Genomic DNA, 57671 nt, shown 5'->3' on the forward strand with positions numbered 1-57671 from the left:
ACGGATCGCATTTGTGTTGTCGGGGATATAATCGAGGAACGATTTAATGGGTTGTAGTGTTGAAATGGAAAACAGCAAGTACAAGCTATTGGGGTTTGAAAATGGAAAAAGCCTGGCCGTCATCATGGTCATCGCGACCGGCAAGATTATTAAAATAAAACTGAGTGAAGTGTTGAATAGTGAGATTATGGACAATCTGAACAAGATAGAAGTCAAAAACCTGTACAAGAAGTTTTATTCCCAGGGAGAGACGCTCACCGCCTATGATCTGAATGATCGTCATGAGAGTTCCTGGATGATCTATATCATTCTGAACCTCATGTTGTTTACGCTGTATATCTTTACCAGTATCGCCGCGACCAAACCGATCTATCTGGAATACTTTGATATTATCGTAACGCCGGGTACCTTTCTTTATCCGTTGACCTTTCTGATCGTCGATTTGTTGAATGAGACGTTCGGTCTCAGGCTTGCGCGAAAAGCGATACTTTTTGCTTTTATCAGCAACGCGGCCATCATCATTTTGCTGGCCATCACGACACATCTCCCCGGGCTGCCGGGCTGGAAGCTCGATGGGCCTTACAATGACGTTATCAGTCAGTTGTCTTCTGTCCTGGTAGCCTCTTCTGTTTCATTCCTGGTTTCCGAGAATATCAACTCGTATCTGTTGTGCAAAATCAAGGAACTCACGAACTCCAGATTCCTGTTTTTGCGCGTGTTTTTAAGTACGTTGTTTGCGGTGATCATCGACAGCTTTCTTTTCTGCTTCATCGCATTTTATGGCGCGATGGAAACCAGCGCGATACTGAACATGATCTACGTCCAGATTGCGATAAAGGTAGGCTTCGCTTTCTTTAATGTCTTGCCTGCCTACGGGGCAAGGGCATTGTTCAAGAAGTACCTGACTGGCGGTCAGACGCAATAATGCAGGATGGCGCTCACCGGGTGTGTTGTTGCTGTCATGCCGGGTGAGCGCTTGATGTGTCGTTATATACTCAGTTCAGATTCAGTTTTGCTTTCAGGCTGTGCGCAACCTGTTCTTTGTTGTTCAGGAATTCGTTGAGGCCTTTGGCACGAAGATTACAGGCATCGCAATTGGAACAGCCGTTGCCTTTGATGCCGTTGTAGCAGGTCAGTGTCTGGTCGCGAATGAACTCCAGCCGGTTATGGTAATCGGCCAGCGCCCAGGTTTCCGCTTTGTTCAGCCACATCAGCGGAGTGTCCAGGGTCAATTTGTAATCCATACCCAGTTCAAGGGCTTTGTTCAGTGCCTTTACAAAGTCATCTCGGCAATCCGGGTAGCCAGAGAAGTCTGTTTCACAAACACCGGTAATGACGGTCTTGGCCTGAACCTGGTACGCATATATGGAAGCCAGGGTCAAAAACAGGATGTTCCGGCCCGGCACAAATGTACTCGGCAGGCTTTCTCCTGAACTATTGATGGTCGGGACTGGAATGTTGTCGCGCGTCAGGCTACTGATGGCCAGTTCATTCAGCAGTGACACGTCCATGGTCTTGTGTACGGTCACACCAAGTTCTTTTGCCAGTTGCTGTGCAACTTCAATTTCTGCGCGATGGCGCTGGCCATAGTCAAACGTGATGCAGTGGATTTCATCGTAGTGGGTCAAGGCATGGATCAAACAGGTTGTTGAATCCTGCCCGCCGCTAAAAACGATAACTGCTTTATTGCTCATGGTTATGCTTCCTGCATTGATCGAGTAAGTGCAATGTTTGAACAATAATCGAGGAGGTTCTTGTCTCGGTTGCTCATTGCCGTGGCGATATTCTACGGAGTACGGCGCTCGTTGGCACTGATTAATGCCCCCATGTTGGCGTGACATTTCTCCCGGGTGTTTTCCCGTTTCGCCTGCCCGTGTCGCCTGATAGTCGCCGTGTATAGTGAAAGGGCGCGACACTGAAAGCACACCAAGGTCATGCTGACCGTACCCGCTACAGGTACGGCGAAACAGGCTCTACGATGAGAATGCAATGCTGAAGATTTCCAATAACGTGCATCTGCCGGATGCCGAGATCGAACTGACTGCCATCCGCGCCCAAGGGGCCGGCGGGCAGAACGTCAACAAGGTCTCCAGCGCCGTGCACCTGCGCTTTGATATTCCCGCCTCGTCCTTGCCCGAGTTCTACAAGGAGCGGCTGCTGGCGCTTCGCGACACTCGCATCACCAGCGACGGCGTGTTGATCATCAAGGCTCAGCAATACCGCACGCAGGAACAGAATCGCGCCGATGCACTGGAGCGTCTGACCGAGCTGATCCTCAGCGCCACCAAGATCGAGAAGAAGCGCCGTCCAACCAAGCCGACGCTGGGTTCGAAGAAGCGTCGGCTGGAGTCGAAGACCAAGCGCGGCAGCATCAAGGCCGGGCGCGGCAAGGTGGATTTCTAGTCTTCGCGGTACTTCGACGTGTGGCGGTACAGATAGACGCTCAACGCCAGGCCGCTCAGCGCGGCGATCGCGGCAAACAGGAAGATCGAGGCAAAACCGAAGCCCGCCGCAATCGCCCCGGCCAGCGGCCCGGTGATCCCCAACGACAAGTCGATGAACAATGAATAGGCGCCAACCGCCGCGCCACGGCTGGAAGCCGGCACCAGGTTCACCGCTTCCACGCCCAGCGCCGGGAACACCAGCGAGAAGCCGAAACCGCTCAGCGCCGCACCCGCCAATGCCCAGTGCGCATCCGGCGCCAGCCATAGCAATAGCAGGCCCAGTGTTTCCACCGAGAGGCAGGCAATTGCCACGCGAAAGCCGCCGAGACGGTTGATCAGGTTGCCGAACAGTAGTCGCGCGCCAATGAAGCTGGCACCGAACAGACTCAGGCACAGCACCGCGTTATCCCAATGCTGGGTGGCGTAATACAACGTGATGAAGGTAGCGATGGTGCCGAAACCGATCGAGCCCAGCGCCAGTCCGCAGCCGTGGGGAAAGACGCGACCCAGCACGTGCATGAACGGCAAGCGCTCGCCAGCGACAATCGGCGCGGCGGTTTTCGGCCAGGCCAGCAGCAGGCCCAGCGCTGCAAGCAACAGAATGCTCACGCCCATGCTCCAGAGGCCGAAACGGCTGACCAGCCACACGCCCAGCGGCGCACCGATCGCCAGCGCGCCGTAACTGGCGATGCCGTTCCACGAGATGACTTTGGCGGTGTTGGCCGCCCCGACGCGGCCGATGCCCCAGCCGATGGATCCGGAGCCGACAAGACTTTCCGCGCTGCCGAGCACCAGACGGCCGATGAACAGGCTGATCAGGCTGAGCATCGGCAGGTTCGGGGTCCAGGCCGAAATCAGCATGAACACACCGCTCAAGCCACAACCGGCCAGACCAATCATCACCGCGCGTTTGCTGCCCTTGTTGTCGATGATCTTGCCGGCATATGGGCGGCTGAGCAGGGTGGCGAGGTATTGCACGCTGATCACCAGACCGGCGATGACCGCCCCGAAGCCCAGGTCGCTGTGCACGTAGCCGGGCAGCACGGCCAGCGGGATGCCGATATTCAGGTAGCCGATGAAGGTGAACAGGACGATGGAAACGACTTGCAGCGTGACCGCCAGGGGGCGCTGGGGTTCTGGCATAGAGGACGACATGGGTAACGATCCACGGGGAGAGCAGAATAGATAGGCTGCTCATGATACCGGCGTGGACGATGCTGCGGCCGGGAAAAGTAAAACTATTTGGCCGGGGCGACCAGTTGCGTGGTGACCAGTGCGGCGAGGGCATTTTCTTCGCTGCCGAAACGGGCGAGCAGGGCGGCTTGCTTCTCGGGCGAGAGGCGGCTCCAGATCTCGATCATCTTCTCGGTGGCGCCGATGAGGATTTCAGCCTGTTGTTCGTTAAAGGATTCGTCGGTCATGGCAGGCTCGGGCTTCAGGCAGTGTGGAAAGCGCATGTTAGCGCTTTCCACACGGTCTGTACGGTGGGTGTTACTTACTCTTTGCTGTCGGCCGGACGGCTTTCGGCGGCTTCTTTCGGCTCGGGCTGTTGGGCACCGGCTTGTTGCGTGGTCGTCTGCTCAGGTACGTGCAGGCTTGGGAAGGGGAGATTGGGAATCTCGTGCATGGTTGCGCTCCTCGCTAAGTCTGTTGATAGATCTGGTAGATCCGCGCTTTCAGAAAGCCTGCGAAGGATACAGCAGTAAAAATGACAAACAGATTTTTAATTCCGCTTGTTGCGACGGGCGGGATTGTCTAGACAAGTGCGACAGGGTGACGCAGGGCAAATGCGGGAGCGGCGGTGTGCCCGCCGCCCCTGACATTCGTTTATTTGCAGACGCTAGCGATCGCTTCGGCCAGCAGATCCAGGCGTGTCGCATCAATCCCGGCGACGTTGGCGCGGCCCGAGCTGACCATGTACACGCTGTGATGCTCGCGCAGGTTTTTCACTTGTTCCGGCGACAGGCCGGTGTAGGAAAACATCCCGCGTTGCACGCCAATGTGCGCAAAGCGCTCGCGCAGACCGTGCGGTTCCAGCGCTTCCACCAGACCGCTGCGCAACTGGGCGATGCGCAGACGCATGGCTTCCACTTCGTCGGCCCAGCGGCGTTTCAGCTCCGGGTCGGCGAGGATCGTGGCGACCACAGCCGCGCCGTGATCCGGCGGCGTCGACCACAGGTTGCGGGCGATGTGCGCCAGCTGGCTGCGGATGTCGATGAGCTTGTCAGCGGTTTTCGCGCAGACGATCAGCGCACCGGTACGGTCGCGGTACAGGCCGAAGTTCTTCGAGCAGGAACTGGTGATCAGCAGCTCAGGCAACTCGGCGGCGAACAACCGGGTTGACCATGCATCCTGCTCCAGACCGTCGCCAAAGCCCTGGTAGGCGAAGTCGATCAGCGGCAGCAGATTGCGGCTGCGCACCACGTCCAGCACCCGGTGCCAGTCGTCGTGACTCAGGTCGAAACCGGTCGGGTTGTGGCAGCACGCGTGCAGCAGCACCACATCGCCTTTCGGCACTTCGTTGAGCACGGCGAGCATCGCATCGACGTCGAGGCGGTTGTCGCTGCCGACGTACGGGTAATGACTGATCTTGACCCCGGCCGCCGCGAAAATCGTTTCGTGGATTGGCCAGGTCGGGTTGCTCAGCCATACGCCTTTGCCCGGCAGGCATTGCGCGATGAAATCCGCTGCCAGACGCAGGGCACCGGTGCCGCCCGGGGTCTGGGTAGCTCCGGCGCGTTGCTGGGTGATCAGTGCCGAATCGGCACCCAGCACCAGCTCATTGATGACCTTGCCGAACAGCGGATTGCCGTGACCACTGATGTAGGTCTTGGTGTCCTGGCTTTCGACCAGACGCGCCTCGGCGATTTTCACCGCTTCGGGAATCGGCGTCAGGCCCTGGGCGTCCTTGTAGACGCCCACGCCGAGGTCGAACTTGCGCGGGTTGGAATCCTGCGCGTAGGCCTCCATCAGGCCGAGGATCGGGTCGCCGGGCACCCGGCCGATGGCGTCGAAGTGCATTACTTGCGTCCTTCTGCGGTCTTGGCCACTTCGTCAGTGCGCGCGGCCATGATGAAGTCGTTGCGGTGCAGGCCTTTGATCGAGTGGCTCCACCAGGTCACGGTGACTTTGCCCCACTCGGTCAGCAGGCCCGGGTGATGACCTTCGGCCTCGGAGATCTCGCCGACGGCGTTGGTGAAAGCCAGTGCGTGTTTGAAGTTCTTGAACAGAAAGACTTTTTCCAGCTGCATGATGCTGTCACGCACTTCGATGTTCCAGTCAGGGATCTGCTTGATCAGGATCGGCAGTTCTTCATCGCTGACTTGTGGGGCATCGGCACGGCACGCTTCGCAATGGGCTTGGTTCAAAGTGGACATGGTTTGATTCCTGAGATCGGATGTCTTTTTTATAAGAGCTGTTACGGTCGTCAATGTCGTCACGCTAAACCAAAGCCGCGACGACTGACAGACTCACTTGTAAGTAAAAGCCACGGTTCACGCAGCTTTTGGTTTCGGCGGAAATTTTGGCGCGTGCAGACCCAGCTGCATGCCTTGCTTGACCATGCCCATGATGTCTTCGTGGGCGAGGTCGAACAGGCGCTTGAGGTTCGGCAGGACAAAGTACAGCGGTTGCAGGATGTCGATGCGATACGGCGTGCGCATGGCTTCCAGCGGATCGAAGGCCTGATGTTCAGGTTCGTCCGACAGCGAGTAAACAGTTTCCTTCGGCGAGGACAGGATGCCGCCGCCGTAGATGCGTTTACCTTGCGGGGTGTCGACCAGGCCGAACTCGATGGTCATCCAGTACAGGCGCGCCAGATAAACGCGCTCTTCCTTGGTCGCTTGCAGGCCGAGCTTGCCGTAGGTGTGGGTGAATTCGGCGAACCACGGGTTGGTCAGCAGCGGGCAGTGACCAAAGATCTCGTGGAAAATGTCCGGTTCTTGCAGGTAGTCCAGTTCTTCGCGAGTGCGAATGAACGTGGCCACCGGGAACTGCTTGCTGGCGAGCAATTCGAAAAAGGTCTGGAACGGAATCAGCGCCGGGACGCGGGCGACCTGCCAACCGGTGGTCTCGCCGAGCACCTTGTTGATCTCGCCCAGTTGCGGAATGCGGTCGTGGGGCAGACCGAGTTTTTCGATACCGTCCAGGTATTCCTGGCACGCCCGACCCTCGATCACTTTCAACTGGCGGGTGATCAGCGTGTTCCACACCGCGTGTTCTTCGGCGGGGTAGTCGATAAAACCTTGCGCATCGGGCTCGCGGGCCACGTATTGCGTCTGCTTCATACTGCTCTCCTGCGAGGGGAATTCGTTCTTGTTATGTCCTGCTATGGACTGAGAAATACCCCAGAGCGTGCCGTGTTGCAGCAGGTTGATGACCGGCCGAGTAGGAAAAGTCTCTTTAAATCGTAAAATTATCGTTACGCTTTGTGCGATAAGTCGTGATTACGGTGATTGGCGGGTTTGAAATGGCCGGTGTCTGTCACATAATCTTGACGACTATCTTGCGGGCGGCAGAGAAAAATCCGCCCCTCTACCTGTTTCGGGCCTTTATATGCGTATCAAAGTCCACTGCCAGAACCGCATCGGCATCCTGCGCGACATCCTCAATCTGCTGGTGGAGTACGGGATCAACGTTGCCCGCGGCGAGGTCGGTGGTGAGCATGGCAATGCGATCTATCTGCATTGCCCGAACCTGATCAACCTGCAGTTCCAGGCGTTGCGGCCCAAATTCGAAGCCATCGCCGGGGTGTTCGGCGTCAAGCGGGTAGGGCTGATGCCCAGCGAACGCCGGCACATGGAACTGAATGCGTTGCTCGGTGCGTTGGAGTTTCCGGTGCTGTCGATCGACATGGGCGGCTCGATCGTTGCCGCCAACCGTGCGGCGGCGCAGTTGCTCGGCGTGCGGGTCGACGAAGTGCCGGGGATTCCACTGTCGCGTTACGCCGAGGATTTCGACTTGCCCGAACTGGTGCGCGCCAACAAATCGCGAATCAACGGCATGCGGGTCAAGGTCAAGGGCGATATCTTTCTGGCCGACATCGCTCCCCTGCAATCGGAGCACGACGACAGCGAGGCCATGGCCGGTGCGGTACTGACGCTGCATCGGGCGGATCGGGTCGGCGAGCGCATCTACAACGTGCGCAAGCAGGAGTTGCGTGGTTTCGACAGTATCTTTCAAAGCTCGAAAGTGATGGCGGCGGTGGTGCGTGAAGCCCGGCGCATGGCGCCGCTCGATGCGCCTCTTCTAATTGAAGGCGAAACCGGCACCGGTAAAGAGTTGCTGGCTCGGGCTTGTCACCTGGCGAGTCCGCGCGGCCAGTCGCCATTGATGGCGCTCAACTGCGCGGGGCTGCCGGAGTCGATGGCCGAGACCGAGTTGTTCGGCTACGGCCCCGGTGCCTTCGAAGGGGCGCGGGCTGAAGGCAAGCTCGGGCTGCTGGAGCTGACGGCGGGCGGCACGTTGTTCCTCGATGGTGTCGGTGAAATGAGCCCGCGCTTGCAGGTGAAATTGCTGCGCTTCCTGCAGGACGGTTGCTTCCGTCGTGTGGGCAGTGATGAAGAGGTTTACCTGGATGTGCGCGTGATCTGCGCCACCCAGGTCGACCTGTCCGAGTTGTGCGCCCGTGGCGAGTTTCGCCAGGATTTGTACCATCGCTTAAACGTGCTTTCGTTGCACATCCCGCCACTGCGCGAATGCCTCGACGGTTTGACGCCGCTGGTGGAGCACTTCCTCGATCAGGCCAGTCGGCAGATCGGTTGCCCGTTGCCGAAGCTGGCGCCGGCGGCGATGGATCGGCTCAGTCACTACCACTGGCCGGGCAACGTGCGACAACTGGAGAACGTGCTGTTCCAGGCGGTTTCGCTGTGTGATGGCGGGACGGTCAAGGCTGAGCATATTCGTCTGCCGGACTATGGCGTGCGTCAGCCGCTTGGCGATTTCTCGCTGGAGGGCGGGCTCGACGAGATTGTCGGGCGCTTCGAGAAAGCAGTGCTTGAGCGACTGTATTCCGAACATCCGAGCAGTCGGCAGCTGGGCAAGCGGCTGGGCGTCTCGCACACCACGATTGCCAACAAGCTGCGTGAGTATGAGGTGGGCAAGACCGAGTCTTGATCCCTGCGCGATCACTCCTGCGCAAGGCATGGGGTGATCGCGCCTCACCATTGCCGCCAAGCGGCATGACACCGCCGGTTTTTCGACTTCGATACATTTCCCCAAACCCTGCTGACTCCCTCAAGTCCTTTGTTTATCGGGTCCTCGACCGCCAGAAAAAAGTTGGTCTGCAAATTGCTTGTGGCTCAGCAGTACAGCGGTGGGCGGCAAACGTCCGGCATGCAGAGGAAAGAGTGTGGACAAGTACCTTTATGTGGCAATGACCGGCGCCAGCCAGAACGCACTGGCGCAAAAGGCTCATGCCAACAACCTGGCGAACATCTCCACCAATGGTTTTCAGCGCGACCTGGAGCAGGCGCGTTCGATGCCGGTGTTCGGTGACAGCTTTCCGGCGCGTGCGTTTGCCATGAGCGAACGGCCCGCCACCGACTTCACCGCAGGCTCCCTGGTGGAGACCGGTCGCGACCTCGACGTCGCCGTGACCGGCAACGGTTTCATTGCCGTGCAGAACCCCAACGGCGGCGAAAGCTACGTGCGCACCGGCAGCCTCAATATCGACGCCCTGGGCGTGCTGCGTGCCGGCAACGGCATGCCGGTCATGGGCAATGGCGGGCCGATTGCCGTGCCGCCGCAGCAGCAGGTGGAAGTCGGTGAAGACGGCACCATCAGTATTCGTGCGATGGGCGAAGGCCCGCGCGTTATGGCCGAAGTCGACCGGATCAAACTGGTCAATCCGGACATCAAGAACATGAACAAGGGCCTGGACGGTTCGATCTACACCAAGGACGGCCAGCCTGCGCCGGCCGATGCCAACGTCAAACTGGTGTCGGGTTTCCTGGAGTCGAGCAACGTCAATGCCGTGGAAGAAATGACGTCGGTGCTGGCCCTGGCCAAGCAGTTCGAGTTGCACGTCAAGATGATGAACACCGCCAAAGACGACGACCAGGCCATGGCTCGGGTCTTGCAGATCAGCTAATTATCAGAACGTCGCGCCGTAAAACAGGCGCACGAGGAGAATCGAATGCTTCCGGCTCTATGGGTTGCCAAAACCGGTCTGTCCGCCCAGGACACCAACCTGACCACCATTTCCAACAACCTGGCGAACGTGTCGACCACGGGTTTCAAACGTGACCGCGCCGAGTTCCAGGACCTGCTGTATCAGATCAAGCGTCAGCCAGGCGCCCAGTCGACCCAGGACAGCGAACTGCCGTCGGGTCTGCAAGTGGGTACCGGTGTGCGCATCGTCGGCACCCAGAAGAACTTCACCGCCGGTAGCCTGCAAACCACCGAGCAGCCGCTGGACATGGCCCTCGACGGCCGTGGTTTCTTCCAGATCCTGCAACCGGACGGCACTACGTCCTACACCCGTGACGGTACTTTCCACCTCGATTCCAATGGCCAGATCGTCAACGCCAGCGGCTTCGCACTGGAACCGGCCATTGTCATTCCGAACAATGCCCAGACCTTCACCGTCGGCCGTGACGGCACCGTGTCGATCACCGTTGCCGGCAACGCCGCCTCGCAAGTGATCGGCAACCTGCAAACCGCCGACTTCATCAACCCGGCCGGTCTGCAAGCCGTGGGCAACAACCTGTTCCTGGAAACCGCCGCTTCCGGCGCGCCGCAAATCGGCACTCCGGGCCTGAACGGTTTCGGCACCACCCTGCAGAACACTCTGGAAACCTCCAACGTCAGCACCGTGGAAGAGATGGTCAACATGATCACCACTCAGCGCGCTTACGAGATGAACTCCAAGGTGATCTCCACCGCCGACCAGATGCTCTCGTTCGTAACGCAGAATCTGTAATCAAGTCTATGAGGCGGCCATGAGGCCGCCTGCAACACCGTGAGGTAAGGGTCATGAAACGCTTCGTATCTGTTCTGGCATTGGGTGGGGTGGTCTCGCTCGCGGGCTGCGTCGCTCCGACGCCCAAGCCCAATGACCCTTACTACGCCCCGGTGTTGCCGCGGACGCCGTTGCCGGCGGCCGCCAACAACGGCTCGATCTATCAGGCCGGTTTCGAACAGAACCTGTACAGCGACCGCAAGGCGTTCCGGGTCGGTGACATCATCACCATCACCTTGAACGAGAAGACTCAGGCCAGCAAGAACGCCAACTCGCAAGTGGCCAAGAACAGCAAGACCGGCATCGGCCTGACTTCGTTGTTCGGCGGCAGCGGCACCACCAACAACCCGTTGGGCGGTAACGACCTGAGCCTGGACGTCGGCTACAGCGGCGACCGTGCGACCAAGGGCGACAGCAAGGCGGCCCAGGGCAACACCCTGACCGGTTCGATCACCGTGACCGTCGCCGACGTGCTGCCCAACGGCATCATCGCTGTGCGCGGCGAGAAGTGGATGACCCTCAACACCGGTGATGAGCTGGTGCGGATCGCCGGTCTTGTTCGTGCCGATGACATCGCCACCGACAACACCGTGTCGTCGACCCGGGTCGCCGATGCGCGCATCACCTACTCGGGCACCGGTTCGTTCGCCGATGCGAGTCAGCCAGGCTGGTTCGACCGTTTCTTCCTCAGCCCGCTGTTCCCTTTCTAGGTGGCTACGTTGAATTTCAAGAGCCTCATGCTCGCTGCGGCGTTGATGTCCGCAGCCTTTGGTGCCCACGCCGAGCGGCTGAAAGATATCGCCAGCATCTCTGGCGTGCGTTCCAACCAGTTGATCGGCTACGGCCTGGTGGTCGGGCTTAACGGCACCGGCGACCAGACGACGCAAACCCCGTTCACCCTGCAGACCTTCAACAACATGCTCTCGCAGTTCGGCATCAAGGTGCCGCCGGGATCGGGCAACGTGCAGTTGAAAAACGTCGCGGCGGTATCGGTGAGTGCCGATCTGCCGGCGTTCGCCAAACCGGGTCAGCAGGTCGACATTACCGTTTCTTCCATCGGTAACTCCAAGAGCCTGCGCGGCGGCACCCTGTTGCTGACCCCGCTCAAGGGTATCGACGGCAACGTCTACGCCATCGCTCAGGGCAACCTGGTGGTCGGCGGTTTCGATGCTGAAGGTCGTGACGGTTCGAAGATCACCGTCAACGTTCCGTCGGCCGGTCGCATCCCGGGCGGCGCATCGGTCGAACGTTCGGTGCCGAGCGGTTTCAACCAGGGCAACAGCCTGACGCTGAACCTCAACCGTTCCGACTTCACCACCGCCAAGCGCATCGTCGACAAGATCAACGACATGCTCGGCCCTGGCGTTGCCCAGGCCATCGACGGTGGTTCGATCCGCGTCACTGCGCCGCTCGATCCGAGCCAGCGTGTCGACTATCTGTCGATCCTGGAAAACCTCGAAGTCGACCCGGGCCAGGCCGTGGCGAAAGTCATCATCAACTCGCGTACCGGCACCATCGTCATCGGCCAGAACGTGAAAGTTTCGCCGGCCGCCGTGACCCACGGCAGCTTGACCGTGACCATCACCGAAGACCCGATCGTCAGCCAGCCGGGCCCGCTGTCCAATGGTCAGACGGCCGTGGTGCCGCGCTCGCGGGTGAATGCTCAGCAGGAAGCCAAGCCGATGTTCAAGTTCGGCCCGGGCACCACCCTCGACGAAATCGTGCGTGCGGTGAACCAGGTCGGCGCGGCGCCGGGTGACCTGATGGCCATTCTCGAAGCACTGAAGCAGGCCGGCGCGTTGCAAGCCGACCTGATCGTGATCTGAGGACGGCACTCATGGATATGCGCAAAAGCGGTCTGGTCAGTAGCAGCGATTCGGGTTCGTACTCCGACCTCAATCGTCTGAACCAGCTCAAGGTCGGCGACAAGAACAGCGACGGGAACATGCGCAAGGTGGCGCAGGAATTCGAATCGCTGTTCCTCGGTGAAATGCTCAAGTCGATGCGCTCGGCCACTGAGGCATTGGGCCAGGACAACCCGCTCAACACCCCGGCAGCCAAGCAGTATCAGGAAATGTACGACCAGCAACTGGCGGTTTCCCTGTCCCGCGAGGGCGGTGGTATCGGTCTGGCCGACGTGCTGATGAAGCAGATGTCGAAGAACAAACCGATGGCGCCGGGCGAGGCCGCCGCCGCGTCGGCTGCCAAGCAGCAGGAAGCCCTGGCCAAGGCCGCTGCGGTGGAAACGCCGATTGCCGCCGGCACCGTGGCTACCAACGGTCCGCTGTCGCGCCTCAATGGCGAACGTCCGTTGTGGGCTTCGCGTTCGGTGCATGCGCCGAACACTCAGCTGACCCATCGCAACGACATGGAAATGATCAACCAGCGTCGCCTGGCGCTGCCGCCGAAACTGGCTGATCGCTTGCTCGCCGGTCTGGTGCCTTCGGCCACGCCGACGGCGGCCACTCAATTGCCGCAACGCGCCACGACGGCCGCTGCCATCGGTTCCGGTCCGCTGTACAACGGCGACTGGCTGGCCCGCGCCGAGGCGGACAAGGCCTCTGGCGGGCAGATGCAGATTTACGGTCGCGCCATGGCACAGATTCCGCTGGCGCCGGCGAAGAAAGCGTTCAGCAACGCCGACGAATTCGTCAACACCATGCTGCCGATGGCCAAGGAAGCGGCCGCGCGCATCGGTGTCGATCCGCGTTACCTGGTGGCTCAGGCCGCACTCGAAACCGGCTATGGCAAGTCGGTCATGCGCGCCCAGGACGGCACCAGCAGTCACAACCTGTTCGGCATCAAGGCCAGCAGCAACTGGCAGGGCGATTCGGCCCGTGCGATCACCAGCGAGTTCCGCAACGGGCAGATGGTCAAGGAGACGGCGGAGTTCCGTTCCTACGCCTCGTACAAGGACAGCTTCCACGATCTGGTGACTTTGCTGCAGAGCAATAATCGCTATCAAGATGTGCTGAAGTCGGCCGATAACCCAGAACAGTTTGTACGCGAGTTGCAAAAGGCCGGTTACGCAACCGACCCGAACTACGCAAGCAAGATTTCGCAGATTGCCAGGCAGATGACGGTAAATCAGAACTACGCTGCGGCCGGCGTTTCAACAACGCCTTTATAAACACAAGGTAAGGTTTGAATCATGAGTTTGCTCAATATCGGGATGTCGGGGTTGGCCGCGAGTTCGTCCTCTCTGGCTGTGACAGGTAACAACATTGCCAACGTCGACACCGCCGGTTATTCACGCCAGCAAACCGTGCAGGGCACCAAGTCCTCGCAGCAGTTCGGCAACGTCTTCATCGGCACGGGCACGACCCTGGCCGACGTGCGCCGGGTGTACAACTCTTACCTCGAAACACAACTGCACACCGCCACCTCGCTCAACAGCGAAGCGGCCGCGTACGGTGCCCAGGCGACCGCGCTGGACGCCTCGCTGTCCGACACCAACACGGGTCTGACCGGTGTGCTGCAGAAATTCTTCACCTCGATGCAGGGTGTAGCGACCTCGGCGACCGACGACACTTCCCGTCAGTCGGTACTGACCGGTGCGCAGGCCCTGACCAGCCGCTTCAACGCGCTGGCCAAACAGCTGAACGATCAGAACACCACGATCAACGGCAACCTGTCGGACATGACGTCCCAGGTGAACAAGCTGGCCACCGCGATTGCCAACCTGAACCAGAAGATCGGTGAGGTTTCCACCAGCGGCGGCCAGCCGAACGATCTGCTCGACAGCCGTAACGAAGCCGTGCGTCAGCTCTCCGAGTTGACCGGTGCGCAAGTCGTCGAGCGCGGCAGCAGTTTCGACGTCTACGTCGGCAGCGGTCAGCCACTGGTCATCGGCAACACCACCAACACCCTGAGCACCGTGCCGAGCAAGGACGACCCGTCGCGCATGGGCATCCAGATGGATCGCGGCTCAAGCACCCTCGACATCACCTCGGTGATGAGCGGCGGTGAAATCGGTGGTCTGCTGACCTATCGCAATGAAGTGCTCAATCCTTCGCTCAACGAGCTGGGCCGTGTAGCACTGGTCATTGCCGACCAGATGAATCGCCAGCAAGCCCAGGGCATCGACAAGAACGGTGACTTCGGCGCGGCCATTTTCAACGACATCAACAGTGCCGCACTGATCAGCCAGCGCAGCATTGCCCAGTCGACCAACAGTGCAGGTTCCGGCAACCTTGATGTCACCATCAAGGACACCGGCAAGCTGACCACCAGCGACTACCAGGTCACCTTCACCAGCGCGACCAACTACTCGGTCAAGCGCTCGGACGGTACCGACATGGGTTCGTTCAGCACCACGACCACGCCACCGCCAGTGATCGACGGCTTCACCCTGGCCCTCAATGGCGGTGCGTTGAGCGCCGGCGACACCTTCAAGGTGACCCCGACCCGTAACGCCGGCAGCACCATCCAGACCGTGCTCACCGATCCGAAGAAAATCGCGGCGGCAGCACCGTTGACCGGTGTGGCCAGTGCCAACAATTCCGGCACCTACACGCAGCCGACGCTGATCGACACCCTCGACATCACCAACCCGGCCTCCCAGGCCGAGCTGCAGAATGCGCTCAAGTACTCGACGCCGGTCAAACTGGTCATGGGTGCGGTCGCCAGCGGCAGCCAGTCGTACAACATGGTCGATGCCAAGGGCAACACCATCGGTTCCGGCACCATCGTGCCGGGGCAGGCCAACACCCTGAACCTCAAGATCGGCATGGTCGACTCCACCGGTGCTCCGGTGATGGATACCTCGGTCACGCCGAACGTGCAGAAAACCTTTACCGTGCAGACCACCGTGGGCGCGACGCCGAAGCCAGGCGAAACCTTCACGATCAACCTGACCGGCGCGGCTTCTTCGGACAACCGCAACGCGCAGGCGCTGGTTGGCTTGCAGACCAAACAGACCGTGGATACCGGCACGGCGAGCAAGGGCATCAGCCTGACTGACGCCTACAACAAGCTGGTGACCAACGTCGGTACCAAGGCTGCTCAGAGCAAGTCCGACAGCGCCGCCACCACGGTGATTCTGGATCAGGCCCAGGGTGCGCGCGATTCGCTGTCCCAGGTCAACCTGGACGAAGAAACCGGCAACCTGGTCAAGTATCAGCAGTACTACACCGCCTCTTCGCAAATCATCAAGGCTGCGCAGGAAACCTTCGCAACGCTGATCAACAGTCTTTAAGGAGCCGTAATTCATGCGCATTTCCACCGCCCAGTATTACGCGACACAAGCTGCTCAATATCAGCGCAACTACAGCAAGACTGTCGCGACCGCCAACGAGGCGAGCAGCCTGCAGCGCATCAACACCGCTGCCGACGATCCGATCGGCGCCGGGCGTCTGCTCAAGCTGGGTCAGCAGGCCTCGATGCTCGAGCAGTATCAGGGCAACATCGATACCACCAAGAGTGCGCTGACCGTGCAGGAGTCCACGTTGAACTCCATCACCACGGCCTTGCAGCGCGCCAAGGAAATCGGCCTGGCCGCCAACAACGGCATCGCCACTGATACTGACCGCAAGGCCTACGCCGCCGAGTTGAGCCAGATCCAGCAACAAGTGCTGGGCCTGATGAACTCCAAGGACGCCAACGGCAATTACCTGTTTTCCGGTTCCAAGACCGATACCGCGCCGTACTCGCAAAATGCCGATGGCACTTACACCTACAATGGTGACCAGACCCAGATCAACCTGGGCATTGGCGACGGTCTTTCGGTGGCCTCCAATACCACTGGCTGGGATGCGTTCCAGCAGACCATCAACACCAGCCGCACCACGACCAGCATGACCGCGCCAACCCCCGATGATGGCCGCGTGGTGCTGACCAACGGTATCGTTGGCACCGCCGCGACGTACAACGCCAAGTTCGCGGCCGGTCAGCCGTACACCGTGGATTTCATCAGCAGCACTCAGTTGAAAATCACCGATGCCCTGGGCAACGACGTGACGACCGAAGCCAGCCAGAACGGCGCGATCACCAACAGCAACGGCGCCAACCAGACCGTCAGCTTCCGTGGCGTCGATCTGAAGTTGAACATCAACCTCAAGCCTGGTGACACCAACCCGGATGCGGTCATTGCCGGCCACAGCTTTCAGCTGGCGGCCACGCCTGACTCGTTCACCACCTCGCGCAGCGCGGGCAATGCGTCGACGGCGGTCATCACCGGCTCCGGCGTGACCAACCAGGCGGCCTACGACGCGGCATTCCCGTCGGGCGGCGGTGCGATCCTGAAGTTCACCAGCGCCACCAATTTCGACCTGTATGCAGCGCCAGTGACAGCTGACAGCAAGCCAGTGTCGTCGGGCACCATGGTCGGCGCCAACGCCACGGCCGCGGGTGTGACCTTCACGTTCGGCGGGACGCCGGGTGCGGGCGATCAGTTCTCGATCCAGTCCAACAACCACCAGACCCAGAACGTGCTCGACACCCTGGGCCAGATGGTCACGGCGCTGAATGCGCCGATCGACGGGAATCCGGTGGCCAAGCAGAAATTCCAGGGTGCCATGGAGTCGGCGCTGGGCAACATCGACAGCGCGGCCAATCAGATTGGTTCGGCGGTGACTTCGATCGGTGCCCGCGGACAGTCGCTGGATGACCAGAACACCACCAACCAGAGCCTGACTCAGGCGAATACCACCACTCAGGGTTCGATCCGTGATTCGGATCCTGCCGAAGTGATGACCCGCCTGACCTTGCAGCAGACCATGCTGCAGGCCTCGCAACTGGCATTCAGCAAAATCAGCCAGCTGGGTCTGTTCAACAAGATCTGACGGTAGCCGGGCGCGCTGGCGCCCGTTCTGCCCTGTCCCTTCAATAGTCAATGTCTTTAGCGGTTTCAAGGGCTCGCTTTTCTGAGCGGGCTCGCACCGCCTGTGAGCCCGCCGTGAATTCACTTCCTCTCGTCAGCCTGGTCATTCCTGCCTTCAATCCACGTTTCTTCGAACGGGCATTGCTCAGTGCGGTGAGCCAGGGCTATGGCAATCTTGAAGTCATTGTCTGCGACGACAGTCGCGGCAACGAGATTGAAACCACCGTCGCCTCGGTGATCGAGAGTTCCGGCGTGGCCGTGCGCTACGTGCGCAATGCGCGCACGCTCGGGCTGGTCGGCAATCTGCATGCGTGCCTTGAGCAGGCGCAGGGCGAGTTCATCAAGTTTCTGTGTGATGACGACCAATTGTTCGGCACGTGCATCGAGCGCCAGGCGCAGGTGCTCATCGATCAGCAGGACGTCAATCTGGTACTCGCCCAGCGTCTGTTCTGGGATGCCGATGACCGCCCGTTGCCTTCACGCCTGGAAAATACCCCGTTGTCGCCGGTGTGCGGACTGTTCAAGGGGGATGACCTGCTGGCGATTTTCGAGAACTTCCCGGTCAACATTCTCGGCGGTTTCAGCAATGCACTGTTTCGCCGGGCCGATGTCCTGGAGCTTCTCCCGGCCTTGACCACTCCCGAAACCTGCTTTGTCGCGACCCTGGATTTTGCGTTGTACGTCTGCCTGTTGCGTCGCGGCAACCTGGTGGTTTCGAATCACGTCCTGAGCGTCGAGCGCCTGTACGCCGAGCGCTTGAGTGGCCAACAGGCAATGCGCGATGCTGCGTACACCGAACGCCAGTGGTTGTCGCAGATGCTCAAGGCGCGCAGTGGCGAATCGGCCCCGGCGCCGGGCTGGGTGCGTTATGTGCCGATCACCAAGGCGCAGGAAGCGCCACGGGTCTGGGAAGAGTTGCCGCTGAGCCGGACGCTGGGCACCAAACAGACCACCCAGGATTGGCATGTCGGTGTTTCCAGTGTCAGTTTTGCCGAGTTGTATGCGCAGTGGCTGGCATGCCGCAACCTGACCGAAGGCCAGCGCGAACTGCTGCCGGACACGCTCGCGGCATGGCCGCGCGTACCGAAAATCGTGCCGCTGATCATTGACGAGCAGGGCAGTCGCTCGGCGCTGGATCTCACCCTGCAATCGCTCGAGGCACAGGAATACCTGCCCGAGTTGACCCTTGTGTTGTCCGCCTCCTGCACCGAGACGCAGCTCGAAGAGCGCGTCTTGCGCATGCCGTTGCAGGAGGACTGGCAACAGCAGATCAACGAACTCTTGCCGCAGCTGGAAGGTGCCGACTGGTTCTACCTGCTGCGTGCCGGTGATCGTCTGGTGGTGCCGGCGCTGCTGGTGATGGCCGAGCGCATTGCGCTCTCGCGAACCGTTACCTGCCTTTACAGCGATGAAGGTGGTTTGAGCGAGGGCGAGTCCACCGAGCCGGTGTTCAAGCCGGACTTCAACCTGGACCTGATGCGCAGCTACCCCTATGTGGGCCGGGCCCTGGCGTTCGAGCGCGAGCGATTCCTGGCACTCGGCGGTTTCGATTCCGCGTTTGGCGAGCTGGCGCCCCACGATGTGTTGTGGCGCATGGTCGAGAACGACGGCACGCAGGTCATTGGCCATATTTCCGAAGTGCTGCTGGAGTCGGCATTCGACCTCGCCAAGTGGTTGTCGGAACCGCAAATGGCTGACGGCAATTCGCAGTTGATCTCGGCGCACCTTGATCGTCTGGGCATTGCCCATGAAATCCGCAACGGCGCCTCGGCGCTGCTGAACCGCGTGGACTACCACCATGGCCGGCAACCGTTGGTGTCGATCGTCATTGTCAGCAAGGATCAGACGGCCGCCGTGCAGCGCTGTGTCGAGAGCCTGCTGGAGAAGACCGCCTACGCCGAGTACGAGTTGCTGCTGGTCGACAACGGCAGCCAGGGCGTCGAGGCGCAGACCTGGTTTGACGGCATGGCGCAATTGGGCAGCGAGCGGATTCGTGTCCTCGATTGCCCGCAGCAAGACAACATGGCCGCCGTGCGCAATCTCGCGGTGAGCCAGGCGCGGGGCGAATACGTCCTGCTGCTCAACCCTTACGCCGTGATCACCCATGGCGACTGGCTGGCGGAAATGCTCAATCACGCCCAGCGCCCCGAAGTCGGTGTGGTGGGGGCCAAACTGTTCAACCCGGACGGGCGGGTCTTGCATGCCGGTCTGATCCTCGGCCTGCAAGGGCCGGCCGGCGTACCGTTTTACGGCGAGTCGTTGCAGGCGACGGGTTACATGTACCGGCTATTGGTCGCTCACGACCTGAGTGCCGTCGGCAGTGATTGCCTGATGGTGCGCAAGGCTGTGTTCGATTCGGTCAACGGGCTCGATGAGCAGGCGCTGGCGCAGTCGCTCAACGAAGTGGATCTGTGCCTGCGTGTTGGCCAGGAAGGTTACCTGGTGGTATGGACGCCTTACGCGCAGCTGGCGTTGGGCGCGCAACCGGCGCAAGCCCCGAAGGAAGGCGAAGAAGCAGCGCTTGGCCAGGAGCAGGAAACTTTCTACAAGCGCTGGCTGCCGGTCGTCGCACGGGATCCGGCCTACAACGCCAACCTGTCGCTGAACGGCCTGGGGGGCTCGAGCTTCAGTCTCGATCCTGGCCTGCGTACCGGCTGGAGTCCGTTTTCGCAGCCGCAATTGCCCAAGATTCTCGCATTGCCGGTCAACGCATCGGCGATCGGTCACTACCGTGTGACTCAGCCCCTGATCGAGCTGGAAGCGGCGGGCAGGGCACTGGGACGGATTCATTACAACCTGCCGACCATCATCGAAGTCGAGCGCCAGTCCCCTGACGTGATCATTCTGCAGGGGCGTTATGCCGAAGCACCGATCAACGAAATTCCAAGCTTGCAGAAGTACTCGAGTGCCCGGCGGATCTACGAGCTCGATGACTACGTGATCGACGTTCCCCATCGCAATGCGCACATCCGCAACATGCCGAACAAGGACGAGATGGAAAAACTGGTCCGGCGTGCGATCGGCATGTGTGACCGGGTCGTGGTGTCCACGGCGCCGTTGGGTAACGCACTGTCGAGCATGCACAGCGACATCCGCGTGGTCCCGAACATGCTGGCCAAAAACATGTGGAGCGATTTGCGCAGCCAGCGCCGTACCTCGAAAAAACCTCGGGTCGGCTGGGGCGGTGGCACCAGCCACCACGGTGACCTGGCGGTGATCGCCGATGTGGTGCGCGAATTGGCCAATGAAGTCGACTGGGTGTTTTTCGGCATGTGCCCGGACGATCTGCGGCCGTACATGCATGAGTTCCACGGCGTGATCGGCCTCGATGTGTACCCGGCGAAACTGGCCAGCCTCAATCTGGATCTGGCGCTGGCACCGCTGGAGTTCCACATCTTCAACGACTGCAAGAGCAACCTGCGTCTGTTGGAGTACGGCGCCTGTGGCTACCCGGTGATCTGCACCGACACCGAGGCCTATCGCGGTTACCTGCCGTGCACCCGGATCAAGACCAACACCACGGATGAGTGGCTGCAGGCGATCCGCATGCACCTGGCCGATCCGGACGCCAGCTACCGCATGGGCGACGAGTTGCGCGAGGTCGTGTTGCGCGACTACGTCTTGCGCGGCGACAACCTGCGTTACTGGGAAAACGGCTGGCTGGCGGACTGACCGGTCCACGGACGCTACCCCCAAAAAAACAGGCGACTTTTGCAGTCGCCTTTTTTTCACCTCGAAATTCGTATTTGTATCAACTCGGATACTTTTTTTGCCCGGCACCTCAAGCCGCCACAATCCTCTGTCGATACCCCTTGATAGCCGGTCTCGGACGATTGACGCAGAGGGGGCGAGCGGTGCCTGGGATTGCAGGTTTCCAGCCTCAACAACAACGCAAGGAAGAAGCAAATGTCAGTAGTAAATGGAACGAGTGATGTGGATTACCTGATGGGCACCGATGGTAATGACGAACTCTATGGACTGGAGTCGGATGACCAGTTGATCGGCAGTGGCGGATCGGACGTGCTGGATGGGGGCGAGGGGTTTGATACGGCGGACTATCGCGTGCTGTCTTCGGCAGTCAATGTCGAGATCGGCAATGACGCGTGGACTGTCACCGGCGCCGAGGGCAAGCGCGATACCTTGCTCAATGTCGAGAAAGTCATCGGTACATCTTTCAACGACACCTTCACCGGCAACGTTGCCGGTGTGACGCTGGACGGTAGCTGGGGTGACGATGTGTACATCGTCGGCAGCGAAGGCGTGACCATCATCGAAGAAAGCTACGGCGGTTACGACGAACTTCGCACCAGTCTCAACACCATCAAGATGGACCCCTTCATCGAGAAACTGACCTTCACCGGTACAGGTGATTTCAAGGCCTACGGCAGTGACACCGACAACGAAATCATCGGCGGTGCCGGCAACGACTGGCTGTGGGGCGGCGACGGTGCGGATCACTTCGTGGGTGGTGAAGGTTTCGATACCGTCAGCTACAGCGACAGTCTCGAAGGGGTGAGAGTCGGGGACTGGAGCAACTATGACTGGTTGACCATTGCCTACGGAGATACCTTCACCGGTATCGAAGCCATTGAAGGTTCGAAGTTCGATGATCTGATCTATCGCTCCGAAGGGTCGATGATCATTGACGGTTCCGATGGCTACGACACGGTGAGCTATTTCCAGACCGCGGGGCCGGTCACCATCGAGATCGGCAGTGGTATCAATGCAGTGGGCGACACCTTTCGCAATGTCGAAAAGATCATTGGCACCAACAATGCGGATCAGTTCACCGCCAACATCGGTGGCGTGACCCTGGCCGGTGGCGATTGGAACGATGTGTACATCATCAACAGCACCGGTGTGACCATCGAAGAAGTCGAGGGTTTCATGGGCGGCACCGATCAGGTGTACACCACGCTGTCTGTGATGCACCTGGATCCGTTCGTTGAAAACCTCACGTACACCGGGACCGGCGACTTCACCGGCTACGGCAATGACACCTGGAACACGATCGTCGGCGGCAGTGGCAACGACGTGCTGTTTGGCGGTGCCAAGGGTGACTCCTTCGACGGTGGCGACGGTATCGATGTGCTCAGCTACGGCGACAGCACGGTGGCCATGACGCTGAACTGGGCAACCCGGGAGTTTTCGGGGATCGCTGACGGCGACACGTTCCAGAACATCGAGATCATCCGTGGCAGTGACTTCAACGACACCTTTTACGCGACCGGCATGCCCTGGTATTTCGGCCTGGATGGCGGGCAAGGGCAGGATCTGCTCAGTTTCAAATACGCCACCATGCCGATGGCGATCGACCTGAGCGGTGCCGCCTACAAGCCCTGGGACCCGATGCCTGAATACACCAGCATCGAATTGATCGAGGGCAGTCAGTATTTTGATGACTTCATCGGTTCGGCCGGCAACGAAACGTTCATCGGTGGTGGTGGCGGTGATGCAATCGATGGCCGCGATGGCATCGATAATGTCTGGTACCTCACCAGCGCCTCGGCGGTAGAGATTAATCTGCAGACCGGCATCAACCTGGGTGGTGATGCGCAGGGCGATACGCTGACCAATGTCGAAGGCGTGATGGGCAGCCATTTCGACGACACCTTGACCGGCAACGAAGCGGACAACTACCTGGAAGGCGGGCGCGGCAGCGATCTGATCAATGGCGGTGACGGCAACGACGTTATCTACGGCGGCCTGGTGTCCGACATCGGACCGTTCAGCCTCGAAGGTGTGGCCGATAATGCGCAGGCCGATCAGTTGTATGGCGGGTTGGGCGACGATGTGATTGTCAGTGCCGAAAACGATCTGGGTACCAATGCATTCGGTGAGGACGGCAATGACACCGTGACAGTGTTCAACGGCAGCGCCATCGGCGGTATCGGCGACGACGTATTGACCGGCAAGGGCAGCGCCTACTCGTTGTTCGGTGGCGAGGGTGACGACCGGTTGATTCTCAATCTGGCCGGCCAGCAGGCCTCCGGTGGTTTCGCCAATGGCGGTGAAGGTGATGACACTTACGTGGTGAACACCTCCGGTCTGGTGGTGATTCAGGACGGCGGCACCAGCCTGAACGACACCCTGATCCTGAACACCATTGCCAATGCCAGCCAGTTGAACGTGACCCGTATCGGCGACGACGCCTATTTGCACAGCGCCAATGACGGCAGCATCGGTGCGCCGACCAGTGGTGTGAAACTGGCAGGCTGGTATGCGGGCTTCAACAACATCGAGCACATCCAGACCGCGGACGGCCAGGCCTACAGCCTGCCAGCCGCTGCCGACGGGTTTGCCCTGTTCGGTTGATCCGGTCGATTCACTGAAACCGCTCGATGAAAGGGATGGGTCCGGCAACGGACTCATCCCTTTTTTCATGCCCGTGTCCCCATCGACGCAGCGTCGGCGGAGCTGGCGCGTTTCCTGCAAGTCCCCCTCAAATCGCCATAAAACGAGCGCTCGCGGTCATTGCACCTGCGCCCGGACCGGCAGAAAGGTTTAGCCAGAAGGCCGCAAAGCTCATAAAGCCGCGCGCAGCCCTGTGACGAACGAGAGGGGAGACCATGAAGGCAGTTATTTTGGCGGGTGGCCTGGGCACTCGCATCAGTGAAGAGTCGCACCTCAAGCCCAAACCGATGATCGAAATCGGCGGCAAGCCAATTCTCTGGCACATCATGAAACAGTATTCCGCACACGGAATTCATGACTTCGTGATTTGCCTTGGCTACAAGGGCTACGCGATCAAGGACTTCTTCGCCAACTACTTCCTGCACACCTCCGACGTGACGTTCGACATGCGTGAAAACCGCATGGACGTTCACCAGAACTACAGCGAGCCGTGGCGCGTGACGCTGATCGACACCGGTGAGGAAACCATGACCGGTGGCCGTCTGCGCCGCGCCGCACGCTATCTGGAAAACGAAAAAGCCTTCTGCTTCACCTATGGCGACGGTGTCTCGGACCTGAACATCAGCTCGTTGGTGGATTTCCACCTGACCCACGGCAAGTTGGCGACCGTCACCGCCGTACAGCCGCCGGGACGTTACGGCGCGCTGAACCGTGAAGGCGATCGCGTACTGGGGTTCACTGAAAAACCCCGTGGCGACGGTGGCTGGATCAATGGCGGATTCTTTGTGTTGTCGCCGAAAGTCCTGCCGCTGATCGAAGGCGACGAGACGTCGTGGGAGTCCGGTCCGCTGGATGGCCTGGCCGAGCGTGGCGAGCTGATGGCTTATCAGCACGACGGTTTCTGGCAACCGATGGATACCCTGCGCGACAAGAATCACCTCGAAGCGCTGTGGCAGACCGGGGAGGCCCCATGGAAGCAATGGGACTGAGTCCGGAATTCTGGCGCGGCAAGCGGGTTCTGGTCACCGGTCACACCGGTTTCAAGGGCAGCTGGCTGACCCTGTGGCTGCAAAGCCTCGGCGCGCAAGTCAGCGGTTTTTCCCTCGACCCGTCGACCGAGCCGAGCCTGTTCGAACTGGCGCGGGTGCACGAAGGCATCAACGACCAGCGTGGCGACCTGCGTGACCTCGGCGCCTTGCTCGAGATCATCGCCGACACCGAGCCTGAGATCGTCCTGCACCTGGCGGCCCAGCCGCTGGTGCGCGAAGGTTATCGCGATCCGCTCGGCACGTATTCCAGCAACGTCATGGGCACCCTGAACCTGCTCGAAGCGATTCGTCAGGTCGGTTGTGTGCGGGCCTGTGTGCTGGTGACCACCGACAAGGTTTACGCCAACAAGGAATGGCTGTGGCCCTACCGCGAGGACGAAGCCCTCGGTGGACACGACCCTTACAGCAGCAGCAAGGCTTGCTGCGAGTTGTTGGCGCAGTCTTATGCCGCGTCGTTCTTCCCGGCCGACAAGTACGCCGAACACGGTCTGGCCCTGGCCACCGCGCGCGCCGGCAATGTATTGGGCGGCGGCGACTTCGCCCCTGAGCGCCTGATTCCCGACGTACTGAAAGCCTGGTCGGCCGACGAGCCGGTGACCCTGCGTTACCCGCAAGCCGTGCGCCCATGGCAACACGCGCTGGAGCCGCTGGCCGGCTACCTGCAACTGGCCGCCGGGCTCTATGAGGAAGGCCCGGAATACGCCGGGGCGTGGAACTTCGGCCCGGGCGAAACGGACATGTGCAGCGTCGGCGAAGTGGTCGAACTGCTCGCCAATCGCTGGCCACAGGCCCGTGGTCTGCGCATCGAACCGAGCGAACTGCACGAAGCCGGTCTGCTGCGTCTGGACAGCAGCCGCGCCCGTCAGGTCCTTGGCTGGCAACCGCGCTGGTCGCTGCAGCAATGCCTGACCCAGACCCTCGACTGGCACCTGGCGTGGCAGAACGGCGACGACATGCGCACCGTCACTCTCGGTCAACTGAACCTGTACCGGGGCGCGCTGTGAGCGAGTTTTCCTTGAAACAGTTGCCGCTGGCCGGGTTGTTCAGCGTCCAGCACAAACGCTTCGAAGATCAGCGCGGGCACTTCGCCCGGCTGTTCTGCGAGGGTAGCCTGAGTGCGTTCGGCGCCGAGTTTCACATCCGCCAGATCAACCACTCCTGCACTCGCGAAAAGGGCAGTGTGCGCGGTCTGCATTACCAGAACGCCAACGCGCCGGAAGCCAAGTTGATCACCTGCTTGCGTGGTGAAGTGTGGGACGTGGCGGTGGATCTGCGTCCGGACTCCGAAACCTTCCTGCACTGGCACGCCGAGCACCTGAAGGCCGGCGACGGTCGCAGCCTGTTGATTCCGGCCGGCTTCGCCCATGGCTTCCAGACCCTCACCGAGGATGCCGAGTTGCTTTACCTGCACAGCGCCGATTACGCGCCGGAGCACGAGGCCGGCCTGTCGGTGAACGATCCACGGCTGGCGATTGCCTGGCCGTTGCCTGTCAATAATTTGTCAGCGCGTGATTCCAGCCATCCCGCGCTCGATCAACACTTTGCTGGAGTGCGTCTATGAACTGCCGTGGGTGCGCCGCACCGCTGAGTCTGCCGCTGATCGACCTCGGCACCTCGCCACCGTCCAACGCCTACGTGCACGCCGATCGGCTGGAACAGGCCGAACAATGGGTGCCCTTGAAGGTCGCCGTGTGCCAGCAATGCTGGTTGGTCCAGACCGAGGATTACACCAGCGCCGACAGCCTGTTCGATGCCGAGTACGCCTACTTCAGTTCGTTCTCCAGCACTTGGCTGGCCCACGCCGAGCGTTATGTAGCCGAGATGGTCGAGCGCTTTGGCCTGACGGCTGACAGCCGCGTGGTGGAAGTCGCCGCCAACGACGGTTACCTGCTGCAGTACGTAGCCGGTCGCGGTATCCAGTGCCTGGGCGTCGAGCCGACTCGCAGCACCGCGCAGGCAGCGCGGGAAAAAGGCCTGGAGATTCGTGAACTGTTCTTCGGTCGCGACACCGCCGCCCAGTTGAAAAGCGAAGGCTGGGGCGCCGACCTGATGGCCGCCAACAACGTGCTGGCCCACGTGCCGGACATCAACGACTTCCTTGGTGGTTTCGCCGCGCTACTGAAGCCGACCGGAGTTGCCACGTTCGAATTCCCGCAACTGCTGACGCTGATGGCGGGCGCGCAGTTCGACACGCTGTACCACGAACACTATTCCTACCTGTCCCTGACCGCCGTTAAAACACTGTGCGAGCGCAACGGTCTGGAAGTGTTCGACGTCAGCCAGCTGACCACCCATGGCGGATCGTTGCGGGTGTTCGTGCAGCGCAAGGATGGCGAACGCCGTGCCGTGCAACCGGCGGTTCAGCAACAGTTGCAGGCCGAACTCGACGCTGGCGTGAAAACCGCCGGGTACTACGCGACGCTGGCGCCGGCCGCCGAAAACATCAAGCACCAGCTGCTGCGCTTCCTGTTACAGGCCAAGGCCGATGGCAAACGTGTGGTCGGCTACGGCGCTGCCGCCAAGGGCAACACCTTGCTCAACTACGCCGGCGTGAGAGCGGATCTGTTGGCGTGGGTCGCCGATGCCAACCCGCACAAGCAGGGTAAGTTCCTGCCGGGTAGCCGCATTCCGATCGTGGCACCCGAGCGCATTGCGCAAGAGCGGCCGGACTACATTCTGGTTCTGCCCTGGAACCTGTTGAGCGAAGTGACGCAACAACTGGCCGAAGCCAAAACATGGGGTGCACGCTTTGTCGTCGCCGTTCCGGAGTTGAGCATTCAATGAGCAGAATCCACTACACCAAACCGAGCGTCGGCGAACTCGAAGCGCAATATGCCCTGGATGCCGTGCAGAACGGCTGGGGCGCGCGTTGCTACGAATACCTGACCCGCTTCGAGCACGGCTTCGCCGAGCATCTGGGTGCGACCTATGCAATCGCCACCTCCAGTTGCACCGGGGCCTTGCACATGGGCATGGCGGCATTGGGTGTTGGCGCCGGCGATGAAGTGATCCTGGCCAATACCAACTGGATCGCTTCGGCAGCGCCGATCACTTACCTGGGGGCGACCCCGGTCTTTGTCGATGTGCTGGCCGATAGCTGGTGTCTGGATCCGCAACAGGTCAGAAACGCGATCAGCCCGCGCACCAAAGCCATTTTGGCAGTTCACCTCTACGGCAATCTTTGCGACATGGATGCCTTGCTGGCCATCGGCAAGGAGTTCGGCATTCCCGTGATCGAGGACGCGGCCGAAGCCATCGGCTCGCAATGGCGTGGCAAGGCAGCGGGTTCGCTCGGTGCCTTCGGCGCCTTTTCGTTCCACGGCACCAAGACCATGACCACCGGCGAAGGCGGCATGTTCGTCACCTCGGACAAGGCCTTGTACGAGCGCGTGCTGACCCTGTCCAACCATGGCCGGGTCGCGGGAAGCACCAAGCAGTTCTGGCCGGAATTCGTCGGCTTCAAATACAAGATGAGCAACCTGCAGGCGGCGGTTGGCTGCGCTCAGGTTGAACGCATCGAAGAGTTGATCGAGCGCAAGCGGGCGATTTTCGCCAACTATGCGCAGGCGCTTGAAGGTGTGCCGGGCGTATCGCTCAATCCGGAACCGGCCCATGGGCGCAATGGTTACTGGATGCCGACCGTGGTGTTCGATGCCGACACCGGCATCCATCGTGATCAGTTGATTGCGGCTTTCCAGGCGGCGGATATCGACGCCCGGGTGTTTTTCTGGCCGCTGTCGTCGCTGCCGATGTTCAGCGAATACGTGGTCGACACCCCGCTGGCGTTCGCGTTGCCCGAGCGTGCCTTCAACCTGCCGAGTTATCACGAAATGACTGACGCCGATCAGCAGCGCGTGGTGCAAGTGGTGCTCGACTTGCTGGCCAGCAGGAAAGCACCGTGAAGATGTATCTGTTGGGCGCCGCCAACCCGGAAGCGGTGCGCATGCTGCAGGCCGTCAAGCGCAGTACGCCGAACATCGAGTTTGCGTTTCTCGACAACGATCCGCGCAAGCACGGCACGCTGTTTTATGGCGTGCCGGTGGTCGGCGGTTCGGAGCGGGTGGCCGAGCTCAATGGGCCGGACGTGCGCTTCGTCAACCTGATCACCGGCAGTACCCGTTTACGCTACGAAACCACCTGCCAGTTGGTGGAGGCCGGTGCGCGATTGGGTCAGTTCATCCATCCCGGCATCGACCTGAGCATGATTCGCATGGGGCAGGGCAGTTACCTGCAGGAAGGCGTGTTGATGCAGGCCGAGGTCGAACTCGGCGACAACACCAGCATCAGTGCCGGCAGTGTCGTGGGGCATGAGGGACGGATCGGCCACTCGGTGTTCATGGCGCCCGGCGTCTGTATCGCCGGCTGCGTGGAGATCGGTGACGGCACCTTCATCGGTACCAACGCCACGATCCTGCCGCGCCTGCGCATCGGTCGCTGGGTGACCATCGGCGCCGGTGCCGTGGTGACGAAAGATGTCCCGGATTTTTCGGTCGTGGTGGGCAATCCCGCCAGGATCATCAAGAACAACACGGTGCCTTACCCGGACGCCAAGGTGTTCAAGTAAGCCGTTTCCCGAATTTTTGGAGAGTTGCAATGAATCCACATGAGCAGTTTCGCGAAGAAGTAAAAGCCAACATCGAAGGCCTGCAGGAAGACAAGGCACTGCAAACCGAGTCCCTGGACTGGGTCGCCACCACTGCCAAACACAAATACACCTACAACTTCAGCTGGATGGGCCGGCCGATCATTCAGTTCCCGCAGGACATGGTCGCCATGCAGGAAATCATCTGGAACCTGCGTCCGGACGTGATCGTTGAAACCGGTATTGCCCACGGCGGTTCGCTGGTGTTCTACGCCTCGATCCTGGAACTGATCGGCCACGGCGAAGTGCTGGGTGTCGACATCGATATCCGCCAGCACAACCGCGAAGCCATCGAGTCGCACCCGATGTTCAAGCGGATTAGCATGATCCAGGGTTCGAGCATCGACACCGCGATTGTCGACCAGGTGCGTGAACGTGTGCAGGGCAAGAAAGTGCTGGTGGTGCTGGACTCCAACCACACCCACGAGCACGTCCTCGAAGAGCTGCGCCTGTACGCACCGATGGTTTCGGTGGGCAGCTACTGCGTGGTCATGGACACCGTGGTCGAAGACATGCCGGAAGACGCGTTCCCGGATCGTCCGTGGGGCAAGGGTGACAACCCGAAAACCGCCGTGTGGGCGTACCTGGAAGAGAACCGTGATTTCGAAATCGATCAGGCCATACACAGCAAGTTGCTGATCACAGTCGCGCCGGATGGTTATCTGCGCCGCGTACGTTAATCGACAAACAACGTAGAGTTTTCGGCGACTCGCCGCTTGTGGGGAATATATGCAAGGCAAGAACAGTTCTGGACACGGTTTGGCACTCAACGAACAGTTGACCGTTGTGCTGATATCTCACGAACGCCCGGCGTTTCTGCGCAGGGCCGTGCGTTTCTACAGCACCCTGCCGTGCAGGATTCTGGTGCTGGACTCGTCCGCCGAGGCATTGCCGGGTGTGGCCGGGCAATTTGCCAACGTGGATTATCAGCACCTGCCGCAGTTCGGCTATTGGGGCATTCGCGCCAAACTGGCCTACGGTATCGAGCAGTTGCAGACCCCTTACATGGTGTTCGCCGCCGACGATGACTTCCTGGTGCACGATGCCTTGCACGAAGCCGTTGCCTTCATGGACGCCAACCCCGATTACAGCATGTGCCACGGCTACAGCATGATGTACCTGGCACTGGCCAACGGCGTCAGCTACTACCGTCGTGACAAGAAAGTCTGCGAGGACTACTCGGCCGACCTGGCCCAGGATCGCCTGGTGGATTACATGTACCAGTACCTGCCACCGTTCTACGCGGTGCAGCGCTCCGACATCATGCGCGACTGGTACAAGGCGATGCCCGAAGACACGATCTTCCAGTGGCAGGAAGTCGGTCACACGTACTACATGCTGGCGCGGGGCAAGGCACGGATTCTGCCGATCCCTTACGTTGTGCGTGAAATCAACTATCAGCACTCCGACCACAGCACCGAGATTTTCCACTCGCTGGCGTACACCGACGCCAAGTCCGTCGCCGAGCGCGAGGCCTTTGCCGAGTTTCTGGCCGGCCTGCCGACGCAAGTCCGGCATGAAAGCCCGGAGCAAGGCAAAGCCTTTGTCCTGAAGAGTTTCGAAGCGCTGGCCGACAGCCTGCGTACCGGTCGCGCACTGACCGCCGAGCTGATTCTGGAATCGGCATGGACCAACATCGAGGCCGGCCCGCAGCGCCGCTTCGGCCCGAAACAGTACGTCGAAATGCCGTTCTACAATCAGGCGTTTTTCGATCAACTGACCCACTTCGAGTTTCTGTTGCACGCCATGCCGGCCGGGCGCATTCAGTTGCAAGGGCTGGAGGGCATCTGGGCCCGTCAGGAGAACCTGATGCTGGCCCGCAACAACGACACGCCGGAAAGCGTGGTGGACCGTTTGTGGCAAGCCCACGACAGCAACGTGTTCAACCGCACCGTGATCAAGCGTCTGGTGGCGCAGTTGCAACTGCTGGGTGAAGACGAGGACGCCGAAAAACTGCGTGAGTGGAATGCGCGTCTGGAAGCGGCATCGCTGGAAGGCAATCAGGCGACATTCAGCAAAATGCGCACCGGCCGGTTGCTCAAATGGCTCGATGCGCGTCAGCCCGATGACGAACAGGCCGGGGCGATTGCCCGCGATCTGGCAGCCAATGGCGGAGGTCCGCAGTTCGGCATTTTCCTGCTCGACCTGGATAACGACATCGACAAGTTGCAGGTCACCCTGGACAGCTTGCTCGAAGGTCACAGCAAGGCGTTCAAAGTGGTGGTGTTCACCACGGGCGAACCGCCGGCGGCGACCACCGCGCAGAACACCCTGCACTTTGTGCGGGTCTCGTCCGCCAACTTCGTCGACAAGCTGAACCAGAGTGTTCGTCAGTCGCCGTGCGACTGGCTGCTGCTGGCCGAAGCGGGCGACGAGTTCACCGCTGGCGGTCTGCTGCGCGCCGGTCTGGAACTGGCGTCGGCCAAAGGTTGCCGCGCGGTGGCCACCGATGAAATCCAGCGCAACGCCGAAGGCGCCCTGGTGGATGTGTTCCGTCCGGGCTTCAACCTCGACCTGCTGCAAAGCCTGCCGGCGCTGATGGCGCGGCACTGGCTGATCCGTCGCGAGGTGCTGATCGAGGCGGGCGGTTATCAGGCGGACTTCAGCAAGGCGCTGGAATTCGATCTGCTGCTGCGCATCATCGAACAGGGTGGCCTGGGCGGTCTGGCGCACCTCGACGAGCCGCTGCTGATCACTCGCAGTTCGGTCCTGGAAGAAAACGCCGACGAGCGTCAGGCCCTGCTGCGTCACCTGGGCAATCGTGGCTACAAGGCCAAGATCACCTCGAAGGAACCGGGCACCTATCAGATCGATTATCGCCATGCCGAACAGCCACTGGTGTCGATCATCCTGCCGGCCAGCGATGATCTGCCGGCCCTGCAACGCTGCCTGGACGGTGTGCTGCTGAGAACCCGCTACACCCGCTATGAAGTGTTGCTCGCAGCCCGACCGAATCAGTCGGCGGCCGTCAACGACTGGCTGGGCACCCTGAACCACGCCAAGGTCCGCGTTCTGCACGCCGATCAGCCGCTTGGCGATGCGGCCCTGTGCAACGCTGCCAGCCAAGAGGCACAGGGTGAATACCTGGTGCTGATGGCGGCCGACAGTGAGGTGGTCAACCCGAACTGGATCGAGTCCTTGCTCAACCATGCCCAGCGTCCTGAAGTCGGTATCGTCGGGCCGAAACTGGTCGATCGCGACGGGAAAATTTCCCAGGCCGGTCTGATTCTCGGCAAGGAAGGCACCGTCGGTTCGGCCTTCATTGGCGAGAAGCACGACGCCGAAGGTTACATGCACCGTCTGCAGGTTGATCAGAACTACTCGGCCGTATCGGGCGTGTGCCTGATGGTGAACAAAGAGTTGTTCGACGCCCTGGGCGGCCTGGACACCGAAAGCTTCGGCGACGGTTTCAGCGATGTCGACCTGTGCCTCAAGGCCGGTCAGGCCGGTTACCTCACCGTGTGGACGCCGCTGGTACAGGTGCTTCATGGCGGGCAGTTGCCACAAGCGCCACAGGCGCTGGAAGCACTGGCTGAAAAATGGTCCTCCGTCTTCGCTCAGGACCCGGCCGGCAACCCGAACCTGATCCTGAACGGCAAAGACTTTGCTCTGAACGAGCGTGCTGCGGTGAACTGGGCGCAGTGGCTCGGCTGACGCCTTGAGGCACAGGAAACAGGACTCTAGACATGTTCAACGGTAAATCGATTTTCATCTCCGGTGGCACCGGCTCGTTCGGGCGCAAGTTCATTGCGCGCCTGCTCGAGCAATACCAGCCCAAGCGGGTGGTGGTGTTCTCCCGGGATGAACTCAAACAGTACGAGATGCAGCAGACGTTCAACGCGCCGTGCATGCGTTACTTCCTCGGTGACGTGCGCGACGCCGAGCGTCTGCGCCAGGCCATGCGCGGCATCGATTACGTGGTGCACGCCGCGGCGTTGAAACAGGTGCCGGCGGCGGAATACAACCCGACCGAGTGCATTCGCACCAACGTCAATGGCGCGGAGAACATCATCGCCGCCGCCATTGATAACGGCGTGAAGAAAGTCGTCGCGCTGTCCACCGACAAGGCGGCTAGCCCGATCAACCTGTACGGCGCCACCAAGTTGCTGTCGGACAAATTGTTCGTCGCCGCCAACAACATTGCCGGTGAGCAACAGACGCGTTTTGCCGTGGTTCGCTACGGCAACGTGGCGGGCTCGCGCGGGTCAGTGGTGCCGTTTTTCAGCAAGCTGATTGCCGATGGCGCGACAGAGCTGCCGATCACCGACGAGCGCATGACCCGTTTCTGGATCACCCTCGATCACGGCGTACAGTTCGTGCTCGACAGCTTTGCGCGGATGCACGGTGGTGAAGTGTTTGTGCCGAAGATCCCGTCGATCCGTGTGGTCGATCTGGCTCGCGGCATGGCCGAGCATCTGCCGCACAAGAACGTCGGCATCCGTCCGGGCGAGAAGCTGCACGAACTGATGGTGCCGTTGGACGATGCGCGGATGACCCTGGAGTTCGCCGATCACTACACCATCCAGCCGTCGATTCGTTTCACCAGCGTCGATGTGGATTTCGCCGAGGACAAACTCGGCGAGCGTGGTGTGCCGGTCGGTGAAGATTTCGAATACCGCTCCGACACCAACCCGCATTTCCTCTCGGTGGGGCAGATCGCCGACCTGCACGCGAAGCTGTCGGTATGATTCCCTACGGTCGGCAAAGCCTCGACCAGACGGACATCGACGCGGTCGTCGAGGTGTTGCAGTCCGACTGGTTGACCCAGGGGCCGACCATCGAGCGCTTCGAACAGGCAATGGCCGAGCGTTGCCAGGCCGATTTCGCGGTCGCGGTGTGCAACGCCACGGCAGCGCTGCACATTGCCTGCCTGGCGGCGGGGCTGGGAGCGGGCGACCGCTTGTGGACCACGCCGAACACCTTTCTGGCGTCGGCCAACTGCGGCCGTTACTGCGGCGCCGACGTTGACTTCGTGGACATCGATCCGCTGACCTGGAACCTCGATGCCGAGGTGCTGGCCGGCAAACTCGAAGCCGCCGAGCGCGACGGCAGCTTGCCCAAAGTGCTGGTGGCGGTGGCGTTTTCCGGGCAGAGCTGTGACATGCGGCGAATCGCCGAACTGGCCGAACGCTACAACTTCACCGTGATCGAAGACGCTTCTCACGCCGTCGGCGCTAGCTACGCCGGGCGCCCGGTGGGTTGCGGTGAATTCGCGGCGATGACCGTGTTCAGCTTCCACCCGGTGAAGATCATCACCAGCGGCGAAGGCGGCATGGTGCTGACCAATCGCCCGGAACTGGCCGAGCGTCTGCAACGCCTGCGCAGCCACGGCATGACCCGCGATCCACAGCAGATGACCGAGCCCAGTCACGGGCCGTGGTATTACCAACAGGTCGAGCTGGGTTTCAATTATCGGATCACCGATCTGCAAGCTGCGCTGGGCTTGTCACAGCTGAGCAAGCTGGACGAATTCATCGCCCGTCGCCGGGAACTGGCCGCGCGATACGAGCGCTTGCTGGCGTATTTGCCGGTCACCGTGCCGAGCATCCAGCCGGACGCCGAATCGGCCTGGCACCTGTACGTGGTGCGCTTGCAGACCGAGCGCATCAACCTCAGCCACCGTCAGGTGTTCGAAGGCTTGCGTGCGGCCGGCATCGGCGTGAACCTGCACTACATTCCGGTGCATCTGCAGCCGTACTATCGTGAACTGGGTTTCGCCGAGGGAGACTTTCCCGAGGCCGAGCGTTATTACGCCGAAGCGATCAGCCTGCCGCTGTTTCCGTTGCTGAGCGATCAGCAGCAGGATTACGTGGTCGAGCAATTGCGTCGGTTGACTGAATGAGTGCCGCTGCGGCGGTGGATGGAAAACGGCAATGCGTGATCTGAGCGAGCAGGAACAATTCTGGCAGGGCGAGTTCGGCAACCAGTACGTCGACCGCAATGTCGGGCAACCGCTGGTGGCGGCCAATCTGGCGTTGTTCGCCAAAGCGCTGACCCGGGCCGGACGGATCGACAGCCTGCTGGAGCTGGGCACCAACGCCGGCAACAACTTGCAGGCGCTGCGTCAGCTGTTGCCGCGCTGTGAGTTGTTCGGCGTCGAGATCAATGCCAGTGCCTGTGCCCAGGCGCGTGCGCTGGAGATTGCGAACATCTGGCACGGCTCGCTGTTCGATTTCCCCCGCGAGCGCCGCTACGACCTGACGCTCAGCAAAGGCGTGCTGATTCATCTGGCCCCGGAGCTGTTGCCGACCGCCTATGCGCAGTTGTACGAGTTGAGCCAGCGCTACATCCTGATCGCCGAGTACTACAATCCGTCGCCGGTGGAAGTGTCCTATCGCGGCAACAGCGGCAAGTTGTTCAAGCGCGATTTCGCCGGGGAAATGCTCGATCGCTATCCCGATCTGCAACTGCTGGATTACGGCTTCGGTTATCACCGCGATCCACAATTTCCGCTGGATGACGTCACCTGGTTCCTGCTGGAAAAACGCCCTTGAGCAACGTCGCAATCATCCCGGCCCGCGGCGGAAGCAAACGCATTCCGCGCAAGAACCTCAAACCGTTCGACGGTGTGCCGATGATTGCCCGTTCGATTCGCACGGCGCTGGATTCGGGGTTGTTCGACCAGGTGGTGGTCAGCACCGATGACGAAGAGATCGCCGAACTGGCGCAGGCCCATGGTGCGCAGGTGCCGTTCTTGCGTCCGGCGGAGCTGGCCGATGATTTCACCGGCACCGCAGCGGTAATTGTGCATGCCTTGCAGCAACTGCCGCGCTTTGATTACGCCTGCTGCGTGTACGCCACGGCGCCGTTGTTGCAGGCGCGGTTTCTGCGCCAGGGGCTTGAGTTACTGGAGCAGCATCCCGACAAGTCCTTTGCTTTTTCGGTCACCGATTTCGGCTTTCCGGTGCAGCGTGCCTTGACCCTCGACGGGCAGGGCGCGCTGACGGCGTTGTACCCCGAGTTTCGCAATACCCGTTCGCAGGATCTGCCGGCTGCCTTTCAGGATGCCGGCCAGTTCTACTGGGGGCGCAGCGAGGCCTGGCTGCGTGGCGAGATTCTGTATTCGCCGGTCAGTCTGCCGGTGATCCTGCCCCGGCATCTGGTGCAGGACATCGACACCGCTGAAGACTGGAAACGCGCCGAATACCTCTACGCTGCACTCAAGGCTGGCGGAGAGCTGCAATGAGAGTACTGATCCGCGCCGATGCTTCGCCGACCATCGGCAGCGGCCATATCGCCCGTTGCCTGACGCTGGCGCGGGTGTTGCGCGCCCAGGGCAGTCACGTCGCGTTTGCCTGTCGTCGCTTGCCGGGCCATCGGCTCGATGCGTTGCAGGGCGAAGGCTTCGAGACGTTCGCCTTGCCGGATCGATACACCGACGAGGACCCGGAACAGGCCATCGAATCGATGCTGCCGTGGCAGGCGGATATCGATGCACTGGAGACGCAGCTGGAAGGTCAGGCGGAATTCGACTGGGTCATCGCCGACCACTACGGCCTCGATCATCACTGGCAGACCGCAGCCCGTCGCTTTGCGCCACGGATCGCCGCCGTTGACGATCTGGCAACTCGCCGTTACAGCGTGGACCTGTTGCTCAATCAGAACCTCTCCGGTCTCAGCGAAAACTATCAGCCGCTGCTGCCGGCAGGTTGCCGAACGCTGCTTGGTCCGCGCTTTGCCATGTTGCGCGAAGAGTTCAGCGGCCCGGTTATCGAGATCAAACCCGTGGCGCGACGGGTGCTGGTGAACTTCGGCGGTTTCGACGCTGCCCGCCAGACCCATCACGCGATGCTGGCGCTGGCGGATTTTTCCGGGCTTGAAGTGGACTTCGTCGCCGGTGCCGACAACCCGGCATGGGCAGAGATGCAGGCACTGGCCGCAAGCCGGCCGAACTGGCGCCTGCACAGTTTCGTCAGCGATTTTCATCGGCGCATGACCGAAGCCGACCTGTTCATCGGCGCTGGCGGTGGCACCAGTTGGGAGCGCGCGGCCATGGGCCTGCCGACGATCTGCATCGCGGTGTCGAACAACCAGCAGGCCAACGGCGAGGTGATGGCCGCGGCCGGGGCGCATGTGTTCATGGGCGCACGGGAGCAGGTCAGCGTTGAACAGCTGCGCGATGCCGTCGGCTTTGTCGTGGGCAACTTTTATCTGCGCCAGAGCCTGGCCGAACGTTCGCGGCAACTGGTCGACGGGCGCGGCGCGCTGCGGGTTGCGGCGGCACTGGCCGGCGCGGTGCTCTCGTTGCGGGGCGCGACGCTGGACGATGCGCAGGTGTTGTTCGACGGACGCAACGCCGACGCTGTGCAGCGCTGGTCGGTGAAGAGTGGCGCGATCGAGTGGTCGCAGCATCTGAACTGGTTGAGCGCCAGTCTGCGCAATCCTCAACGGCTGTTGTTGATCGCCGAGGCCGATGACGGCCCGGTCGGTGTGTTGCGCTACGATCTGCGCGGCTTTGAAGCTGAGGTATCGCTGTATCTGCTGGAGGGGCGTTTCGGTCTCGGCTGGGGCAGGGCGCTGCTCACGCGGGGCGAGGCGTTCGTCACGGCGCACTGGCCGCAATTGACCGCGATCAGCGCACAGGTGTTGCCGGCCAATCGGGCCTCATTGAATGTATTTCGTGACGCCGGGTTCACCCAAAGTGCCTGCGCGTTCACCAAGGATTTGAAGGAACACCGTTCATGAACAGTTTCAAGATTGGCGATCGCCTGATCGGTGCCGACGCACCGCCGTTCATCATTGCCGAAATGAGCGGCAACCATAACCAGTCGCTGGACGTCGCCTTGCAGATTGTCGAGGCGGCGGCCAAGGCCGGGGCCCATGCCTTGAAGCTGCAAACCTACACCGCTGAAACCATGACGCTGGATCTGGCGGAAGGCGAATTCTTCATCAAGGATCCGAACAGCCTGTGGGCCGGCACGTCCCTTTACGACCTGTACGAAAAGGCCCACACGCCCTGGGAATGGCACGCACCGATCTTTGCCCGGGCCAAAGAACTGGGCATGCTGGCGTTTTCGACGCCGTTCGATGACAGCGCCGTGGATTTTCTTGAAAGCCTCGACGTGCCGGCCTACAAGATCGCCAGTTTCGAAAACACTGATCTGCCACTGATTCGCCGTGTTGCGGCGACCGGCAAGCCGCTGATCATTTCCACCGGCATGGCCAGCATCGCCGAGCTCGACGAAACCGTGCGCGCTGCCCGTGAAGCCGGGTGCAAGGATCTGGTGCTGCTCAAGTGCACCAGCACCTACCCGGCGACGCCGCTCAACAGCAACGTGCGCACGATCCCGCATCTGCGTGAGTTGTTCGGTTGTCAGGTGGGGCTGTCCGATCATTCGATGGGCGTTGGTGTGTCGGTGGCGGCTGTGGCACTCGGTGCGACGGTGGTTGAAAAGCACTTCACCCTCGACCGCGCGGCGGGCGGGGTGGACGCCAGTTTCTCGCTGGAGCCTGCGGAAATGGCCGCTCTGGTGCTGGAAACCGAGCGCGCCTGGCAGGCTATGGGTCAGGTGCATTACGGCGTGACCGAGGCTGAGAAAAAGTCTCTGGTCTACCGTCGGTCGCTGTACGTCACGGCCGACATGGCGGCCGGTGAACCCTTCACGGCGGCCAACGTGCGCGCCATTCGTCCCGGTCTCGGTCTGCCGCCCAAGCACACCGACGCCGTCCTCGGCCGCCGCGCGCGCGCGCCGATCAAGCGCGGCACGCCGCTGGACTGGTCACTGGTCGAATAACCCGATCTGCACCGATTCGGCAAAATAGCGTGACCTGCGAGTCATAACGCGCATCTTCACTGTATTGTATTGACCGGGGAGATGGCGCCTGGCCCGTTATCGGTTGCAGTGATAGCCCTTTGCGCTCCCCGTGGCTGCCCTTTGTGGCGGCCGTTTTCTGTTTGTCGGCGCCCCTCGAAATCCTTGCGAGCGGTGGTATTGGGCTGTTTATTATTGGGAAGCCGTAATGATTGGCATAAAAAGCATTGCGAGCTACGTTCCTGTAGCCGGCGTGGACAATTACGCACAAGGTGCAAAATTCGAGAAGGATGAAGAATTCATCCTCGGCAAGATCGGTTCGGCCTTCCTCCCACGTAAAGACGCGGAACAGGAAACCTCCGATCTGTGCGTTGAAGCGGCCAATGCGCTGTTTGCCAACAACCCTGAACTGAAACGTGAATCCATCGATGCACTGATCGTCGTCACCCAGAATGGTGACGAAGAAGGCTTGCCGCACACCGCTGCGATCGTCCAGGACAAGCTCGGCCTGCCGACCAACGTCGCCGCGTTCGATATTTCCCTGGGTTGCTCCGGTTACGTCTATGGCATCTACGCGATCAAGGGCTTCATGGAAGCCGCCGGCCTGAAGAACGGCCTGCTGATCACCGCCGACCCGTATTCGAAGATCGTCGACCCGGAAGACCGCAACACCACCATGCTGTTCGGCGATGCCGCTACCGCGACGTGGATGGGCGAAAATCCGGCCTGGGCGCTGGGCAAGGCCAAGTTCGGCACCGACGGTTCCGGTGCGCCGCACCTGAAAGTCACCGATGGCGTGTTCTTCATGAACGGTCGTCAGGTGTTCAACTTTGCGCTGCTGAAAGTCCCGGCGCACTTGCATGAGTTGCTCGACGATTCCGGCCTCAAGGCCGATGACATCGATGCATTCTGCATTCACCAGGGCAGCGCGGCGATTGTCGATGCCGTGGCACGACGCTTCGAAGGCGAGCCGGAGAAGTTCATCAAGGACATGGTCGAGACCGGTAACACCGTGTCGTCCAGCGTTCCGCTGCTGCTGGAAAAACACGTGCTGGATTCCGACTGGCAGCGCATTGCGATCAGTGGTTTCGGCGTCGGTCTGTCGTGGGGTTCGGCGATTATCTATCGTCCTTGAAACGGCTAAAAACGACGGATACAAAAATAGCGTTCAAGGGTTAACCTTGAACGCTATTTTTTTTGCCTGAATGGAGCGTGAGGCACCATGAGCGAATTCTTCCAAGCCAACGCTGAAGTCATCGAGCGACGCTGGCCGGCACTGTTCGCACGGTTGATGAACGAAGACAGTTCGGCGATCGAAGCCGAGCTGACGCAGGGGCTCGGTTCGACGCTGAGCATCGGCGGGATTCAGCTCACCAGTCGCCATGACCGCCTCCACGAAGCCCGGATCCAGGCCGCCAGCCTGCCGGCGGACAAGCCGCAACTGCACGTCTACGGCACCGGTCTCGGGGATTTACCGGCGGTACTGCTGGAGCGCGCCGGGCTTGAACGACTGTATGTTCACATTCTCAATGGCGCGCTGTTCGCCCTGGTGTTGCAACTGATCGATCAGCGGCAGTGGCTGGAAGAGGCGCGGGTAGAGCTTCTGTACGCCGGAGACCTGACGGACATCTGCACGCCGTTTTTTGCCTTGCCGACTGAAATGCTGCTGGCCGATGACTTCAACGCGAAGATTCGTGATCGGCTGGTCAGTGAGGTGCACCTGAGTTTCAACAATCGTGAGTTCGATCCGCATTCGCCCTTCATTTTGCAGCGTCTGCAGGACTGCCTGCCGGTGCTGCTGGCTGACGATGATGTGGCGCAATTGTTCGGTACTTGTGCCGGCCGGGAAGTCTACGTGATCGGCACCGGGCCGACGCTTGAGCAGCATTTCGAGCGACTCGCAGCGATCCGTGAGCGCGACGAGCGCCCGCTGTTCATTTGCGTGGATACCGCTTACCGACCGCTGCGCGAGCACGGGATCGTGCCCGACTATGTGGTGAGCATCGATCAGCGCATCAGCTTTCGGCATTTGCCTTTCGAAGAATCCGACGGCATCCCGCTCGTGTATCTGCCCATGAGCGACCCTGAGGTATTGAGGGCCTGGAAGGGCAAGCGTTACGGCGGCTATTCGCTCAGCCCGGTCTATGCGGCATTGCGAGAGCAACATCCACGGGCGCTGCTGCATGTGGGCGGCAGCGTGATTCATCCGGCGGTGGATCTGGCGGTGAAGATGGGGGCGGCGCGGATCACCCTGTTCGGTGCCGACTTCGCGTTTCCGATGAACAAGACCCACGCCGGCTGGCGTGATGGTGATCTGGGGCCGTCGGTGAACCAGGCACGGCACTGGGTGCGTGACGGCTTCGGCGAGCGCGTCAGTACGCAGCTCAATTTCCGCGGCTATCTGTGTGTGCTGGAGCGTTACATCGCCAGCCAGCCCCAAGTCGAGTTCTTCAACAGTAGCCGCGCAGGTGCGTTGATTGCCGGGGCGCGCTTCAACCAGGAGTTCGTGCAATGAGTGCGCTGCAAGGCTGTGTCGACGAATGCCGGCGGTGTGCAGGCCTGTTTCGCCTGGGACGTGATGTCGAAGCGGCGCTGGACATGGTCGATGTGTTCGAGGGGGCGCAGCAGTTGCTGGTGTCCGCCTCGCCGGATATCCAGCAGTCGTGGGCGCACCTGCTCACACAAATGCTCGATTGCCAGGAGCGTCAGGACTGGCTCGGGCTTGCCGACTTCATGGAGTACGAGTTGATCCGGTTGCTGGAAAGTTCTGCGGCTTGAGGAAAGCCGACAGCGCTGGCCCGCAGGTTTGCGCGGCGGACGGTTTTATGGCGTCATTTTTTCGCAGGTAAAGTGCTGCTAAGTCTTTGTTTTCAGGGGGGTGGCAGGGTGATGGCAAAAATTTTCAAAAAAGCCCTCAAGCAACCTGCAAACCCGACGATAACTATTACGAAGGTTCTCTAGGCCATACCCGGCGGTTGCCAGGGCCGGAAGCCGCAGTACCCAACCAACGAGGAATTCGTCATGGCTTTAACAGTAAACACTAACACCACGTCGTTGAACGTTCAGAAGAACCTGAACCGCGCCTCCGACGCTCTGTCGACTTCGATGCAGCGCCTGTCTTCCGGCCTGAAAATCAACAGCGCTAAAGACGACGCTGCTGGCCTGCAAATCGCTACCCGTATGTCCTCGCAGATCCGTGGTAACACTCAGGCGATCCAGAACGCCAACGACGGTATCTCCGTTGCTCAGACCGCTGAAGGCGCTCTGCAAGCTTCGACCGACATCCTGCAGCGTATGCGTGAACTGGCTGTTAAAGCTCGTAACGGTACCAACGGCACTGCTGACCAGACCGCAACCAACGCTGAATTCGCTCAGATGTCTGACGAAATCACCCGTATCTCGGCTGCTACCAACCTGAACGGCAAAAACCTGCTGGACGGTTCGGCTGGTACTGTGACCCTGCAAGTTGGCGCCAACACTGGCTCCGCCAACCACATCGACCTGGTACTGAGCGGCAAGTTCGACGCCGTCAGCCTGTCGGTAGGTAGCGGTACTGTTGTTCTGACCGGTGCTACTTCGGCTGCCGCCGCTTCGAACATCGACAACGCGATCACCGCGATCGACGCTGCAATTGCGAACATCAACGCCACTCGCGCCGCTCTGGGTGCTTCGCAAAACCGTCTGACCAGCACCATCCAGAACTTGCAGAACATCACCGAGAACACCACTGCTGCACAAGGTCGCGTACAAGATACCGACTTCGCCGCAGAGACTGCTAACCTGACCAAGCAGCAAACCCTGCAACAGGCTTCGACCTCTGTTCTGGCTCAAGCCAACCAACTGCCTTCCGCTGTACTGAAGCTGCTTCAGTAATTTCGGAATGAGTTTTGGCGGGGGAGTGCGCTTGTCGTGCTCTCTCGCTTTTTCACGTTAGGAGGTGATGAGCATGGACATGAGCGTAAAGCTTAACGTGACTTATCCGGCTCCCAAGCCAGCCAATACTGTCACTGACAAGCCCTCGGAAGCGAAGCCGCAGGCTGCTGACGCCGTTACTGCCGTGAAAGACAGTCAGGAAACGGATGAAAGCAAATTGAAGCTGGCGGTGCAGGAGATCGAAAAGTTCGTACAGTCGATCAAGCGCAATCTGGAATTCTCGATTGACGAGCATTCCGGGAAAGTCATCGTCAAGGTGATTGCAAGCGAGACGGGCGAGGTCGTACGACAGATCCCCTCCGCAGAAGCGCTGAAGCTGGCAGACAGCCTCGCCAACGCGAGTCACGTGTTGTTCGACGCCAAAGTCTGATAGCTGGCATGAATAGTGTTTGAAGTTCTTTAGGCGCCGACAAGGGTCAAAAGACTGGCAACAACCCCAAGGGAGATGCACATGGCAAGTCCAATTTTACCGGGTACGGGCCTGGGCTCCGGCCTGGACATTGGTGCGATCGTTACTGCGCTGGTCAATGCCGACAAGTCGCCGAAGCAGACGCAGATCGATGCCACGACCAAAACCAACACGCTGAAGATCTCCGGTATCGGTACGCTGAAGAGTGCGCTGACGACATTCCAGACGGCGATGGCCAACCTGGGCAGCAAGACCAACCCTGCGTTTTCCGGTTACACCGCCACGTCGGCGACTCCGACTGTTCTGGGCGTGACTTCGGATAACACCGCAGTGTCGGGTACATACAGCGTAGTTGTGCAGAAACTGGCCACAGGCTCGAAAGTAGCCAGTGCATCCTTTGCCGGTGGTGCTGCCAGTGCCATTCCGAGTGGTACCCTGAAAATCAGTCAGAATGGCACTGATTACAATGTCGCGATCCCGGCGAACGCGACTTTGCAGAGCACTCGCGATGCAATCAACTCGGCTCAGGCTGTCAATGGTATTTCCGCGAACATCGTGACCGACAGCTCCGGATCTTCGCGTCTGGTGATCAGTTCGAGCAAGACGGGTGCGGGTTCTGATCTGACAGTCAGCGGTATTGCCGGTCTTGAGATCGATGGTACCCAGCCGATGGGGGCGACCCCGGCACCAGGTGCCTCCGGCTCGGTCAATGGCCTGGCACAGGATGCGCAGCTGACCATCGACGGTCTTCAGGTAAGCAGCAAGAGCAACACGGTCACTGGCGCCATCAGCGGTTTGACGATGAACCTGCTGACTGTTCCTGCTACGGCCGGAACACCGGTTACGGTAACCGTTGATGCCAACACCAAGGGTTTGCAGACGTCCGTTCAGTCTTTCGTCGACGCCTACAACACCCTGAAGAGCACCATCGATACGCTGTCCAAGGCAACGCCGGACGAAAATGGCAAGCTGACCGTTCAGGCAGCGTTCACCGGTGATTCCCTGCCGCGTTCGCTGATTGCCGACATTCGTGCGCAGTTGACTGCTCCGAGCGCCACGGCCGGTACCTCGATGGCCTATCTGTCGCAGATGGGGGTCATGACCGACAAGCTCACCGGTAACCTGACGTTCGATACCGTTGCGTTCAACAAGGTCATGTCCACGCCAGGCATGACCGGCAAGGTCCAGGACATGTTCACCGGCACCAACGACACCAATGGTCTGTTGACGCGCATGAGCAAGGCGGTGGATCCGTATCTCAAGCCATCGGCTGATGGCAAGACCACTACGGGTCTGCTTGATCAGCGCATGACGATCCTGAACAACAACACCAGGAACCTTACCAACCAGCAACTGGCACTGGACCTGCGGGTCGCCAACCTGACCAAGACGTTGACTGCCAAGTACAACGCCATGGACTTGCTGGTAGGGCAGATGAAGGCCACAGCGAGCAACATTACTTCGTTCTTCAGCTCGCTGAACGCTCAGCAATCTGCGAAGTAACATGCAAGCGCGACAAAAACCCGGCTACGCTTTCGAGCGTGTGCCGGGTTTTTGTCTTATGGTCTAAAGTTTTTCGACTCGCAGGCGATACACTGTTCATACGAGTCATTGTGGCAAATGAGGTAGAACATGAATCCGATGTTAGCCCTTCGGCAATACCAGAAAGTTGGCGCCCACGCTCAGACGTCCGAAGCGAGCCCTCACCGACTGGTGCAAATGCTGATGGAAGGCGGTCTGGACCGCATCGCTCAGGCCAAGGGTGCGATCGAGCGCAAGGATATTCCAGCCAAGTGCACGTCGATCAGCAAGGCGATCGGGATCGTCAGTGGTCTGCGTGAGGGCCTGGACCTGGAAAAGTCCGCGGACACGCTGGCTGATCTGGATGGCCTGTATATCTACATGATGAAGCGTCTTGCCGAGGCGAACATCAGCAGCGACCCGCGTATTCTGGACGAGGTCGCCGGCTTGCTGAGCACGGTAAAAGAAGGCTGGGACGCGATCGCTCCTACGCCCGCTCCTCAGTTCTAAGGAGATCACCATGAGTCTTGTATTGCAGCGAATCGAAGAAACCCGAGAGGCGTTGGTCGGTGCCCTGGCCGAGCGCAACTGGGAGGCCATCGGTCAATTGGATCTCGATTGCCGTTCCTGCATGGAAGATGTCTTGAGTGAAGCTTCGCTGGATGAAGTGGCACTGCGTGACAATCTTGAGGAGTTGCTGCATGTCTACAAGCAGCTTCTTGAGGTCGCCATGGGTGAGCGTCAGGCGATAGTCGACGAGATGTCGCAGATCACCCAAGCGCAGAGCGCGGCAAAGGTTTACCATCTGTTTGGTTAATTAACCCTCAGTTAATCCAGACATGTGCGCCATAAATTTGACTGTGCACGGTTTTTTGACTTAACTAGTGGCTGTTTTCAGATTTCAGGCGTCTACAGGCACAAGGTGTCCTGCAAGCGTCTCGCTTGCCCCTCGTTTCGGGCATTGAGTTGACTAGGGAAGTTGCTATTGCATGTGGCGTGAAACCAAAATTCTGCTGATCGATGACGATAGCGTCCGCCGCCGCGACCTGGCGGTGATTTTAAATTTTCTTGGCGAAGAAAATTTACCCTGCGGAAGCCATGACTGGCAGCAGGCAGTCGGCTCTTTGTCGTCTAGTCGTGAGGTCATTTGCGTACTGATCGGGACGGTCAATGCTCCTGGTGCGCTCTTGGGCCTGTTAAAGACACTCTCAACCTGGGATGAGTTCCTTCCGGTTTTGCTGATGGGCGATAATTCTTCGGTGGACTTGCCCGAAGACCAACGCCGCCGGGTACTTTCGACCCTCGAAATGCCGCCGAGCTACAGCAAACTGCTGGACTCCCTGCACCGTGCCCAGGTCTATCGCGAAATGTACGACCAGGCCCGTGAGCGCGGCCGTCATCGCGAACCCAACCTGTTCCGCAGTCTCGTCGGCACCAGCCGGGCGATCCAGCATGTGCGCCAGATGATGCAGCAGGTGGCCGACACCGACGCCAGCGTGCTGATCCTCGGCGAGTCCGGCACCGGCAAGGAAGTGGTTGCGCGCAACCTGCATTACCATTCCAAGCGTCGTGACGCGCCGTTCGTGCCCGTCAACTGCGGGGCGATCCCGGCAGAGCTGCTGGAAAGCGAGCTGTTCGGCCACGAGAAGGGCGCCTTCACCGGCGCAATCACCAGCCGCGCCGGCCGCTTCGAACTGGCCAATGGCGGTACGCTGTTCCTCGATGAAATTGGCGACATGCCGCTGCCGATGCAGGTCAAGCTGCTGCGCGTGCTGCAGGAGCGCACCTTCGAGCGCGTGGGCAGCAACAAGACCCAGAGCGTCGACGTACGCATCATCGCCGCGACCCACAAGAATCTCGAAAGCATGATCGAGATCGGCACCTTCCGCGAAGACCTCTACTATCGCCTGAACGTGTTCCCGATCGAGATGGCGCCGCTGCGTGAGCGCGTCGAAGACATTCCGCTGTTGATGAACGAACTGATTTCGCGGATGGAGCACGAGAAGCGCGGTTCGATCCGTTTCAACTCCGCCGCCATCATGTCCCTGTGCCGCCATGGCTGGCCGGGCAACGTTCGCGAGCTGGCCAACCTGGTGGAGCGCATGGCGATCATGCATCCGTACGGGGTGATCGGTGTGGTCGAACTGCCGAAGAAATTCCGCTACGTCGACGACGAAGACGAGCAAATGGTCGACAGCCTGCGCAGCGATCTGGAAGAGCGCGTGGCAATCAACGGTCACACGCCGGACTTCACCGCCAACGCCATGCTGCCGCCGGAAGGCCTTGATCTGAAGGACTACCTCGGTGGTCTGGAGCAGGGGCTGATCCAGCAGGCACTGGACGATGCCAACGGTATCGTGGCCCGTGCCGCTGAGCGCCTGCGCATCCGCCGCACCACGCTGGTGGAAAAGATGCGCAAGTACGGCATGAGCCGACGTGAAGGTGATGAGCAGGCGGATGATTGACGCCTGTTTTTCAACTGCTTCATTTATAAGCAGTTTTTTTTAGGCACGGGTATTGCTACGTCCCTCGCAACGTTCCGTTTAACTGACGGTCAGCCAAGCGAGAGAGCACAATGCCCCAAGCCTCCCAGATGTCTTCTGTTCCCGAGTCCTCGGGGCAACTGCCGTCCGTAGAGCAGGCCAGTCGGCAGGGTCTTGAGCAGGCGTTCGCGCTGTTCAACCAGATGTCGAGTCAGCTGACCGATTCCTACAGCATGCTTGAAGCGCGGGTCACCGAGCTCAAGGGCGAGTTGGCCGTGGTCAGCGCCCAGCGCATGCAGGAGCTGGCGGAAAAAGAACGTCTGGCCAACCGTCTGCAAAATCTCCTTGATCTGTTACCCGGTGGCGTCATCGTCATCGACGGTCACGGCATCGTGTGCGAGGCCAATCCGGCTGCCATCGATCTGCTCGGTTTACCCCTCCAGGGCGAGCTGTGGCGCCATGTCATCGCACGCTGCTTCGCGCCCCGTGAAGACGATGGTCATGAAATCTCCCTGAGAAACGGTCGGCGCCTGTCGATTGCCACCCGCTCGCTGGATGCGGAGCCCGGGCAATTGGTGCTGCTCAACGACCTGACTGAAACCCGTCACTTGCAGGATCAGCTCGCACGCCACGAGCGGCTGTCGTCGTTGGGGCGCATGGTCGCCTCGCTGGCTCATCAGATTCGCACGCCGCTTTCCGCCGCGCTGCTGTATGCCAGTCATTTGACCGAACAGGCGCTGCCGGTCGCCACTCAACAACGTTTTGCCGGGCGTCTCAAAGAGCGTCTGCATGAGCTGGAGCATCAGGTGCGCGACATGCTGGTGTTCGCTCGCGGTGAATTGCCGCTGACCGACCGCATCACGCCCAATGCCCTGATGCAGTCGTTGCAGGCCGCCGCGCTGACCCATGTGCAGGATCTGCCAATTCGCTGGCAGTGCGACAGCCATGCCGGTGAGTTGCTGTGCAATCGCGACACGCTGGTCGGCGCAGTCCTCAATCTGATTGAAAACGCGATTCAGGCCAGTGGCGGTGACGTGCGCCTGAAAGTGCATTGTTACACCCGCGACAACACCCTGCGCCTGTGCGTCAGTGACAACGGTGGCGGTATCGAACCGGCGGTGCTGGCGCGGCTGGGCGAGCCGTTTTTCACCACCAAGGTCACCGGCACCGGCCTGGGCCTGACCGTGGTCAAGGCCGTGGCCCGTGCTCATCAGGGACAATTGCAGTTGCGCTCGCGGGTCGGGCGCGGCACGTGCGCGCAGGTGATCCTGCCGATGTTTTCCGCTGTACAGGGAGCTGAGTGAAGGTCATGGGCATCAAGGTTCTGCTGGTCGAGGATGACCGTTCATTGCGCGAGGCGCTGGCCGATACGTTGTTGCTGGCCGGCCACGATTATCACGCAGTGGGTTCGGCCGAGGAGGCGCTGAAGGCAGTGGAGTGCGAGGCGTTCAGCCTGGTGGTCAGCGACGTCAATATGCCGGGCATGGACGGTCATCAGTTGCTCGGTCTGCTGCGCGCCCGCCAGCCGCAATTGCCGGTGCTGCTGATGACGGCTCACGGTGCCGTCGAACGCGCGGTCGATGCCATGCGTCAGGGCGCGGCGGATTATCTGGTCAAGCCATTCGAGCCCAAGGCGTTGCTGGACCTGGTCGCGCGCCATGCCTTGGGCAATCTCGGTTCAGCCGACGCGGAAGGGCCGATCGCGGTCGAGCCGGCCAGTGCGCAGTTGCTGGATCTGGCAGCGCGGGTGGCGCGCAGTGATTCCACCGTGTTGATTTCCGGCGAGTCCGGCACCGGCAAGGAAGTGCTGGCGCGCTACATTCACCAGCAGTCCCATCGTGCCCGTCAGCCATTCATTGCGATCAACTGCGCGGCGATCCCGGACAACATGCTCGAAGCGACATTGTTCGGTCACGAGAAAGGTTCGTTCACCGGCGCCATCGCGGCGCAGGCCGGCAAGTTCGAGCAGGCCGACGGCGGCACCATTCTGCTCGACGAAATTTCCGAAATGCCCCTGGGCCTGCAAGCCAAGCTGCTGCGCGTTCTGCAAGAGCGCGAGGTGGAGCGGGTCGGCGCGCGCAAGCCGATCACCCTCGATATCCGTGTGGTCGCGACCACCAACCGTGATCTGGCCGGCGAAGTGGCGGCGGGGCGGTTCCGTGAAGACCTCTACTATCGTCTGTCGGTTTTTCCGCTGGCCTGGCGTCCGCTGCGTGAGCGGACCGCCGATATCCTGCCGCTGGCCGAGCGTCTTTTGGCCAAACACGTCAATAAAATGAAGCATGCAATGGCGAAGTTCTCGCCAGAGGCGCAGGCGTGCCTGATCGGTTATCCATGGCCGGGCAACGTGCGCGAGCTGGACAACGCGGTCCAGCGGGCGTTGATTCTGCAGCAGGGCGGCTTGATCCAGCCGCAGGATTTCTGTCTGTCCGGGCCTGCGCTGTTCGCCCCGTTGCCGGTGGCGGTACCGACTGCGCCAGTCATTCGTGAAGTCGACATCGAGGCGGATTCGGCCGGCGCGCTGGGCGATGACCTGCGTCGTCGTGAGTTCCAGATGATCATCGACACCCTGCGCACCGAGCGCGGACGACGCAAGGAAGCCGCCGAAAAACTCGGTATCAGCCCGCGTACGTTGCGCTACAAACTGGCGCAAATGCGCGATGCCGGGATGGACGTCGAAGGGTATCTGTTCGCCACCTGACGGGTGGCGCAAACGTTTGAAAACGCATTTCTCGAAGCGGTGCCCGTGAGCTGGCACCGTTGTTGCTAACACCTGAGTACCCGCCGAGTGAGTGTCAAAAAATTGCGGGCCGCCCAAGAGAGTAGACCATGAGCCAAGGTATTGAAATTAATCGGTTGATGACGGACATGAAGGCCATGCAAATGGACGCCATGTCGAAGCCGAAATCGACTGCCGCCGTCCCTGAAGTGGCGGGCAGCAGCTTTTCCGACATGCTCGGTCAGGCCATCAACAAAGTGAACGATACCCAACAGGCTTCGAGCCAATTGGCCAACGCGTTCGAAATCGGCAAGAGCGGCGTCGATTTGACGGACGTGATGATTTCCTCGCAGAAGGCCAGCGTGTCGTTCCAGGCTCTGACCCAGGTGCGCAACAAACTGGTTCAGGCTTATCAAGACATCATGCAGATGCCGGTTTAAGGACGAGATTGAGTCATGGCAGAAGCAGTCGCCGATAACGTTCCGGCCAAGGCCACCCCGATAGACGGCAAACCGCCGCTGTTCGGCCTGTCCTTCCTGGAAAACCTCTCCGAGATGACCATGCTGCGTCAGGTGGGCCTGTTGGTCGGCCTGGCTGCGAGCGTGGCGATTGGCTTTGCCGTGGTGCTGTGGTCGCAGCAGCCGGACTACCGGCCTCTGTACGGCAGCCTTGCCGGTATGGACGCCAAGCAGGTCATGGACACTCTGGCCTCCGCCGATATTCCGTACACCGTTGAACCGAATTCCGGCGCCTTGCTGGTCAAGGCCGATGACCTGTCCCGTGCGCGACTGAAACTCGCGGCCGCTGGTGTCACTCCCAGCGACGGCAACATCGGTTTTGAGATCCTCGACAAGGAACAGGGTCTGGGCACCAGCCAGTTCATGGAAGCGACTCGTTATCGTCGCGGCCTCGAAGGCGAACTGGCTCGCACCATCTCCGCCCTGAACAATGTCAAGGGCGCGCGCGTTCACCTGGCGATCCCGAAAAGCTCGGTGTTCGTACGTGACGAGCGCAAGCCAAGCGCTTCGGTACTGGTCGAGCTGTACTCCGGTCGTTCGCTGGAGCCGGGTCAGGTCGTCGCCATCATCAATCTGGTGGCCACTTCCGTCCCTGAGTTGAGCAAGTCGCAGATCACCGTCGTCGACCAGAAGGGCAACCTGCTGTCGGATCAGGCGGAAAACTCTGAAATGACCATGGCCGGCAAGCAGTTCGATTACAGCCGCCGCATGGAAAGCATGCTCACCCAGCGTGTACACAATATTCTGCAACCGGTACTGGGCAACGATCGTTACAAGGCTGAAGTGTCGGCCGACGTCGACTTCAGTGCCGTCGAATCGACCGCCGAGCAGTTCAACCCTGACCAGCCGGCGCTGCGCAGCGAACAGTCGGTCAACGAACAGCGTACTGCCAGCAATGGCCCGCAAGGCGTTCCGGGTGCCCTGAGCAACCAGCCGCCGTCGCCAGCCTCGGCGCCACAAACCACCGGCGGTGCAGCAACCTCGACGAGCATGGTGCAACCTGGCCAGCCACTGGTTGATGCCAACGGTCAGCAGATCATGGACCCGGCCACCGGCCAGCCGATGCTCGCGCCGTACCCGGCAGACAAGCGTCAACAATCCACCAAGAACTTCGAACTCGATCGTTCCATCAGCCACACCAAGCAGCAGCAGGGTCGCCTGAATCGCCTGTCGGTGTCGGTGGTGGTGGACGATCAGGTCAAGATCAACCCGGCCAACGGCGAAACCACCCGTGCGCCGTGGAGCGCCGACGAATTGGCGCGCTTCACTCGCCTGGTGCAGGACGCGGTCGGCTTCGACGCCAGCCGTGGCGACAGCGTCAGCGTGATCAACATGCCGTTCTCCGCCGAGCGCGGCGAAGTGATTGCCGACATTCCGTTCTACTCCCAGCCATGGTTCTGGGACATCGTCAAACAAGTGCTGGGTGTGTTGTTCATCCTGGTGCTGGTGTTCGGCGTGCTGCGTCCGGTGCTCAACAACATCACCGGTGGCGGCAAAGGCAAGGAACTGGCCGGTCTGGGCGGTGACGTGGAACTGGGTGGCATGGGCGGTCTGGACGGTGAACTGTCCAACGATCGCGTCAGCCTCGGCGGCCCGACCAGCATCCTGCTGCCGAGCCCGAGCGAAGGCTATGACGCTCAGTTGAACGCAATCAAGAGTCTGGTGGCAGAAGATCCGGGTCGTGTGGCCCAGGTCGTGAAAGAGTGGATTAACGCAGATGAGTGATAACCGAGCCGCCGTCGCCAAACTGTCCCGGGTCGATAAAGCCGCGATTCTGCTGCTGTCCCTGGGTTCGACCGATGCTGCACAAGTGCTGCGCCACATGGGCCCCAAAGAGGTTCAGCGAGTCGGCGTGGCCATGGCCCAGATGGGCAACGTCCACCGTGAGCAGGTCGAGCAGGTCATGAGCGAGTTCGTCGACATCGTCGGCGACCAGACCAGCCTGGGCGTCGGCTCCGACGACTACGTGCGCAAAATGCTCACCCAGGCCCTGGGTGAAGACAAGGCCAACGGCCTGATCGACCGCATTCTGCTGGGCGGCAACACCAGTGGCCTCGACAGCCTGAAATGGATGGAACCGCGCGCCGTTGCCGACGTGATCCGCTACGAACACCCGCAGATCCAGGCGATCGTGGTCGCGTACCTCGATCCGGATCAGGCCGGTGAAGTGCTGGGCAACTTCGACCACAAGGTGCGTCTGGACATCATCCTGCGCGTCTCGTCGTTGAACACCGTGCAGCCGGCGGCACTGAAAGAATTGAACCAGATCCTCGAGAAGCAGTTCTCCGGCAACTCGAATGCCTCGCGCACCACCCTGGGTGGCATCAAGCGGGCGGCGGACATCATGAACTTCCTCGACAGTTCGATCGAAGGCCAGCTCATGGACTCGATCCGCGAAGTCGACGAAGACCTGTCCGGTCAGATCGAAGACCTCATGTTCGTGTTCAACAACCTGGCCGATGTCGACGACCGCGGTATCCAGGCGCTGTTGCGCGAAGTGTCCTCCGATGTGCTGGTGCTGGCCCTCAAGGGTTCGGATGAAGGCGTCAAGGAAAAGATCTTCAAGAACATGTCCAAACGTGCTGCCGAACTGCTGCGCGACGACCTCGAGGCCAAAGGCCCGGTGCGCGTCAGCGACGTGGAAACCGCGCAGAAGGAAATCCTCACCATCGCCCGCCGTATGGCCGAAGCCGGAGAAATCGTGCTCGGTGGCAAGGGCGGCGAGGAAATGATCTAACACCATGGGCAAGAACGACGACGATGTAACGGACCTGATCCGTGCCCGGGACGTTCGCGGTTTCGAAACCTGGGCGATCCCGAGTTTCGATCCGCCGGCACCGGAACCCGAGCCGGAACCGGAGCCCGAACCACCGGAAATGGAAGAAGTGCCGCTGGAGGAAGTCCAGCCACTGACCCTGGAAGAACTCGAAAGCATCCGTCAGGAGGCTTACAACGAGGGCTTCGCCATCGGCGAAAAAGAAGGTTTCCACAGCGCCACCCTCAAGGTGCGTCAGGAAGCCGAAGTGGTTCTCACCGCCAAGGTCAACAGCCTCGAGCAGTTGATGGTGAACCTGTTCGAGCCCATCGCCGAACAAGACACGCAGATTGAAAAGTCGCTGGTCGACCTCGTGCAGCACATCGCCAGACAGGTGATTCAGCGCGAACTGGCCATCGACTCGACGCAGATCGAACACGTCATGCGCGACGCCCTCAAGCTGTTGCCGCTGGGCGTGGGCAATGTGCGGCTGTACGTCAATCCGCAGGACTTCGAACAGGTCAAAGCCCTGCGCGAACGTCATGAGGAAACCTGGCGTATCGTCGAGGACGAATCGCTGCTGCCGGGCGGTTGCCGGGTCGAAACCGAACACAGCCGGATCGATGCGAGCATCGAAACCCGCGTCAGCCAGATCATGGCCAAGCTGTTCGATCAATTGCACGAACAAGCCCTGCACCCGGCCGCGCCGGACATGAGCCTGGATCTGCCGGAAGCGCCGAAGCCGGCACCTGTCACCGACGAGCCGCTCGCGGACGCCCCCGATGCGCCTTGAACGCACCAGTTTCGCCAAGCGCCTGAGCACCTACGCTGAAGCCGCCGAAATTCCCGGTGCGCCGATTCTCGAAGGGCGCCTGCTGCGCATGGTCGGCCTCACGCTCGAGGCCGAAGGTTTGCGCGCTGCCATGGGCACCCGCTGCATGGTGATCAACGACGACAGCTATCACCCGTCGCAGGTTGAAGCCGAAGTCATGGGTTTCTCTGGCAGCAAAGTTTTCCTGATGCCTGTTGGCAGTGTTGCCGGTATTGCGCCGGGCGCCCGTGTGGTGCCGCTGGCCGATACCGGTCGCTTGCCGATGGGCATGAGCATGCTCGGTCGCGTGCTGGACGGCGCCGGACGTGCGCTGGACGGCAAGGGCGGCATGAAGGCCGAAGACTGGGTGCCGATGGATGGCCCGACCATCAACCCGCTCAACCGTGACCCGATCAGCGAACCGCTGGACGTCGGCATTCGTTGCATCAACGGTTTGTTGACGGTCGGTCGCGGCCAGCGTCTGGGCCTGTTCGCCGGTACCGGCGTCGGTAAATCGGTATTGCTCGGCATGATGACCCGCTTCACCGAGGCCGACATCATCGTTGTCGGCCTGATCGGTGAGCGGGGTCGAGAAGTTAAAGAATTCATCGAGCACATCCTCGGTGAAGAAGGCCTCAAGCGTTCGGTGGTGGTTGCATCCCCAGCGGACGACGCGCCACTGATGCGTCTGCGCGCGGCGATGTACTGCACGCGGATCGCCGAGTATTTCCGCGACAAGGGCAAGAACGTCCTGTTGCTGATGGATTCCCTGACCCGTTTCGCCCAGGCCCAGCGGGAAATCGCCCTGGCCATCGGCGAGCCGCCGGCGACCAAGGGCTATCCGCCTTCAGTGTTCGCCAAACTGCCGAAACTGGTGGAGCGCGCCGGTAACGCGGAGAAGGGCGGGGGTTCGATCACTGCCTTCTACACCGTATTGTCCGAGGGCGATGATCAGCAGGACCCGATTGCCGACTCGGCGCGAGGCGTGCTCGACGGCCACATCGTGTTGTCCCGGCGTCTGGCCGAAGAAGGTCATTACCCGGCCATCGATATCGAAGCTTCGATCAGCCGGGTGATGCCGGCGGTGGTCTCGCCGGAGCACATGACCCGTGCGCAGTACTTCAAGCAGTTGTGGTCGCGCTATCAGCAGAGTCGCGATCTGATCAGCGTCGGTGCCTATGTTGCCGGTGGTGACCGCGAGACGGACCTTGCCATCAATCTGCAGCCGCAACTGGTCAGATACTTGCGTCAGGGCCTGAACGACAGCATCAGCCTGGGTGAAAGCGAGGCGTACCTCGAAACGATTTTCGCCCCTGCGGCCGGCGGGTAACCGGCCATGGCCCTGAGCCGAGCCGCGCGTCTGGCGCCGGTGGTGGAAATGGCCGAAAAAGCCGAGAAAACCGCCGTGCAACGCCTGGGTTATTTCCAGGGGCAGGTGAAGGTGGCCGAAAGCAAGCTCGCCGACCTGCATGCCTTTCGTCTGGATTACTCCGAACAATGGATCGTGCGCGGCAGCACGGGCGTGTCCGGGCAATGGCTGCTGGGTTTTCAGGGCTTTCTGGCGCAACTCGACACCGCGGTCGATCAACAGCGGCAAAGTCTGCAATGGCACCAGAACAATCTGGACAAGGCGCGTGACGCCTGGCAGCAGGCGTTTGCCCGGGTCGAGGGGCTGCGAAAACTTGTACAACGCTACCGCGACGAAGCCCAGCGCGCCGAAGACAAGCGTGAGCAGAAGCTGCTGGACGAGTTGTCCCAACGCCTGCCGCGCCGTGATGCCTACTGACGGGTTGATCTCTGACAGTTTCCGGCGACTTCCTGCCTTGCCCCTTACCCTTGCAAGTGCTAAACCTTGTACAGGTTCGTCAATGACAAGGAAGCCAGTACATGTCAGTCGTTACAGAAGTCTCTCCGGATGGGCAAAAGCTGACGATTTCGATCAAGGGCCGGTTCGATTTCGGACGCCATCAGGAGTTTCGCGAGTCCTACGAGCGACTCAATAAAAAGCCCGACGCCATCGTGGTGGATCTCAAGGATGCCACCTATCTCGACAGTTCGGCTCTGGGAATGCTGCTTCTGCTGCGCGATCACGCCGGTGGTGACGACTCGGACGTACGAGTGATCAACAGCAATTCGGATGTGCGCAAGATCCTCGCCATTTCCAACTTCGACAAACTGTTCGACATCAGTTGACGGCCATGCAGCCGCAAGAACCGCTGACGATCCTGATCGCCGAAGACAGCGCCGCCGACCGTCTGCTGTTGTCGACGATCGTGCGTCGTCAGGGGCATGTCGTGCTGACGGCTACCAATGGGGCTGAAGCGGTCGCGGTGTTTTCTGCTCAGCAGCCGCATCTGGTGTTGATGGATGCCATGATGCCGGTGATGGATGGCTTCGAAGCCGCGCGGCAGATCAAGGTGCTGGCAGGTGAAAACCTGGTGCCGATCATTTTCCTCACGTCGCTGACCGAGAGCGAAGCCTTGGTGCGATGCCTGGAGGCCGGCGGTGACGACTTTCTGGCGAAGCCTTACAACCAGGTGATCCTGTCCGCCAAAATCAAGGCGATGGATCGCTTGCGTCGCCTGCAAGCCACGGTGCTTGAGCAGCGCGACCTGATTGCCCGGCACCACGACTACCTGCTCAACGAGCAGCGGGTCGCCAAGGCCGTATTCGACAAGGTCGCGCATTCCGGTTGCCTGAGTGCGCCGAACATCCGCTATCTGCAATCCCCCTACGCACTGTTCAACGGCGATCTGCTGCTGGCGGCCTACACGCCGGCCGGTGACATGCATGTGTTGCTCGGTGATTTCACCGGGCACGGTCTGCCGGCGGCGGTCGGTGCCATGCCCCTGGCGGAAGTGTTCTACGGCATGACGGCCAAGGGCTATGGCCTGGCCGAAACCCTGCGGGAAATGAACGCCAAGCTCAAGCGCATCCTGCCGGTGGACATGTTCTGCTGCGCGACGCTGCTCTGCCTGAGTTTTCAGCGCCGCAGCGTGGAAATCTGGAATGGCGGCATGCCCGACGGTTATCTGCATCGCATCGCCACGGGCGAGCGGGTGCCGCTTGCGGCGCGGCATCTGCCGCTGGGTGTGCTCAGCCCGCAGGCCTTCGACGATCAAACCGAAGTGCTGTCGATGGCGGTGGGTGACCGTGTGTTCCTGTTGTCCGACGGCGTGATCGACACCTGCGATGCCAATGATCAGTTGTTCGGCGTCGAGCGCTTGCAGCGGGTATTTGCCGACAATCGCCAGCCGGATCGGCTGTTTGCCGAGATCGAGCAGGCGTTGCAGGATTTTCGCGGCGAAGCCCGGGACGATGTGAGCATGGTCGAGGTCAGCCTGCTGGAAATGGCGCAGGTCAATCCGTCGGCGCCGGTGTATTCCGACAGCGGTCAGTCGTGCCCGCTGGATTGGTCGGTGAGCTTCGAATTTCGCGGTTCCACCCTGAAACGCTTCAATCCGTTACCCTACCTGCTGCAATTGCTGCTTGAGGTGCATG

The 57671-nt window shown here is 60.6% G+C and carries 53 protein-coding genes (2 of these 53 cut by a window edge); 46 read left to right on the forward strand and 7 right to left on the reverse strand.

Annotated elements, in window-relative coordinates:
* Together AC1RME_RS26825 and AC1RME_RS26830 are read left to right on the forward strand one after the other, a co-directional pair.
* Positions 1-57, forward strand: the 3' end of a protein-coding gene (locus tag AC1RME_RS26825) for a helix-turn-helix transcriptional regulator (protein ID WP_096822249.1). 543 nt of this gene lie to the left of the window's left edge; only the last 57 of its 600 coding nucleotides appear in the window; its start codon lies beyond the left edge, outside the window; the stop codon is at positions 55-57.
* Positions 47-925, forward strand: a complete 879-nt coding sequence (locus AC1RME_RS26830) for a queuosine precursor transporter (protein ID WP_096822218.1) — start codon at positions 47-49, stop codon at positions 923-925. Before AC1RME_RS26825 ends, AC1RME_RS26830 begins: the two co-directional genes overlap by 11 nt.
* A 70-nt stretch (positions 926-995) precedes the next feature.
* Here AC1RME_RS26830 and queC read toward each other — a convergent pair whose 3' ends face one another.
* Positions 996-1694, reverse strand: coding sequence for a 7-cyano-7-deazaguanine synthase QueC (queC, locus tag AC1RME_RS26835; protein WP_096822217.1), 699 nt, complete (start codon positions 1692-1694; stop codon positions 996-998).
* A 295-nt stretch (positions 1695-1989) separates the two neighbouring features.
* Here queC and arfB point away from each other — a divergent pair, with 295 nt between their 5' ends.
* On the forward strand, positions 1990-2403 hold the full coding sequence (gene arfB, locus AC1RME_RS26840; RefSeq protein ID WP_096822216.1) for an alternative ribosome rescue aminoacyl-tRNA hydrolase ArfB: 414 nt from the start codon (positions 1990-1992) through the stop codon (positions 2401-2403).
* Here arfB and AC1RME_RS26845 read toward each other — a convergent pair.
* From AC1RME_RS26845 to phhA, 6 genes are all read right to left on the reverse strand, one after another.
* The gene (locus tag AC1RME_RS26845; RefSeq protein ID WP_176504895.1) at positions 2400-3587 is read right to left on the reverse strand and encodes an MFS transporter; all 1188 of its coding nucleotides are present in this window, start codon (positions 3585-3587) and stop codon (positions 2400-2402) included. The two genes, arfB and AC1RME_RS26845, sit on opposite strands and share 4 nt — an antisense overlap.
* A gap of 95 nt (positions 3588-3682) precedes the next feature.
* Entirely contained in the window at positions 3683-3901 is a 219-nt protein-coding gene (locus AC1RME_RS26850; RefSeq protein WP_096822214.1) for a hypothetical protein, read from the reverse strand.
* 38 nt (positions 3902-3939) lie between these two features.
* Positions 3940-4071: a hypothetical protein gene (locus AC1RME_RS26855; protein ID WP_255261961.1), complete on the reverse strand. Its 132-nt coding sequence runs from the start codon at positions 4069-4071 to the stop codon at positions 3940-3942.
* 200 nt (positions 4072-4271) lie between these two features.
* Positions 4272-5465 (reverse strand): amino acid aminotransferase, encoded by a 1194-nt coding sequence (locus AC1RME_RS26860; RefSeq protein ID WP_493091984.1) that lies wholly within the window; start codon positions 5463-5465, stop codon positions 4272-4274.
* Entirely contained in the window at positions 5465-5821 is a 357-nt protein-coding gene (locus AC1RME_RS26865; RefSeq protein WP_003222798.1) for a 4a-hydroxytetrahydrobiopterin dehydratase, read from the reverse strand. Before AC1RME_RS26865 ends, AC1RME_RS26860 begins: the two co-directional genes overlap by 1 nt.
* Positions 5822-5938: 117 nt before the next feature.
* Complete coding sequence (gene phhA / locus AC1RME_RS26870; RefSeq protein ID WP_225739972.1) at positions 5939-6775, reverse strand: phenylalanine 4-monooxygenase; 837 nt, start codon at positions 6773-6775, stop codon at positions 5939-5941.
* A 223-nt stretch (positions 6776-6998) separates the two neighbouring features.
* Here phhA and AC1RME_RS26875 point away from each other — a divergent pair, with 223 nt between their 5' ends.
* The 43 genes from AC1RME_RS26875 to AC1RME_RS27085 form a co-directional block, all read left to right on the forward strand.
* Entirely contained in the window at positions 6999-8558 is a 1560-nt protein-coding gene (locus tag AC1RME_RS26875; RefSeq protein WP_096822212.1) for a sigma-54-dependent transcriptional regulator, read from the forward strand.
* 235 nt (positions 8559-8793) lie between these two features.
* Positions 8794-9534 carry a flagellar basal body rod protein FlgF gene (locus AC1RME_RS26880; protein WP_096822211.1) on the forward strand — a complete coding sequence of 247 codons (741 nt, stop codon included), beginning with the start codon at positions 8794-8796 and terminating at the stop codon, positions 9532-9534.
* Between the two features lie 45 nt (positions 9535-9579).
* Complete coding sequence (gene flgG / locus AC1RME_RS26885) at positions 9580-10365, forward strand: flagellar basal-body rod protein FlgG (RefSeq protein ID WP_096822210.1); 786 nt, start codon at positions 9580-9582, stop codon at positions 10363-10365.
* Between the two features lie 53 nt (positions 10366-10418).
* A complete protein-coding gene (gene flgH / locus AC1RME_RS26890) occupies positions 10419-11114 on the forward strand; it encodes a flagellar basal body L-ring protein FlgH (protein WP_007965503.1) in 696 nt (231 codons plus the stop codon).
* A gap of 27 nt (positions 11115-11141) precedes the next feature.
* Positions 11142-12230: a flagellar basal body P-ring protein FlgI gene (locus AC1RME_RS26895; RefSeq protein WP_080593281.1), complete on the forward strand. Its 1089-nt coding sequence runs from the start codon at positions 11142-11144 to the stop codon at positions 12228-12230.
* Positions 12231-12241: 11 nt separating this feature from the next.
* Positions 12242-13534: a flagellar assembly peptidoglycan hydrolase FlgJ gene (flgJ, locus tag AC1RME_RS26900; protein WP_493091985.1), complete on the forward strand. Its 1293-nt coding sequence runs from the start codon at positions 12242-12244 to the stop codon at positions 13532-13534.
* A gap of 21 nt (positions 13535-13555) precedes the next feature.
* Positions 13556-15601: a flagellar hook-associated protein FlgK gene (flgK, locus tag AC1RME_RS26905; protein WP_096822208.1), complete on the forward strand. Its 2046-nt coding sequence runs from the start codon at positions 13556-13558 to the stop codon at positions 15599-15601.
* 13 nt (positions 15602-15614) lie between these two features.
* Complete coding sequence (locus AC1RME_RS26910) at positions 15615-17186, forward strand: flagellar hook-associated protein 3 (protein WP_096822207.1); 1572 nt, start codon at positions 15615-15617, stop codon at positions 17184-17186.
* A gap of 113 nt (positions 17187-17299) precedes the next feature.
* Positions 17300-20896: a glycosyltransferase gene (locus AC1RME_RS26915; RefSeq protein WP_493091986.1), complete on the forward strand. Its 3597-nt coding sequence runs from the start codon at positions 17300-17302 to the stop codon at positions 20894-20896.
* A 234-nt stretch (positions 20897-21130) separates the two neighbouring features.
* Positions 21131-23539 carry a calcium-binding protein gene (locus AC1RME_RS26920; RefSeq protein WP_176504891.1) on the forward strand — a complete coding sequence of 803 codons (2409 nt, stop codon included), beginning with the start codon at positions 21131-21133 and terminating at the stop codon, positions 23537-23539.
* A gap of 254 nt (positions 23540-23793) precedes the next feature.
* Positions 23794-24567, forward strand: a complete 774-nt coding sequence (rfbF, locus tag AC1RME_RS26925; protein ID WP_096822205.1) for a glucose-1-phosphate cytidylyltransferase — start codon at positions 23794-23796, stop codon at positions 24565-24567.
* Positions 24549-25631 carry a CDP-glucose 4,6-dehydratase gene (gene rfbG / locus AC1RME_RS26930; protein WP_096822204.1) on the forward strand — a complete coding sequence of 361 codons (1083 nt, stop codon included), beginning with the start codon at positions 24549-24551 and terminating at the stop codon, positions 25629-25631. The genes rfbF and rfbG overlap by 19 nt, the downstream gene beginning before the upstream one ends.
* A complete protein-coding gene (gene rfbC, locus AC1RME_RS26935) occupies positions 25628-26188 on the forward strand; it encodes a dTDP-4-dehydrorhamnose 3,5-epimerase (RefSeq protein WP_096822203.1) in 561 nt (186 codons plus the stop codon). Before rfbG ends, rfbC begins: the two co-directional genes overlap by 4 nt.
* Positions 26185-27411, forward strand: coding sequence for a class I SAM-dependent methyltransferase (locus AC1RME_RS26940; RefSeq protein ID WP_096822202.1), 1227 nt, complete (start codon positions 26185-26187; stop codon positions 27409-27411). Before rfbC ends, AC1RME_RS26940 begins: the two co-directional genes overlap by 4 nt.
* Complete coding sequence (locus AC1RME_RS26945) at positions 27408-28529, forward strand: DegT/DnrJ/EryC1/StrS family aminotransferase (RefSeq protein ID WP_096822201.1); 1122 nt, start codon at positions 27408-27410, stop codon at positions 28527-28529. The genes AC1RME_RS26940 and AC1RME_RS26945 overlap by 4 nt, the downstream gene beginning before the upstream one ends.
* Positions 28526-29191 carry an acetyltransferase gene (locus AC1RME_RS26950; RefSeq protein ID WP_096822200.1) on the forward strand — a complete coding sequence of 222 codons (666 nt, stop codon included), beginning with the start codon at positions 28526-28528 and terminating at the stop codon, positions 29189-29191. Before AC1RME_RS26945 ends, AC1RME_RS26950 begins: the two co-directional genes overlap by 4 nt.
* A 29-nt stretch (positions 29192-29220) precedes the next feature.
* On the forward strand, positions 29221-29949 hold the full coding sequence (locus AC1RME_RS26955; protein ID WP_096822199.1) for a cephalosporin hydroxylase family protein: 729 nt from the start codon (positions 29221-29223) through the stop codon (positions 29947-29949).
* Positions 29950-29998: 49 nt separating this feature from the next.
* Positions 29999-32923: a glycosyltransferase family 2 protein gene (locus AC1RME_RS26960; RefSeq protein ID WP_493091987.1), complete on the forward strand. Its 2925-nt coding sequence runs from the start codon at positions 29999-30001 to the stop codon at positions 32921-32923.
* A gap of 32 nt (positions 32924-32955) precedes the next feature.
* A complete protein-coding gene (pseB, locus tag AC1RME_RS26965) occupies positions 32956-33957 on the forward strand; it encodes a UDP-N-acetylglucosamine 4,6-dehydratase (inverting) (protein ID WP_096822197.1) in 1002 nt (333 codons plus the stop codon).
* Entirely contained in the window at positions 33954-35111 is a 1158-nt protein-coding gene (gene pseC / locus AC1RME_RS26970; RefSeq protein WP_096822196.1) for a UDP-4-amino-4,6-dideoxy-N-acetyl-beta-L-altrosamine transaminase, read from the forward strand. Before pseB ends, pseC begins: the two co-directional genes overlap by 4 nt.
* Before the next feature lie 31 nt (positions 35112-35142).
* Positions 35143-35763 (forward strand): pseudaminic acid biosynthesis-associated methylase, encoded by a 621-nt coding sequence (locus AC1RME_RS26975; protein WP_273539367.1) that lies wholly within the window; start codon positions 35143-35145, stop codon positions 35761-35763.
* The gene (gene pseF / locus AC1RME_RS26980; protein ID WP_493091989.1) at positions 35760-36455 is read left to right on the forward strand and encodes a pseudaminic acid cytidylyltransferase; all 696 of its coding nucleotides are present in this window, start codon (positions 35760-35762) and stop codon (positions 36453-36455) included. Before AC1RME_RS26975 ends, pseF begins: the two co-directional genes overlap by 4 nt.
* Positions 36452-37954, forward strand: a complete 1503-nt coding sequence (gene pseG, locus AC1RME_RS26985) for a UDP-2,4-diacetamido-2,4,6-trideoxy-beta-L-altropyranose hydrolase (RefSeq protein ID WP_493091990.1) — start codon at positions 36452-36454, stop codon at positions 37952-37954. The genes pseF and pseG overlap by 4 nt, the downstream gene beginning before the upstream one ends.
* On the forward strand, positions 37951-39003 hold the full coding sequence (gene pseI, locus AC1RME_RS26990; RefSeq protein WP_096822192.1) for a pseudaminic acid synthase: 1053 nt from the start codon (positions 37951-37953) through the stop codon (positions 39001-39003). The genes pseG and pseI overlap by 4 nt, the downstream gene beginning before the upstream one ends.
* A 226-nt stretch (positions 39004-39229) precedes the next feature.
* Positions 39230-40156, forward strand: coding sequence for a ketoacyl-ACP synthase III (locus AC1RME_RS26995; protein ID WP_096822191.1), 927 nt, complete (start codon positions 39230-39232; stop codon positions 40154-40156).
* An 87-nt stretch (positions 40157-40243) separates the two neighbouring features.
* Positions 40244-41536 (forward strand): motility associated factor glycosyltransferase family protein, encoded by a 1293-nt coding sequence (locus tag AC1RME_RS27000; RefSeq protein ID WP_096822190.1) that lies wholly within the window; start codon positions 40244-40246, stop codon positions 41534-41536.
* Positions 41533-41799: a hypothetical protein gene (locus AC1RME_RS27005; RefSeq protein ID WP_096822189.1), complete on the forward strand. Its 267-nt coding sequence runs from the start codon at positions 41533-41535 to the stop codon at positions 41797-41799. Before AC1RME_RS27000 ends, AC1RME_RS27005 begins: the two co-directional genes overlap by 4 nt.
* Before the next feature lie 243 nt (positions 41800-42042).
* Positions 42043-42894: a flagellin domain-containing protein gene (locus tag AC1RME_RS27010; protein ID WP_064594348.1), complete on the forward strand. Its 852-nt coding sequence runs from the start codon at positions 42043-42045 to the stop codon at positions 42892-42894.
* A gap of 73 nt (positions 42895-42967) precedes the next feature.
* Entirely contained in the window at positions 42968-43324 is a 357-nt protein-coding gene (locus AC1RME_RS27015) for a flagellar protein FlaG (RefSeq protein ID WP_096822188.1), read from the forward strand.
* A gap of 81 nt (positions 43325-43405) precedes the next feature.
* Positions 43406-44866 carry a flagellar filament capping protein FliD gene (fliD, locus tag AC1RME_RS27020; protein WP_096822187.1) on the forward strand — a complete coding sequence of 487 codons (1461 nt, stop codon included), beginning with the start codon at positions 43406-43408 and terminating at the stop codon, positions 44864-44866.
* A gap of 129 nt (positions 44867-44995) precedes the next feature.
* Positions 44996-45394 carry a flagellar export chaperone FliS gene (gene fliS, locus AC1RME_RS27025; protein WP_096822186.1) on the forward strand — a complete coding sequence of 133 codons (399 nt, stop codon included), beginning with the start codon at positions 44996-44998 and terminating at the stop codon, positions 45392-45394.
* Between the two features lie 10 nt (positions 45395-45404).
* Positions 45405-45701: a flagellar protein FliT gene (gene fliT / locus AC1RME_RS27030; RefSeq protein WP_096822185.1), complete on the forward strand. Its 297-nt coding sequence runs from the start codon at positions 45405-45407 to the stop codon at positions 45699-45701.
* A gap of 172 nt (positions 45702-45873) precedes the next feature.
* The gene (locus AC1RME_RS27035) at positions 45874-47349 is read left to right on the forward strand and encodes a sigma-54 dependent transcriptional regulator (RefSeq protein ID WP_003222863.1); all 1476 of its coding nucleotides are present in this window, start codon (positions 45874-45876) and stop codon (positions 47347-47349) included.
* Between the two features lie 110 nt (positions 47350-47459).
* Positions 47460-48671 carry a sensor histidine kinase gene (locus AC1RME_RS27040; protein ID WP_096822184.1) on the forward strand — a complete coding sequence of 404 codons (1212 nt, stop codon included), beginning with the start codon at positions 47460-47462 and terminating at the stop codon, positions 48669-48671.
* 5 nt (positions 48672-48676) lie between these two features.
* On the forward strand, positions 48677-50068 hold the full coding sequence (locus AC1RME_RS27045) for a sigma-54-dependent transcriptional regulator (RefSeq protein ID WP_096822183.1): 1392 nt from the start codon (positions 48677-48679) through the stop codon (positions 50066-50068).
* 128 nt (positions 50069-50196) lie between these two features.
* Complete coding sequence (fliE, locus tag AC1RME_RS27050; RefSeq protein ID WP_096822182.1) at positions 50197-50526, forward strand: flagellar hook-basal body complex protein FliE; 330 nt, start codon at positions 50197-50199, stop codon at positions 50524-50526.
* A gap of 15 nt (positions 50527-50541) precedes the next feature.
* On the forward strand, positions 50542-52329 hold the full coding sequence (fliF, locus tag AC1RME_RS27055) for a flagellar basal-body MS-ring/collar protein FliF (protein ID WP_096822181.1): 1788 nt from the start codon (positions 50542-50544) through the stop codon (positions 52327-52329).
* Positions 52322-53341, forward strand: coding sequence for a flagellar motor switch protein FliG (gene fliG, locus AC1RME_RS27060; protein WP_007958288.1), 1020 nt, complete (start codon positions 52322-52324; stop codon positions 53339-53341). Before fliF ends, fliG begins: the two co-directional genes overlap by 8 nt.
* Before the next feature lie 4 nt (positions 53342-53345).
* Entirely contained in the window at positions 53346-54152 is an 807-nt protein-coding gene (fliH, locus tag AC1RME_RS27065; protein ID WP_096822180.1) for a flagellar assembly protein FliH, read from the forward strand.
* Complete coding sequence (gene fliI, locus AC1RME_RS27070; RefSeq protein ID WP_096822179.1) at positions 54142-55500, forward strand: flagellar protein export ATPase FliI; 1359 nt, start codon at positions 54142-54144, stop codon at positions 55498-55500. Before fliH ends, fliI begins: the two co-directional genes overlap by 11 nt.
* Positions 55501-55506: 6 nt before the next feature.
* Complete coding sequence (fliJ, locus tag AC1RME_RS27075) at positions 55507-55956, forward strand: flagellar export protein FliJ (RefSeq protein ID WP_085733745.1); 450 nt, start codon at positions 55507-55509, stop codon at positions 55954-55956.
* A 101-nt stretch (positions 55957-56057) separates the two neighbouring features.
* Positions 56058-56363 (forward strand): STAS domain-containing protein, encoded by a 306-nt coding sequence (locus AC1RME_RS27080; RefSeq protein WP_096822178.1) that lies wholly within the window; start codon positions 56058-56060, stop codon positions 56361-56363.
* A 5-nt stretch (positions 56364-56368) separates the two neighbouring features.
* Positions 56369-57671, forward strand: partial view of an ATP-binding SpoIIE family protein phosphatase gene (locus AC1RME_RS27085; protein ID WP_096822177.1) — the 5' portion only. The gene runs 401 nt beyond the window's last position; 1303 of the gene's 1704 nt are visible here — the first part of the coding sequence; the start codon lies at positions 56369-56371; the stop codon falls past the right edge of the window.

This window comes from Pseudomonas sp. GW822-FHT03F08, from assembly GCF_058801265.1.

Coding starts and splice junctions, on each gene's coding strand:
- AC1RME_RS26830 (WP_096822218.1), top strand. CDS start 47: ATGGGTTGTAGTGTTGAAATGGAAAACAGCAAGTACAAGCTATTGGGG.
- queC (WP_096822217.1), bottom strand. CDS start 1,694: ATGAGCAATAAAGCAGTTATCGTTTTTAGCGGCGGGCAGGATTCAACA.
- arfB (WP_096822216.1), top strand. CDS start 1,990: ATGCTGAAGATTTCCAATAACGTGCATCTGCCGGATGCCGAGATCGAA.
- AC1RME_RS26845 (WP_176504895.1), bottom strand. CDS start 3,587: ATGCCAGAACCCCAGCGCCCCCTGGCGGTCACGCTGCAAGTCGTTTCC.
- AC1RME_RS26850 (WP_096822214.1), bottom strand. CDS start 3,901: ATGCGCTTTCCACACTGCCTGAAGCCCGAGCCTGCCATGACCGACGAA.
- AC1RME_RS26855 (WP_255261961.1), bottom strand. CDS start 4,071: ATGCACGAGATTCCCAATCTCCCCTTCCCAAGCCTGCACGTACCTGAG.
- AC1RME_RS26860 (WP_493091984.1), bottom strand. CDS start 5,465: ATGCACTTCGACGCCATCGGCCGGGTGCCCGGCGACCCGATCCTCGGC.
- AC1RME_RS26865 (WP_003222798.1), bottom strand. CDS start 5,821: ATGTCCACTTTGAACCAAGCCCATTGCGAAGCGTGCCGTGCCGATGCC.
- AC1RME_RS26875 (WP_096822212.1), top strand. CDS start 6,999: ATGCGTATCAAAGTCCACTGCCAGAACCGCATCGGCATCCTGCGCGAC.
- flgG (WP_096822210.1), top strand. CDS start 9,580: ATGCTTCCGGCTCTATGGGTTGCCAAAACCGGTCTGTCCGCCCAGGAC.
- flgH (WP_007965503.1), top strand. CDS start 10,419: ATGAAACGCTTCGTATCTGTTCTGGCATTGGGTGGGGTGGTCTCGCTC.
- AC1RME_RS26895 (WP_080593281.1), top strand. CDS start 11,142: ATGCTCGCTGCGGCGTTGATGTCCGCAGCCTTTGGTGCCCACGCCGAG.
- flgJ (WP_493091985.1), top strand. CDS start 12,242: ATGGATATGCGCAAAAGCGGTCTGGTCAGTAGCAGCGATTCGGGTTCG.
- flgK (WP_096822208.1), top strand. CDS start 13,556: ATGAGTTTGCTCAATATCGGGATGTCGGGGTTGGCCGCGAGTTCGTCC.
- AC1RME_RS26910 (WP_096822207.1), top strand. CDS start 15,615: ATGCGCATTTCCACCGCCCAGTATTACGCGACACAAGCTGCTCAATAT.
- AC1RME_RS26920 (WP_176504891.1), top strand. CDS start 21,131: ATGTCAGTAGTAAATGGAACGAGTGATGTGGATTACCTGATGGGCACC.
- rfbF (WP_096822205.1), top strand. CDS start 23,794: ATGAAGGCAGTTATTTTGGCGGGTGGCCTGGGCACTCGCATCAGTGAA.
- rfbG (WP_096822204.1), top strand. CDS start 24,549: ATGGAAGCAATGGGACTGAGTCCGGAATTCTGGCGCGGCAAGCGGGTT.
- AC1RME_RS26940 (WP_096822202.1), top strand. CDS start 26,185: ATGAACTGCCGTGGGTGCGCCGCACCGCTGAGTCTGCCGCTGATCGAC.
- AC1RME_RS26945 (WP_096822201.1), top strand. CDS start 27,408: ATGAGCAGAATCCACTACACCAAACCGAGCGTCGGCGAACTCGAAGCG.
- AC1RME_RS26955 (WP_096822199.1), top strand. CDS start 29,221: ATGAATCCACATGAGCAGTTTCGCGAAGAAGTAAAAGCCAACATCGAA.
- AC1RME_RS26960 (WP_493091987.1), top strand. CDS start 29,999: ATGCAAGGCAAGAACAGTTCTGGACACGGTTTGGCACTCAACGAACAG.
- pseB (WP_096822197.1), top strand. CDS start 32,956: ATGTTCAACGGTAAATCGATTTTCATCTCCGGTGGCACCGGCTCGTTC.
- pseC (WP_096822196.1), top strand. CDS start 33,954: ATGATTCCCTACGGTCGGCAAAGCCTCGACCAGACGGACATCGACGCG.
- AC1RME_RS26975 (WP_273539367.1), top strand. CDS start 35,143: ATGCGTGATCTGAGCGAGCAGGAACAATTCTGGCAGGGCGAGTTCGGC.
- pseG (WP_493091990.1), top strand. CDS start 36,452: ATGAGAGTACTGATCCGCGCCGATGCTTCGCCGACCATCGGCAGCGGC.
- pseI (WP_096822192.1), top strand. CDS start 37,951: ATGAACAGTTTCAAGATTGGCGATCGCCTGATCGGTGCCGACGCACCG.
- AC1RME_RS26995 (WP_096822191.1), top strand. CDS start 39,230: ATGATTGGCATAAAAAGCATTGCGAGCTACGTTCCTGTAGCCGGCGTG.
- AC1RME_RS27000 (WP_096822190.1), top strand. CDS start 40,244: ATGAGCGAATTCTTCCAAGCCAACGCTGAAGTCATCGAGCGACGCTGG.
- AC1RME_RS27005 (WP_096822189.1), top strand. CDS start 41,533: ATGAGTGCGCTGCAAGGCTGTGTCGACGAATGCCGGCGGTGTGCAGGC.
- AC1RME_RS27010 (WP_064594348.1), top strand. CDS start 42,043: ATGGCTTTAACAGTAAACACTAACACCACGTCGTTGAACGTTCAGAAG.
- AC1RME_RS27015 (WP_096822188.1), top strand. CDS start 42,968: ATGGACATGAGCGTAAAGCTTAACGTGACTTATCCGGCTCCCAAGCCA.
- fliD (WP_096822187.1), top strand. CDS start 43,406: ATGGCAAGTCCAATTTTACCGGGTACGGGCCTGGGCTCCGGCCTGGAC.
- fliS (WP_096822186.1), top strand. CDS start 44,996: ATGAATCCGATGTTAGCCCTTCGGCAATACCAGAAAGTTGGCGCCCAC.
- fliT (WP_096822185.1), top strand. CDS start 45,405: ATGAGTCTTGTATTGCAGCGAATCGAAGAAACCCGAGAGGCGTTGGTC.
- AC1RME_RS27035 (WP_003222863.1), top strand. CDS start 45,874: ATGTGGCGTGAAACCAAAATTCTGCTGATCGATGACGATAGCGTCCGC.
- AC1RME_RS27040 (WP_096822184.1), top strand. CDS start 47,460: ATGCCCCAAGCCTCCCAGATGTCTTCTGTTCCCGAGTCCTCGGGGCAA.
- AC1RME_RS27045 (WP_096822183.1), top strand. CDS start 48,677: ATGGGCATCAAGGTTCTGCTGGTCGAGGATGACCGTTCATTGCGCGAG.
- fliE (WP_096822182.1), top strand. CDS start 50,197: ATGAGCCAAGGTATTGAAATTAATCGGTTGATGACGGACATGAAGGCC.
- fliF (WP_096822181.1), top strand. CDS start 50,542: ATGGCAGAAGCAGTCGCCGATAACGTTCCGGCCAAGGCCACCCCGATA.
- fliG (WP_007958288.1), top strand. CDS start 52,322: ATGAGTGATAACCGAGCCGCCGTCGCCAAACTGTCCCGGGTCGATAAA.
- fliH (WP_096822180.1), top strand. CDS start 53,346: ATGGGCAAGAACGACGACGATGTAACGGACCTGATCCGTGCCCGGGAC.
- fliI (WP_096822179.1), top strand. CDS start 54,142: ATGCGCCTTGAACGCACCAGTTTCGCCAAGCGCCTGAGCACCTACGCT.
- fliJ (WP_085733745.1), top strand. CDS start 55,507: ATGGCCCTGAGCCGAGCCGCGCGTCTGGCGCCGGTGGTGGAAATGGCC.
- AC1RME_RS27080 (WP_096822178.1), top strand. CDS start 56,058: ATGTCAGTCGTTACAGAAGTCTCTCCGGATGGGCAAAAGCTGACGATT.